Below are 57671 nucleotides of genomic sequence, written 5' to 3'. Positions count from 1 at the left end.
CTGCCGGCACTGTAGTTCATAAAGATGTTCCGGAAGGCTCTTTTGCAGGAGGAAATCCAATGCAAATCATCTACACAAAAGAAGAAATGGAAAAAAGAAAGCGGTAAGCGTCATCAATTTTTGTCGCTTACCGCTTTTTGATTAAGCAGGATTGAGCGAAAGTGAAATAAAGGCGCTTTGTGAAAGAAGTTTACATCAAAAACTTATTGATTATAAATCTTTATTTTGGTAGTATGGTAACATATTAGCGGATTAAAGTGAATGCGCCATGGAGGTGTCAGTGAGTGTTTATGTTTGAAAAGCCCTTGGGAATGCGGGATACATTGCCGGGCTTATATGTCATAAAAGAAAGCGTTCGTAAAAAAATGATGAATGTGATTGAAAGCTGGGGTTATCAATTTTTGGAGACTCCAACGTTGGAATTTTATGAAACAGTAGGAGTTCAGTCGGCGATACAAGAGCAGCAATTATTTAAACTTCTTGACAGGCAGGGGCATACGCTCGTTTTAAGACCAGATATGACAGCTCCCATTGCACGAATTGCGGCTTCCAAGCTGATGAAAGAAAGCTTGCCGTTAAGGCTCGCTTATTCTGCAAATGTGTTTCGTGCACAGCAGCATGAAGGCGGCAGACCGGCAGAATTTGAACAAATTGGCATTGAGCTGATTGGCGATGGAACGATTAGCGCTGATGCGGAAGCGATCGCTCTAATGATATATGCCTTAAAAAATACTGGCCTTAAAGATTTTAAAATTTCCATTGGGCATATCGGATTTATCAATGCTTTGTTCGGAGAAATTTTAGGGAAGGAAGAACGGGCGGAGAAGCTGCGCCGCTATTTATATGAAAAGAACTTTGTCGGATACCGCGAGCATGTGAAAAGATTATCTCTCTCTACCATTGACAAAGAACGCCTTTTAAGAGTCATTGATTTAAAAGGAGGAATTGAGAAGGCTGATGAAGCTTCAAGCCTTGTTGCTTGTGACAGCGGGAAGAAAGCGCTGGAAGATTTAAAACAGCTCCTTATCCAATTAAGAGCTTATGAAGTGGATCAATATATCAAATTGGAACTGAATATCGTCAGCCACATGAGTTATTACACAAGCGTGATTTTTGAATTATATGCGAACGGTGTTGGACTTCCGATCGGAAACGGCGGGCGCTATGACCATCTTTTAGAAAAATTTGAACGTCCTGCCCCGGCGACAGGCTTTGGCATACGGTTAGATAATTTGCTGGAAGCTCTGGGGGATTTAAAATTGAATAAAGATCGCTATTGCATCATATTCAGCAGAGAGAATCGACAAGAAGCTTTTCGGTATGCCAATAAGCTGCGAAAAGAAGGAAAACAGGTTGTCATGCAAGATATTTCCGGTATCGATCAAATCGACAGGTTTACTGGTCAATTTACAGATATTTATTATTTCCTCGGAAAACCAGGAAAGGTGAGAGAGTGATGAGCATGTTAACGATTGCGATGCCGAAAGGGCGAATTTTTTCAGAAGCTGTCGAACTATTAAGAAAATCAGGCTACAAGCTGCCAGACGAATTTGATGAATCAAGAAAACTAATTTTGACCGTGCCGGAAGAAAATATTCGCTTTATTTTAGCGAAGCCGATGGATGTCGGAACATATGTAGAGCATGGTGTTGCAGATGTTGGGATCGCCGGAAAGGATGTCATGATGGAAGAAGAGCGGGATGTTTTTGAAGTGCTTGATTTGAAAATTAGCAAATGTCATCTGGCTGTAGCCGGACTGCCTGATACGAAAATGAATGACATCGCTCCAAAGGTGGCGACAAAATATCCAAATGTGGCTTCTAAATATTTTCGAGAGCAAGGGGAGCAGGTCGAAATCATTCATTTGAATGGATCGATCGAGCTGGCGCCATTGATTGGACTGGCTGACAGAATTGTCGATATTGTTTCGACGGGAAGAACGTTAAAAGAAAACGGATTAGTAGAATTTGAACATATTGCTGATATCACTTCAAGACTCATTGTCAATCCCGTCAGCTATCGGATGAAGGACAAGCCGATCGACATGCTTGTGGAGCGGCTTGCCAAAACAGTGGAAGAAGGAAAGGAGGATTCGGATTGAAAATTATTCACATCACTAAGGATCAAAAGCATTCCTTGAAAAGATCGATTGACGCTGGAACAGAGGAGCAGCGCAAAATTGTGAGGGAAATTATTGAACGAGTCAAAAAGGAAGGCGATCAGGCGCTATACGAATATACGAAACGTTTTGATGGGGCAGATCTTCAATCTTTGCACGTATCAAAAGAAGAAATTAGTCGAGCGTACGAAGCGGTAGATAAAGAATTCATTGACATTGTTCAAGAAGCAGCAGAAAATATCTTTCATTTTCATGAAAAACAAAAGAAAGAATCATGGTTTTATTTCGATGAAAAAGGAACAATGCTCGGTCAGAAATTAACGCCGGTAGATGCTGTCGGCGTTTATGTTCCCGGGGGCACAGCTGCCTATCCTTCTTCTGTTTTAATGAATATCATGCCGGCTAAAGTGGCTGGTGTAGGCAGAATCGTGCTCGTTTCTCCTCCAGATCAAAATGGGAGCCTGCCGGCGGAAGTGCTGGTGGCAGCCAATGAAGCTGGCGTATCGGAAATATATAAAGCTGGCGGTGCCCAAGCAATTGCCGCTCTAGCTTACGGTACAGAAACAATCGAACCGGTCGACAAAATTGTCGGTCCTGGCAATATATTCGTCGCTCTTGCAAAGCGGGAGGTATTTGGAACAGTTGATATCGATATGATCGCCGGGCCAAGTGAAATTGTCGTCTTAGCTGATGATACGGCTGTTCCGCATGAAGTTGCGGCCGATTTATTGTCGCAAGCAGAGCATGACAGGCTGGCAACCAGCATCCTTGTTACACCTTCTATAAAATTAGCAAAGGAAGTTCAAAAGGAAGTTGCGGCACAATTGGCCGATTTGCCGCGAAAAGATATCGCCGCTGCTTCGATCGAACAGTTCGGTGCTATTTATGTAACGGATTCAATCGAGGAAGCGGTTGGGATAGTCAACCAATTGGCACCTGAGCATTTGGAGGTATTAACGGAAAACCCGACGGGTGTTCTGCCAAAAATTAAACATGCAGGAGCCATCTTTTTAGGGAGATATAGCAGTGAACCTGTAGGCGATTATTTCGCAGGTCCCAATCACGTTTTGCCGACAAACGGAACAGCGCGTTTTTCCAGCCCGCTTAACGTGGATGACTTTATGAAAAAGTCCAGCATCATTTCATACAGTGAAGAAGCATTCCGTGCATATGCTTCAAAAATTGCAAAGTTTGCAAGATATGAAGGATTAGAGGCGCATGCAAGAGCAATTGAAGCTCGACTAGAAAAAAGAGGAAGTGATCGAAATGAATAGAACCGCCACAATATCTCGAAAAACGAACGAAACGAATATTCAGCTGTCATTTTCAATAGATGGTGAAGGCCGTGCAGATCTAAAAACTGGAGTTCCTTTTTTAACTCATATGCTTGATCTGTTCACAAGGCATGGCCATTTTGATTTAAAGATTGAGGCAGAAGGCGACATTGATATTGATGATCACCATACGACAGAGGATATTGGCATTTGTTTGGGACAGGCGATTCAACAAGCACTAGGCGATAAAAAAGGAATTAAACGGTACGGTCATGCCTTTGTCCCAATGGATGACTCTTTAGCGCAGGTTGTTATTGATTTAAGCAACCGACCGCATTTTGAAATGCGTGGAGAATTGCCGAAGGGAAAAGTAGGAACATTTGATACGGAGCTTGTTCATGAATTTTTATGGAAGCTGGCGCTTGAAGCCCGGATGAACCTGCATGTAATCATTCACTATGGAATGAATACCCATCATATGATTGAAGCTGTATTTAAAGCGTTGGGGAGAGCTCTTGATGAAGCGACTATGATCGACCCCAGAGTCAAAGGGGTTCCATCAACGAAGGGGATGTTGTAAAAATGATTGGCGTGATCGACTATGGCATGGGGAATTTATACAGCGTCTCGAAAGCCTTGGAACGCATGAATGCGGAATATTTTGTATCAAGTGATTTAAACGAGCTTGAAAAGGCAACAGCTTATATACTGCCAGGAGTAGGCGCATTCAAAGACGCGATGGCTATTTTAACGGAAACAAAAACAGATAAATTTTTGAAGGACGAAGTGCAAAAGGGAAAGGCTTTATTAGGTATTTGTCTTGGCATGCAGCTTTTGTTCAACGAAAGCGAAGAACACGGCTGGACTGAAGGACTCGGCTTTTTAAACGGCCAAGTAAAAAGAATTCCAGGAGAAAATGTAAAAGTCCCGCATATGGGATGGAATAAGCTGGCTTTTCAACGAGATCATCCTCTCATAACTGGTCTTCAAGAAGATTACGTATACTTTGTCCATTCTTATTATGCGGTCGTAAACGATCCGGACGTTGTGGTCGCCAGCGCTTCATACGGTGTGACGGTTCCGGCTATTGTAGGAAATGGAAATGTATTCGGCTGTCAATTTCATCCGGAAAAAAGCGGCAAGCTGGGACTAGCCATTTTGAAAAACTATTTAACTTTTGTATCAAGGATGTGAGCTAATGATGAGTTTTACTATTTTTCCCGCCATTGATTTGCGCGGAGGGAAATGCGTCCGGCTGCTTCAAGGCGATTACAATAAAGAAACGGTTTACGGAGATTCACCGTTTGCTGTCGCCGAGTCGTTTGTAAAGGAAGGTGCTGACTGGATTCATATGGTAGATTTGGATGGGGCAAAAGAAGGAGTCCGCGTGAACCATCAACATGTTTTGAAAGTGGCAAAAGAGCTAAAAGTAAAGGTACAAGTTGGCGGCGGCATTCGCACAGAAAAAGATGTATACGAATATTTGGAAAACGGCATTTCCAGGGTTATTTTAGGCAGTTCTGCCGTTTCAAACAGGTCATTTGTTGAAAAAATGCTGGCTGAATACGGCGGCCGAATCGCAATCGGTATCGATGCGAAAAATGGCTATGTATCAACAGAAGGCTGGCTGAATACGTCCGAAGTTAAAGCGGTTGATCTTGGAAAAGAACTGGCGAAAAGCGGTGCAGAAACATTTATTTTTACTGATATTGCAACAGATGGAATGCTCTCGGGACCAAATGTCAAGGCGATTGTGGAAATGGCAAAAGCAACTGGAAAAACAGTCATCGCTTCCGGAGGGGTAAGCTCCATTGATGATTTGAAAAAGTTAAAGCAATATGAACAGGATGGAGTGAAAGGCGCTATTGTCGGAAAAGCGCTTTATACGAAAAAGTTCAGCCTCCGCGATGCTATCCATGAGGTGAATGGGCTATGATTACGAAACGCATCATTCCTTGTCTAGATGTTAAGGACGGACGTGTCGTCAAAGGCGTGCAATTTGTCCAGTTGAAAGATGCGGGCGATCCAGTGGAGCTAGCGAAATTTTATGATGAAGAAGGAGCAGATGAGCTTGTCTTCTTAGATATTTCCGCATCTCATGAAGGCAGAAAAACGATGATTGATGTTGTCGAACGAGTAGCAGCAACATTAGCCATTCCCTTTACGGTCGGAGGCGGAATCAACTCTTTGGAAGATATGAAAAAAATTTTGCGTGCTGGTGCGGATAAAGTTTCCATTAACACTTCTGCTGTATTAAACCCTTCGCTGATTATGGAGGGAGCTGATTACTTTGGCAGCCAGTGCATTGTGGTAGCGATTGACGCAAAATACGATCCGCAGCTCGGAAGCCACCGCGTCTATACGCACGGGGGACGAAAAGCGACCGAATGGGAAGTCGTGGCGTGGGCAAAGGAAGCTGTAAAAAGAGGTGCTGGCGAGATTTTGCTGACTAGCATGGATCAGGATGGAGAAAAATCCGGCTTTGATATTGACTTAACCAAAAAAGTAAGCGAGGCAGTTCCCGTCCCAGTCATTGCATCCGGCGGCGCCGGTAATGCTGAGCATTTTCTTGAAGTTTTTCGCGATGCCCGAGCGGATGCAGCGCTGGCAGCTTCCATTTTCCATTACAAAGAAACATCAGTCAAAGAAGTAAAAAGATTTTTGCAAAAAGAAGGGGTGAATATACGGTGAACATAGCAGAACTCAAATTCGATGAAAATGGACTTATTCCTGCGGTTGTTCAAGATGCTGTTAGCAAAGAAGTGTTAACAGTAGCTTATATGAACGAAGAGTCGCTAAAAAAAACGTTGGAAACGAAGGAAACATGGTTTTACAGCCGTTCTCGCCAAAAACTTTGGCATAAAGGAGAAACGTCCGGCAATACACAAACTGTTCAAGAGATACGCTATGACTGTGACAAGGACGCGCTTGTCGTGCTGGTAATCCCGAATGGTCCGGCCTGCCATACAGGGCAATACAGCTGTTTTTCAAAAGAAAGTGGCGGCCAGGTGGACGGTAGCCGTTTTGATATTATTAACAAGCTGGAGGCCGTCATTGCTGAGCGTGAAGCTGAGCGTCCGGAAGATTCTTATACTACCTATTTGTTTGAAAAAGGCTTGGACAAAATTTTAAAAAAGGTTGGAGAAGAAGCTTCAGAGGTCATTATTGCAGCAAAAAACCGCAGCCATGATGAGCTGAAATGGGAAGCCGCGGATTTATTATTTCATTTGCTTGTTCTGCTGCGCGAGCAAAAGCTTCCGCTCGATGAAGTATTGACAGTTTTAAAAGAAAGACATGAAAAATAATCGCGAGTAAAAATAGGTTTTTCCTATTTATAAGATATGGTATACTATCCCTCGGCAAATAAAGTGAAATGGAGGGTTTGAGTGGGAAACCGTAAAGTAAAAAAAGACGAAGATTCAAAAATTGTTTCGTTTTTTCAAGACAGTGCAACGTTTTATCGCTGGGGATTAAAGGCTTATCAAAAAGGCGATTTGCAGTCGGCTTCAAAATTCGTCAAGCGGGCAGTAGATCTGGATCCGTATAACGAAGAAATGATTTGCAGGCTGGCCAGCATTTATACCGAATTAGGAAAGTTTCAAAAATCAAACGAACTATTAACATATATTATTGAACATATTCACCCTCATTCGGTAGAATGCTATTATTTTCTTGCAAATAATTATGCTCATCTCGGCTTGTTTCACGAAGCTTATAAACATGCAATGATATATAAGGAAAAGGCGCCGCAAGGCATATTTTCCGTAGAAAACAGCGATCTTCTTGAAATGATCGAAATAGAAGAAGAGGCTGAGCATTCGGATGATCTAATCGTGAAGCAAGAAAAAGCGCGCTCTTTGCTTGAGAATGGACAGTTTCAAGAATCTATTTCCATTTTAAAAGAGATTATAGCTGATTACCCAGAGTTTTGGTCCGCTTATAATAATTTGGCGCTTGCCTATTTTTACCTTGGGGAAGTGGAAAAAGCGAAGGATATGATTTCCCTTGTGCTCCGGAAAAATCCAGGGAATTTGCATGCTTTATGCAATTTGCTTGTATTTTTTTATTATGAAGGTGATGAAGCGAGCATAAGCATGCTAGTTGAAAAACTAAAAAGAGTTTATCCGCTTGTTTCAGAGCACCAATATAAACTGGGGGCGACGTTTGCACTCATCGGCTTTTATCCTCATGCATTCAAGAGGCTCCATGCCTTGTATCGAAAAGGATTTGAGGGGGATGACACGTTTTATTATTGGCTCGCATACTCTTCTTATTTTATAGGACACTATGACTTTGCTAAAAAAATATGGAAGAAGGTTCTGTATTTAAATCCGCGGAAGGAAGGCTCTGAACCGTGGAATATGAAAGGGCTAAACGAAATGGAAAATCAAGTCCCGGAGCGGCTGCTCTCTATCTATTTCGCAATGAAAATGGATGAACGAGCATATTTAGTAAATGAACAGGAGTTTGAAACTCGTCTTGAAAGAGAAGCTGTTCAATATGCTTTAAGCGTTTTAAATGGCAAAAGGCCGACAGGTTTTCATGCTGTTCATTTCGCTTTCCATGTGGCCGATAGTTTAATGGACAAAACGTTAGAAGGAAAAGAATTGGTTTTATTTTGGTTTCGGCTTTTCAAAAATGCCTTTAAGTTCGACATAAAATTTCGCAATGTCAACGCATGGTCAGCAGCTGTCTATTATTTATGGATGAAACAGATAGGAAAAAACATCACACAAGATGGTGCGGCAAATCATTTTAACATCAGCAAAGCTACGCTGTCTAAATACGTGCGCATCGCAAAAAAATTGAAAATGTGAGCAAATAAATAGCACGAGACATTTATTTTATATAGGATATGTTGTAGGGAATAATAATTTTGTATTATTTATTGGATCATATGATGAGGAGTGAGTCTCGTGTCTGAAGAAAAAATTTATGATTGTATCATTGCCGGAGCAGGACCTGCAGGATTGACAGCTGCTGTTTACACATCCCGCGCCAACCTTTCTACTTTAATGATAGAAAGAGGCGTGCCTGGAGGACAAATGGCCAATACGGAAGATGTTGAAAACTATCCTGGATTTGATCATATTTTAGGTCCAGAGCTATCAAATAAAATGTTTGAACATGCTAAAAAATTTGGTGCTGAATACGAATATGGAGATGTGAAGGAAATTGTCGATGAAGGCGAATATAAAATCGTCAAAACAGGCAACAAAGAATATAAAGCAAGAGCAGTGATTATCGCTACAGGGGCCGAATATAAAAAGCTCGGCGTGCCTGGAGAGAAAGAACTGGGCGGACGAGGCGTCTCTTATTGTGCTGTATGCGACGGAGCATTCTTTAAAGGAAAAGATTTGATTGTTGTCGGCGGCGGAGACTCTGCTGTCGAGGAAGGAGTTTATTTAACCCGCTTTGCGAACAGTGTGACAATCGTTCATCGCCGCGACCAATTGCGCGCCCAAAAAATATTGCAGCAGCGCGCCTTTGATAATGAAAAGATTGATTTTATTTGGAATCATACAGTAAAAGAAATTCATGAAGTCGACGGGAAGGTTGGCAAAGTCACGCTCGTAAATACGATAACAAATGAAGAAACAGAAAAAGAGATAGACGGTGTATTTGTATACATTGGCATGGTGCCGCTGTCCAAACCTTTTGAAAATCTCGGAATTACGAATGAAGCAGGATATATTGAAACAAATGAAAACATGGAAACGAAAATTCCCGGCATCTTTGCGGCAGGAGATATTCGGGAAAAATCTTTGCGGCAAATTGTAACTGCAACTGGTGACGGAAGCATTGCTGCCCAAAGTGCTCAACATTATATTGAAGAATTAAAAGAGAAATTAAAAAATGCCTAAAATTGTTAACAAAATCGTAACTATGATTTAATTGTGCTGTAACATCAATGAAATAAAATTCAGTTACTATAAAAGTAGTAATTGACCCCCTTTTATAATATATACTTTTGAGCATGGGCAACCCTTCCCATGCTCCTTTTTTTGTTGCACCTTTTCTTTTGAAACCTTTAAAAGAGAAAAAACGTATGATAAAGTAGGAAAGCATGCGCATTGAGACACTATAGCATTTAATTGTATAATAAAAGGAATAAATATTTTTTATGTACCGCAACCTAGGGGTGAACTTGCTTTGCAAAGGGTTACAAATTGTGTTCTTGTTCATGAAGGTCAGCTGCTCTTGCTTCAAAAACCGCGCCGGAATTGGTGGGTAGCCCCTGGAGGGAAAATGGAGCAAGGGGAATCGATAAAAGAATCTGTTGTAAGAGAATTTAGAGAAGAAACTGGAATTTATTTAATAAATCCAAAAATTAAAGGGATTTTCACGATCATTGTCAAAGATGGAGATAAGGTTGTTCAAGAATGGATGATGTTTACATTTTTCGCAACACAATTTAACGGGGAAAATGTTTTGGAAACTGAGGAAGGAAAGCTGAAATGGCACTCGATTGATGAAATTAAACAGTTGCCGATGGCTGCGGGCGACTACCACATTATTGAATATATGATTAAAGGGTCAGGAATCATGTATGGAACATTCATCTATACACCTGATTATGAGCTTTTGTCTTATCGGCTCGATCCACAATAAAGAAAACTTCAGCTGCAAGAAAATCGAAGCCAAGGTTCAGAGAAGAGGATATACATGCCAGTTTCAAAATTTCCGCTAAATAAATTTATGATTTGACTCTTCTCATCCTTGATCAAAAAGCTATCAGATCAAAAAAATAAATCCCGATATTTCCTATTCAACATCTGTTACTGAATATTTTTCTTTTGAAAAAACGGGGGGCATTGAATGATGAGTGAAACTTCAAATATTAAGATGGTTATTATTACGGGGATGTCCGGGGCAGGTAAGACGGTTGCGATTCAAAGCTTTGAAGATCTAGGATATTTTTGCGTCGATAATCTTCCACCTACTCTTTTGTCCAAGTTTTTAGAGCTTATGAAAGAATCGAGAACGAAAATGAACAAAGTAGCTGTAGTTATGGATTTGAGGGGAAGGGAATTTTTTGAATCTTTCCATCAGGCAATTGAAGAAATCAATGATATTCCGTGGATCGCACCGCAAATTTTGTTTCTTGATGCACATGATCAAGTATTAGTTAACCGGTATAAAGAGACGAGAAGAACCCATCCATTAGCTCCAAAAGGTCTTCCGCTTGAGGGGATCCGCCTTGAACGGGAAATGCTGGAGGAATTAAAGGGACGTGCGCAAATTGTATATGATACATCCAACTTAAAGCCAAGAGAATTAAGAGAAAAAATTTTAAAACAGTTCGCAGAAAATGGCGATCAAACCTTTACCTTGAACGTTTTATCATTTGGATTTAAATATGGTTTGCCGATCGACGCGGACTTAGTGTTTGACGTGAGATTTTTGCCCAACCCGTATTATATTGATCATATGCGCCCTAAGACGGGGCTTGACGAAGAAGTTTCATCATATGTTTTAAAATGGACAGAGACATCTAAATTTTTAGAGAAGCTGACAGATTTACTCTCATTTATGATCCCTCATTTTCAAAGGGAAGGAAAAAGTCAAGTGGTCATTGCAATCGGTTGCACTGGCGGGCAGCATCGCTCGGTGACTCTGGCTGAATATTTAGGGGATTTTTTCCGCAAAAACTACAAAGTGCATGTATCCCATCGTGATATTGAAAGGAGAAACTATCGATAACTATGGATAAAAAGAAAATCGTCATTATTGGAGGAGGAACCGGATTATCTGTTCTGCTTCGAGGCTTAAAGCTGCTCCCTTTTGATATCACGGCCATTGTAACAGTTGCAGATGATGGCGGCAGCTCCGGTAGACTTCGTGATGAACTGAACATTCCCCCGCCGGGCGACATTCGCAACGTGTTAGCTGCTCTTTCCGATGTGGAACCGCTAATCGAGGAACTTTTCCAGCATCGTTTTAAAAAAGGGAACGATTTGATTGGCCATTCTCTCGGCAATTTAATACTTGCAGCGATGACCAATATCACCGGTGACTTTATGCACGCCATTCGGGAAATGAGTAAAGTATTAAATGTTCGCGGTACTGTTTTGCCTGCAGCGAACCAGAGCGTTGTATTAAATGCGGAGATGGAAGATGGATCTGTTGTGAAAGGGGAATCGAAAATCCCTTTTTCAGGAAAAAAAATTAAAAAGGTGTTTTTAACCCCGAAAAATGTAAAACCTCTTCAAGAAACGATCGATGTCATCAGACGGGCACATATGATCATTTTAGGGCCTGGAAGTCTTTATACAAGCATTTTACCGAATTTGCTCGTTCCGAAAATTGGCGAGGAGGTTTGCAAGTCCTCGGCCAAAAAAATATATATATGCAATGTCATGACTCAGCCAGGGGAGACGCTAAACTATACAGCGAGCGATCATGTGAAGGCTCTTTACGATCATTTAAACTGTCCGTTCATTGATGTGATCCTCGTGAACAACGGATCTATTCCCGAATACATACAAAAACGCTACGCGAAAGAATCAGCTTTTCCTGTCCAAGTCGATGCAGAGGCGCTAAAAGATATGGGACTTCGAGTAGTGCAGGACAACATGGTCTCCTTCGATCAACATGTTATTCGACATGATACGAATAAAGTGGCAAACATCTTAAAAAATTTGCTTCTGGAAGAAACGTAATCGGAAAGGGCGGTAATGGAAACATGTCGTTTGCTTCAGAGACGAAAAAAGAATTGACAACACTGGAAGTAAAACAATGTTGTTTAAAAGCAGAGTTGTCCGCGCTCATCCGAATGAACGGAACTGTGTCATTTTCCAACCGGGAATTGCTTTTGGATGTGCAGACGGAAAACGCAGCGATTGCAAGACGCATTTACATGCTGATCAAAAAAAAATATGACGTTCCGATCAAGCTGCTTGTACGAAAAAAGATGCGATTAAAAAAGAATAACGTCTATATTGTTAGAATGAATGAACAAGTAAAAGAGATTTTGGAGGATTTGCGAATTTTAGGCAAGGATTTTATGTATAACCATCAAATCTCTTTAGACCTTGTGAAAAAAAAGTGCTGCAAGCGGTCGTATATGCGCGGTGCGTTTTTAGCGGGCGGATCTGTCAACAACCCGGAAACTTCTTCATACCATTTGGAAATCTCGTCGTTATATAAGGAACATAACGATTCGCTATGCAGCTTGATGAATACGTTTTATTTAAATGCAAAAACACTGGAACGGAAAAAAGGATATATTACTTACTTAAAGGAAGCTGAAAAAATTGGGGAATTTTTGACATTGATCGGTGCCCATCAAGCTCTACTGCGTTTTGAAGATGTCCGAATCGTTCGTGATATGAGAAATTCAGTGAACCGCCTTGTCAATTGCGAAACAGCAAATTTAAATAAAACCATTGGAGCTGCTTTACGGCAGGTAGAAAATATAAAATTCATTGATGAAAAGATCGGATTAAGCGCCTTACCTGAAAAGCTGAGGGAAATTGCAGAATTACGGGTTATGTATCAAGATGTGACATTGAAGGAACTAGGTGAAATGGTGTCCAGCGGGAAAATCAGCAAATCGGGAATCAACCACCGATTAAGAAAAATCGATGAAATCGCTGAAAAATTGCGGGCTGGCAAAACGATTTCATTTAAATAAATTTTTAAGAAGAGAGGGATAAATATGGTTGAGAAAAAAGTGGAAGTTCGGTTAAAAACCGGTTTGCAGGCACGACCGGCTGCATTGTTTGTTCAGGAAGCCAACAGGTTTTCTTCTGACATTTTTATCGAAAAAGACGGAAAGAAAGTAAACGCCAAAAGCATCATGGGGTTGATGAGCTTAGCTATTAACAGCGGCTCTGAGATTACCTTGATCGCAGAAGGAAACGATGAGGAAGAAGCATTAGAAGCGCTTATCAACTACATTCAAAACGAAAATTAATGTGAACACACAAAAAAATTGCCGCAAAATTCATCAATGGATGGATATTGCCTCTCTTGTGGGAGAAAGCAGGAAACAACCGCTGTCAGCCACAAGAGGGCTTTATTTTTGCTAAAACTGATATGAAGACGAAATGGCTTCGGGTGCGTTAATAGAAAAGTGTGATAAATCTTTTGTTGGGAGAGAGCTTTGTGAAGGTTCTTAACTGGAACTTTTGGATTCAAAGCATGCGAAAGATCGGGGCGAATCCGAGCAATATATTTGGTGTAAATACTATTTTTTCATAAATCTGCGATCAACATTCAAGAAAAAACAAACGTGCTTTGATATGGTTCGAATGACTTACAGCTGAATGGATAAAGAGAGATTCTAGCCCTTTTATAACATGAAAAAATCGATTATAACACTTGTTTTTGCCAGCAGGTGCCCAGAAAAAACTTCAGCAAAATACGGTTTACACAGGCTCTCCGAAAGCATATTTAATCCTTCATCCGGCTCGATCCGCATTTTGGGCTTAGATTAAAGCAATATCGGCAGTTAACGGCCTTTCGAAAACGTAAAGCTGACGATTCCTGCCAAAAAGTTAAATGAGGAGCTGCTGTCAAGATCATTCTTGACATTTACTCCTCATTCAAATGCGTGAAGGTATGAAGCAGCGGTTTATTTTTATACTGTCTGCTTGATATGTTTAAATTTTTTTGTCTTCCTATTTGAGGCAGCTTTTATTTTGTTAAAACTTTGTCAATCAACCCATATTCTTTTGCACGTTCAGCTGACATGAAATTGTCGCGGTCCGTATCACGTTCAATTACTTCAAGAGGCTGGCCAGTGTTTTCAGATAAAATTCTGTTCAATTTATCTCTTAAAGAGAGAATTCGTCTAGCTGCAATATCAATGTCAGTTGCCTGACCTTGCGCGCCTCCTAACGGTTGATGGATCATTACTTCACTATTCGGAAGGGCAAAACGTTTTCCTTTTGCACCTGCCGCCAATAAGAATGCTCCCATGGAAGCAGCCATTCCTATACACATCGTGGATACATCAGGTTTAATAAATTGCATCGTATCATAAATCGCCATGCCAGCAGTAATTGATCCGCCCGGGCTGTTAATGTAAAGGGAAATATCTTTTTCAGGATCCTCCGCTGCCAAGAAAAGAAGCTGAGCAACAATGGAGTTTGCAACATGATCATCAATTGGCGTACCAAGGATAATAATGCGGTCTTTTAACAATCTTGAATAAATATCGTAAGCACGTTCACCACGGTTTGTCTGTTCAATAACAGTCGGTATTAAATTCATTATGTTTCCTCCCTCGCATCAAAGTTAAAGTCATTTCTATTCCATCATACATAAAAGGTCAATAAAGGTCAAACAAAAAACTTTTATATATAATTATTTATAAGATCAATACATGTACCATCATACCCTCATTTTTCATTTTTCAAACAACGATGAAAAATGAATTTTTCAAATCAATTTTGACACGATGGATAATTAAGCAAAATTTATTCTTGCATATACTGTTCGGTTCGATTATAATATAATTCGTGACATTTGAAAAATGCGCTCGTAGCTCAGTTGGATAGAGCGGTGGTTTCCGGTACCACGTCCGTCGGGGGTTCGAGTCCCTCCGAGCGCGTAAGCTAGAGCGACAAGGGTTTGAGCGATTTAGAAGTCGTTCAACGGACGGGAACTACCGAAAAACGGACAACGTATTTTCGCTAGGTTTCCGTCCCACTGAATCAAAGAGACCGCGTGCCTCCAAAATGAAAAATTTTGGAGGTTTTTATTTATGCGAAAAAGGCTAGAAAGGTAGTTTCAAGACTATCTGATTGTAGATGTAATCTCGATTATATGACGGTTGCAGAAGGATTAAAATACGCTAAGATCATTTACAAAACGGAAGCTATCCAGGACGAACGAGTACCGATTATTGAAGTCCTTGAAAAAATTTTATAGATGTTGTCGGTTTTAGAGATCTTACTACTGACCAAATTAGACGGTACATTAATACGTCATCTGTAACCGTGGATATTCTTTTCGGTGCTATTAAATCGATTTTTAGAAAGCTACATAAATACGGTATTATTTGAAGAAAGTCTCGTCAAAAAAATAAGGATAAACAACGAATCTTTGTGCTTACAGACACGCAAGTAAAGAGGCTATGAAACGTCAAAGATATAGGTATTTACGGGATTTCGTGACTATGGTGCTATTAAACTAATGTTAGAGTGAGAGCAAAGGGCAAACTAAGTTGAATAGTCAGAAATTTCAAGTATTTTTAGATGACGGTATTATTATGTTACTGGGACAAAAACAATAGCCGTAAAAGCCGGATTGTTCCAATGACTAAAGAAGTATGTAAACTACTTGATAGAAGAAATTCGAGGATACTTCGGTAACATTTCATATGTATTCGTTAATCAATATGGTGAAAAGTTAAAAAGAAGGAAACATCAGAAAAATATTCAAACTAAAAGACGAATGTTGCGTAAGTCTTACACTGTTTGAGACATACATTTATCGTAAACTATTTGAAAAAGGTGACGATATTTGTTCGCTACAAATGATTCTTGATCACGCGGATATATCTACTGTGTAAATATACCTAGAAAATACACCAAGCAATAATACGAAAAAATAGTCGAAAAGTCATGGGATATGTTGAAAAATAGCAGATAAATAAATATAATGAAGATGTCGAAATTTTGGAAAGTGAGGTAAATGTTAGTGAAAAAACGAAAATGGGGGTTTTTATTTTCAGTTTTCGCACTTAGCCTCGCGACTTTAGTCGGATGCGGAGGCGAAGAAGGTGCACAAAAAGTAGGAACATCGGAAGGGGCGCAAGAACAGAAAGAAGAAGCTAAACCGGAAATATTCAAAGTTGGCGATGTCGTTAAGTTAGGCGACTTACAATTAACTCTAAAAAGTGCTAAATACGTAGATGATGCCGAATATACGCCAGCAGAAAAAGGTAAAGTATTGGCGATAGAATTTGAAACGGTCAATAACGGAAAAGAGCAGTTATATTTTGGCGCGGAAGAGTTTGCAATCTCGACACAAGACGGAACACAACACGAAGAGTATTTCGGTCATGATGACGGCTTTATGAATGAAAATATTGGCGCAGGTAAGAAAATTACCGGTAAAATTTACTTCGATGTTCCTGAGGATTCAAAATACGAATTAGTCTACACACCATCATTCAGTTGGGACAACGAAAATATAACGTTTGAAATAACTCCTCAATAAGGCGGCGCATTTTGCGCCATCTTTTTTATTTTTGCGGAAGAAAATGTCGCAATTTCGTTTTCAATTTTTGTTAATGGAGGCTATCATTATCAAACAGTTGTATGTTGACAAGCAATCGTTTCCTCTTTTATTACGGCTAAATAGTTGAAAAAGAAAACTTTGGATAGTTAGTGAAATTTCAATGCACGGTTGGCAGAAACAAGGCCATCCGTTCTCCGTTTCTTTAACTGTAAATCTCAGAATCTTCCTCTTTTTACTGTGAAAATATTCCTAGTTGGCGGTATCAAAAAATATGAATTGGCAAGAACTATTTTCATTCATGGCTGAGGGCTGTAAATCCGAAAATTTGCTTGCACAAACTTCTATGCGCCATCTAATCATTAGTCGCATTCGATATGAACTATGCCAAAAAGGGTGAAAAAAGATGTAAAATATTAATATCTTGAAGATTTATAGATCACGAAGGGTGTTGAAGAATGGAACGTATTTCAGTAGTTTCCATTTTAGACGTTATTGGTGAATTGTTTTCTGATGAAGTTTCGATTGCTGTTTCCAATACTAAGGAATATATCTATTACCGGCCGAGCAAACGGATTGATTTGAAAATCAGACCGGGAGACTTGGTGAGAAAAGGAACGATTGCGTATAAAGCTTTGCACACCAAACAAAAGGTTTCTGAGTTTATTAACCGCGATGTGTTTGGCGTTCCTTATCACGGGATGGCTGTACCGTTTTTTTGGGAAGGAAAGCTTGAGGGATGCGTCACTGCGATTTTTCCTGCTTTGACGGATGGAAAATCTGTTGTGACCGTCAAAACTGATGATGGATGGGTTCCTATTCCTTTTTCGAAAGTTGCGTATTTAGAAGCAAAAGATAAAAAGACCTATGTGTACACTGAAGGATGCTCAGGAACGCATAAATACTCTCTCCAGGAATTTGAATACTTGCTTCCAAAGGACTATTTTATTCGCTGTCATCGGGCTTTTATTGTGAATGTCAACCATATTAAGGAGATCTACCCTGATGCGCATTCAACTTTTTTGCTGTTGATGAATAACGGTGATAAAATTCCTGTCAGTCAGTCCTACTCCAGTTATTTTCGAAAATTGCTTGGATTTTAAAAAATCGTTCTGTTTTAGTATGGAAATTGAGTTGTTTATCTGAATTTTCGGTCACTTATCCCCAAAACCTTGCCCCATTAACTTTTATCGGTAAAATAAATTTTAAATTCATTAAAGGGGAGATGATGGGGAAATGGACCATAAATTGGAAAGGATTGAAGATTTGCGTTTGCGCGATCGAATAGTCACAGCTGATGAAGCCGCATCATGGATCAAAGACGGGATGACTTTAGGGTTAAGCGGATTTACACGCGCGGGTGATGCGAAAGCGGTTCCATATGCGTTGGTAAAACGTGCAGAGCGAGAATCGTTTAAAGTAAATGTGTATACAGGAGCCTCTTTAGGTTCTGATATCGATAAAATGTTCACTGAAGCTGGCATTTTAGGCAAGAGGCTTCCTTTTCAGGCAGATCCTACGATGAGAAAAGGAATCAATCGGGGAGAATTTTTATTTGTCGATCAGCATTTGTCCCATACTGCTGAATTAGTGCGCTCAAATGTTATGGGTCCAATCGATTTTGCAATTTTGGAAGCGGTTTCTATTACAAGAGATGGAATGGTTATTCCGACAACCTCCATTGGAAACTCGTTGACATTTGCCCAGCACGCAAAATCGATCATTATAGAGATTAATATGGCACAGCCTGCAGATTTAGTAGGAATGCATGATTTGTATGAACCTGAGAAACAAGGGGAAAGAAAACCGATTCCGCTGACAAAATCGAATGATCGAATCGGTACGATCGGAATACCGATTGATATCGAGAAGGTAAAAGGAATTGTATTTACCAATCAGCTGGATTCACCGTCGACAATTGTGCCTCCGGATGAAGAAACAGTCATTATGGCGCAGCATTTGATAGAGTTTTTGCGTAAAGAAATTAAAGCCGGCCGGTTAACGGAACGTTTGGCCCCGCTGCAGTCAGGCATCGGTTCCGTCGCCAATGCAGTTCTTCATGGCTTGCTGGATTCAGAATTTGAGGATTTAGAGGTGTATTCTGAAGTATTGCAGGATGCAGTCTTTGATTTGATAGATGCTGGCAAAGTCCGTTTTGCCTCTTGTTGTTCGATTACCCTTTCAGAGCCGAAAATGAAGGAGGTTTTCTCGAATTTTAAGAAATACCGCGACCGTTTAGTGCTGAGACCGCAGGAAATTTCCAACCATCCTGAAATTATTCGTCGGCTCGGTTTGATTTCCATTAACACAGCATTGGAAGTGGACATCTACGGCAATGTCAATTCAACCCACGTACTTGGAACGAAAATGATGAACGGCATTGGCGGATCAGGTGATTTTGCAAGAAATGCCCGCCTGGCGATTTTTGTGACAAAATCAATAGCGAAAGACGGAAACATATCAAGCATTGTTCCTTTTGTCTCCCATGTTGACCATACGGAGCATGACGTCGATGTCATCGTCACCGAACAAGGGTATGCGGATCTCCGGGGCTTGGCGCCAAGAGAGCGTGTGGAACTGATTATCGAACGCTGCGCCCATCCGATGTATCGCGACCAGCTTCGTGAATATTATCAGGAAGCTCTTGCAAGAGGAGGGCATACACCACATGTTTTAGAAAAAGCTCTTTCATGGCATATAAATTTTGCTAAAAACGGAACGATGCGTGAAGAGATTGCACATAGCGTTTAATCGGATGACAATTTATTCGTGCATTTTCTAGACATGCGAAGAGATCGGCACAGCTAGATCAAAGAAGGAATTTATCCCTAGAAATCAATTTTGTGGATATCACACAACAAATGTTTTCACCCCCTTAGTGTTAAAAGCACTAAACGAATGGACTTATTAATTGATACTGTACTGAAAAATTTAATAAAAAATAAATTCGAGTTGAAGGCAGAAAACGATTGTTTTTGCGAAAATCATCATACAGAACGGATAGTGAGCGCTTTGATCAACTGTTTTCTGAGAATAAGGACGGATTTGCAAGGGTTATTGATTACAGCGTCAACTGGTATCTAATGTTAATTGATCATTTTTCTGACGCAAATTGCTGTATCAGCCGATAAACTCGATACTGAAGTCGATATTCCGGAAGTCGTCAATCTCGTGTTTTTTCAAGAAAGGACGTTCGACATCAAAGTTTTGGCAAATAACTGGGTTCAGAACACGCTTATATAAAGACTTACTAGATTGGAGAAGTTAATACGCATTCACCTTTTTGGCAATTTTGAGTTTTTCCGCGAAAATCCAAAAGGAATGGAAGGAAATAGTTTAACGGAACGGTTGTTTAACATCGAAGTCGAAATCATTAAAGAACTTTAGCATTTGCAGTACCAAGAAGAAAAGTATATGGGTTAAAAACGGAGTTATGGAATAAAAGTTGAAAGAACCGTTTAAACGTGCAGGAAGCATTATAGACTTGTTTAAAGACAACATGGATGATCGTGAGGAAAATGATCTGTATTCGATAATTTAACACAAAATTGTGAAGATATTGTCGGTGCTTAATGGAATACATCAATTATTTCTTTTACTTCATTACAAAAGAGGCATCTTAGATGTTGAACAAGATCTTAGATGCCTCTCTAATGTGGAATTTTGGAGATTTGCCGGTCAATCTTCTAGATAAAATTGAGATGGAATAAGGGGAAAGTTATTTTTGCAGTATTCAACATAAACATCTGAAAAAAATTTCCCCATCTGGATTATAAAAGCGAAAACCTGGATCCGATTATATCTTCAAAGAGTGAATAAGATGCATCACTTGCTTCGTCTGGTTGTACAATAGCTGTTTTGCCTGATCCATACATTCCTCAATCGTCAATGGTTTAGTAATAATCGAAAAGCATCCGTGAAATTTGCTGCGGAGCACATCCAAATTGCCTGCAAGCGAGCCGGATATTAATATCGTTGGAACTCCGTATATTTGAGCGAGATCAGCGATATAGCCGGGCGCTTTTCCGTATAATGTTTGTTCATCGCTTTGTCCTTCTCCTGTAATGACAAGATCCGCCTGCTCTATTGCTTCCTTCAAGTTCGAAGCTTCTGCTACAAGCTCAGCACCGGATATAAGCTTTGCGCCTAGTACAAGGAATGCAAATCCCAGGCCTCCTGCTGCCCCTGAACCTTTCACGTTATTGAAGACTTTTCCTTTCTGCTTCTCAATAAGAGCAGCAAATCGGGCCAATGCTTCGTCGTAAATCGGTATTTGTTTGCTGCTGGCACCTTTTTGCGGTCCGTAAACTGCGCTGGCACCTTTTTCACCACATAACGGATTGTCCACATCACAAGCAACCTTTATTGTAATATGTTCCAATCTCGGATCCAAACGGTCGAAACTTACTTGATTGACCTCCAATAAATCTTTTCCGAAAATCCCCGCTTCTTTTCCTTCTTTATCCCAAGCTTTCATGCCAAGCGCCTGTAAAAAGCCAAGGCCCCCATCATTTGTAGCACTGCCGCCAAGCCCGATAATAAACGATTTACAGCCTTTATCCAATGCATCTTTCATCACTTCGCCAAGTCCGAAAGTAGTGGTCACATCCGGGTTTCGTTGTGAAGGAGGCACTTGGACAAGCCCAGCGATATTGGCAACTTCAATAGCAGCCGTATTATTTTCGAGGATGGCATAATATGTTTTTATTTTTTTGCCCAAGGGGCCTGTACAGGTTACCTCAATGCGATCCCCGGCTGAAGAGACTAACAATGCATCGACTGTTCCTTCTCCGCCGTCAGCCATTGGCTTTGTTCTTACTGTATCACCATAATGAAGGTCAAGTATTGCTTGTTTCATAATATTTGCTGCTTGAGAAGAGGTCAGACTCCCTTTAAAAGAATCAGGTGCTACGACAATATTCATTTTAGCTGCCTCCTTTGTTTGCCTGATATCCTTCCGAATTTTTAAAAACGATGGAATAAACGAGATAGATGGAATTAATTACACTCAGCATATTGATTTCTTCCAAAATAGGTGATTTAAAGGATTCTAGTTTGCAGCTGCTCACTTTGATGATTTGTTTCGCATTCTGTGCTAAATAGCCTTTTTCATTGCCTGTAATCGCAACGATAGGAATGCCTCTCTTCTTTAATACCTTTACTAGCTGAACGATAAATCTTGTTTCTCCGGAAAAAGAAATGACAACGGCTAAATCTCTGGGCGTAAGTGATTCTGCTTCGGAAATTTGATTTTCATGGTTGCTGTACGCAGTAGCATATTTGCCCAGACGAATAAATTTGAATTGTGCATTTCTTGCAATGAGATGCGAAAATGTTACCCCAAAAAAAGCAACTTTTTTTGAGTGATGAATTTCGTGAACAACTTGAATGATTTCCTTTGAGCGGAGAAATTGCTCTGTTTGCTTCAGAGAAGCAAGTAATTCGTCATAATATTCGTTTATTTGTTTTAGATTAAATTTCGTTTTTAGGTTTTGATAGTCTACTTCGGTATCATTAAATTCAATAAATGATCTGGCATATTCTTTAAGCTCTTTAAACGTAATATTTTCAAAGCGCTGACAAAATCGGGTGATCGTTGCAGGTGATGTATGGCACGCTTCAGCTAATTCATAAATGGACATTTTCGGGATTTTTTCCACATTCCTCAAAATATATTCGGCAATAATGATTTCTGATTTTGTTTGGTCTGTTGAAGATTCAATGAAGTTTAATAATTTAGCCATAAAGTTGTACATCGAATCACTCCGGATTTCATATTTATTGTACGCTCTATTATAAATGACCATGAAAAAAGTTTCATAAAATGAAATTTTTCCTGTCTATGTTTTTTCGTTCGTTAAGATATCGGTAGAAGCAGTTACATGAAAAATTACTACCAGGAGCTGAAACACAATGAAAAAATTCAATGTACTTATTGTTGGCGGGGGTAGTACTTGGACGCCAGGGCTTTTAAAAGCAATTTGCTCGCGTCAAGATACTTTCCCGATCAACCGATTGGTCATGTATGATATCAATTACGAACGCCAAAAAATAATAGGCGAATTTGCGAAAGTGCTTTTTAAAGAAGAGTACCCTGACATTCATTTTAGCTATACAACAGATAAAGAGGAAGCATTCACGGAAGATATCGATTTTGTTTTTGTGCAAATGCGTACTGGCGGCTATGAAATGCGTGAAAAAGACGAAAAGATCCCGTTGAAACTAGGGGTTATCGGTCAGGAAACATGCGGGCCGGGCGGTTTTGCTTACGGTATGAGATCGATCCGCGATATGATTCAATTGGTCAAGGATGTCAGAAGCAAAACGAAAGACGCATGGATTTTAAACTACACAAATCCTGCTGCTATCGTTGCGATTGCGTTACAGCAAATGTTTCCTGATGATAAAAGAATCCTCAATATTTGCGACCAGCCTGAAAACTTGCTTCGTTCGTACGGCCGTTTATTAAATATGAATGAACGTGATTTTGATCCTGTATACTTCGGATTAAATCACTTTGGCTGGTTTACTCATTTATATGATCCGCAAGGCAATGACAAATTGCCTGAGCTAAGGGAAATGATTTTGAAAAACGGCTTCCGTCCGGCTGATTACGAGCAAAGGGATAAATCATGGCTCGAAACGTATGCCATGGTGCAGCAAATGGTGCGAGATTTTCCGGACTATTTGCCGAATACGTATTTACAGTATTATTTATATCCAGATAAAGTGCTGAAAAAATTGAATCCGGATTTTACGCGTGCAAATGAAGTACAAGCCGGAAGAGAGAAACGCGTATTTGAAGATTGTGAGCGCGTTGCTGAAACAGGAACTGCAAAAGATTCCAACGTAGTAGCAAATGATGCACATGGCGAGTTTATCTTAATTGTTGCAGAATCCATTGCATACAACAAAGGCGACAATTTTATTGTCATTTTGAAAAATGATGGAATCATCAGCAATTTGCCGGATGATGCGATGGTTGAAGTGGCTGCAAGTATAACCTCAAACGGGCCTAGACCATACGCAGTTGGAGAAATTCCAACATTCTATAAAGGATTGATTGAAGGGCAATATGCGTATGAAAAACTTACTGTGGAAGCATATATGGAAGGCTCATACGCCAAAGCGCTGCAAGCTTTAACTTTAAATCGTACAGTTGTATCTGCAGCAAAAGCAAGAGAGGTATTGGATGCCTTAATCGAAGCCAATAAAGAATACTGGCCGGAATTGCGATAATAACTTGTCCGTGCAGGGAGCCGTTATGACTCCCTGCTTGAAAAATAGCTAGAATGTATCCGTTTTCTATATCTTATCTAGAAGGGGAGCTATGAAATGAAGAAGGTATTTAACTTTGATTTCTTTCAGAGAATTGGCAAAACTTTTATGGTTATAATTTCTTTGCTTCCTGCAGCCGGTTTATTGCTGGGAATCGGTACAACGTTACAATCTCCGTATTTAATCGAATATTTGCCTTTTTTAGATTCAGGATTTTGGAAAACGATTTCTGATTTAATGAAGGGTGCAGGAAAAGCGATATTTGGAAACTTAGGTGTTTTGTTCGCTATCGGTATAGCGGGGAGCTGGACCGGTGGAAAAGCGGCAGCCTCCTTATCAGCACTTGTTGGTTATTTAGTTATGCATACCGTTATCGGGATTGTCCTTGGAATCACGCCGGAAAACGTATCGGAGCCAGGGCGTGTACTTGAGTTAGGGATCCCGACACTTCAAATCGGTGTTTTTGGCGGTATCATCATCGGGTTTGTAGCAGCAGTTCTTTATGAAAAATATCATGATTTCAAAATGCCGGAAATGCTGTCCTTTTTCGGCGGTTCACGATTTGTTCCTATTATAACAGCAGGTTATTCAATCATTATTGCACTGATTTTGGCCTTTGTTTGGCCACATGTACAAGACGGCATTTATGCACTTGGAGCTGCCTTATCTGGAGAAAATACGCCGCCGCTTTACATGTTCATTTATGGACTAGTAGAACGTGCCCTTATTCCGTTTGGATTGCATCATATTTTCTATATCCCAATTCGTTTTTCGGAAGTTGGCGGAACGTATACAACACTTGCTGGATCTGTCGTTTCCGGGGATACGGCAATGTATATGGCTCAGCTTGCGGATAAACAAGTAAATGATGCCGTTGAAATAACAGCAGGAAGATTTATGGCAGGGAAATTCCCGTTCGTCCTGTTTGGTCTGCCAGCGGTAGCGTTAGCAATGTATCACATGGCAAAACCGAAAAACAAAAAAGCTGTAGCAGGCTTATTATTGACTGCTGCGGGAACAGCATTTTTTACAGGAATTACAGAGCCACTTGAATTCACGTTCTTGTTCGTAGCGCCATTATTATACGTTTTCCACACATTAATGGCAGGGCTGTCATTTATGCTGATGTATGTTTTAGATGTGAATGTTGGATATGCCGGCGGATCCGGAATCATTGATTTTATCTTATTTGGTATATTACCTGGTGTTGGAGAGCCATGGTGGTATGTCATTATCGTTGGTCTGGCAATGGCTGTTGTTTACTACGTTGTATTCAGATGGGCTATTAAAAAGTGGGATCTTCTTACACCAGGACGCGGAGATGAAGATTCGAACAGACTTTATACTAGAAAAGATTACGAAGAAAAAACAAATAGAAAAAGTGATGAATCTGTTGTCAATCAAAAAGCGTATGAAGTATTAGCAGCACTTGGCGGAAAAGAAAATATCAATAATCTTGATGCATGTATTACACGGTTAAGAGTAGGTGTAAAAAACAAAGGCGCTGTTAATAAAGAAAAACTGAAAGCTCTTGGTGCTTCAGGCGTATTGGAGGTAGGAAATGGAGTTCAAGCAATATTTGGACCTACTTCAGACACGTTAAAAAATCAAATTTTAGATATCATGAATCAGGAAACAAACGAATATAAAGAAGAATCAACTATTAGTTTTGTAGCGCCATTATCAGGAAAGGTTGTTGCATTGGAAGAAGTGCCTGATGAAGTTTTCTCTCAAAAAATGATGGGCGACGGCATTGCTGTTCAACCAACAAGCGGAGATGTCTATTCTCCGGTTGACGGTGAAATCGTCGATGTATTCCCAACCAAGCATGCCATTACACTTCGTTCAGATGAAGGAGCAGAGCTGTTGATTCATTTGGGACTAGAAACAGTGAACTTAAAAGGAGAAGGCTTTGAAATAAAAGTTTCACCTAGAGACAAAATCAAAAAAGGAGATCTTATCGCACAATTCGCTATCGATCAAATTGGTCAAAAAGGGTACAACACCATTACTCCTATTATTTTACTGAACGGAGATCAGTTTAAAATCGACCATAGTAGTTATCCATCCAGCGTAGTTGGAGGAAAAGACGTATTAATCAAGGCTCAGAAAGGATAAGATCGATCATCCATGGGATAACAGTACGATACTATACAGAATTGCTTCCGAGTTCATAAAGAATAGTATCGATTATCCATGAATTCGCAAGGAACCCAAGTCCATATAGCTTAGATCAATCATCATTCAAAAGGCTATCGAGTGCATTCGATAGCCTTTTTTGCATAGTGATTGAAAAATGTGAAAAGGCACAGTACATCTGCTGCTGTGGCGTCATAGGCTTCGGAAATTGCAGCTGCAAAGAGCCGACAGCTAAATTGTAGTACGCCGCTTTGACGGGCAAGAATTTCAGAAAGAATTATTAAAGAGAGAAAAAAAGATTTTAAATTGGACGAGTAACAAAGCGGAAGGGTACATGATCCATCAGGTTACGGTACTTTCCGTATACTGCCGATTGAAATCAACGGGAAGAACATGTACAGGATCCATCAGGTTACGGTACTTTCTCTTTTTTAGTATAGGCAATTGCGGAACTATTAATGAATGCCGATTCGGCTTCTACTGTATTCATTTGAAGTTTCAACCGGATCATATATAGATAAAAAATTTGCGGCAGCCTTCTTGGAGTTTTCATTTACATTTCAATACCATTTTAGATACTCACGAAACTCTCCAGTTTATGAATAGCATTTACTCGCAACAATCCCCATAAAGTTCCATTCAACTGTATTTCACTTCTTTTTGTAAAGAAAACCACTTTTCAAAAGGAAATTGGATTAATATGTGGAAGTAAGCTGTTGGCAATTAAATTGTAGAAGAGGCCGTTTCGTGGAATTTGTAATAGGAGGGCTTACTTATGGATCATTTAAAAAGCATTTTACAGGAAAATAGAATTCCATTTGACATCCTTTATCACGAAAATCCAATTCGCACAGCGCAGGAAGGCGCGGATTTTTTTGGAATCGAAATAGGTCAGACTGCTCCTACATTGATACTTAAGTCTGACAAAGGCTATTTTGCAATAATCGTTTCAGGAGGACGCGGTCGTGTGAATCTGGAAAAAGTGTCCGAAATCTTGGGATGCAATCAATTAAAAATGGCACCCCCAAAAGAAGTCCAGAAGATAACGGGATACACTGTCGGCAGCGTTCCTTTAGTTGGTCTTTCTTTGCCTTGTATAATCGATAAAGAACTTTTTCGCTATCCGTTCATTTACGGAGGAACGGGAGAACCAACCTCAACACTGAAAATACCTCCTCATGCTTTGGAAAAGCTAAATCAAGTTGTTGCTTTCTTGAATTAAAGTGATGATGTTGTATGGACATGTTCCCATTACATTATGATCATGTTCGATAGTCTCTGCAAAATGGAGTTGCTAAATTGATTTTAAGACAAACAAACCTGTCTATTTCTTTTGTGATAGGGAAGATGGCCAATTAGTGATTGGAGAAGTGAAAAAATCATCGCGATATATGAAAAGTGCCAAAATGCAACTTCTGTACTATTTAGACACACTTCGTCAAATGGGAATGGATGCAAAAGGGGAATTGCTTTTTCCGGAAGAAAGGAAAAAAGAATCAGTAGAGTGGACGGAGGAAGCAAAACAGGAGCTAGAGCGGGCAATGGAAGATATTCGCCGTATTGCTCGCATGCCTGTACCACCTGCACCGGAGAAAATTCAGTTTTGCGGTAAATGTGCCTATCGTGAATATTGTTGGGCGGAGGAGTAAATATGAAAAAAACGTTATACATCTTTCAAAGCGGTGAACTACGTCGGAAAGATAATAGTTTATATTTTGAAACAGAGGAGAAAAAACGTTATATCCCAGTTGAGAATACAAATGATATTTATATTTTTGGAGAAGTTGATGTATCAAAAAAATTTTTAGAGTTTGCTGCACAAAAAGAAATTATAGTCCATTATTTTAATCATCATGGCTACTTTGTTGGATCATTTTATCCCCGCGAGCACTTAAATGCTGGGCACGTTGTTTTAAAACAAGCGGAGCACTATCTTGATGACGGGAAGCGGCTTGATTTGGCGCAGCGATTTATTGCAGGCTCCATCCAACAGATGAGCCGCGTATTAAAATATTATCGTTCTCGCTTAGAAGAAAAAGCTGTTTTTGATGAAGTGCTAGAAGATTTTCAAAAAGAGCTGCAAAAATTGCCAACTGCTCAGTCAGTTGAACAATTAATGGCATCAGAAGGACATACACGAGAAAAGTATTACAGTACTTTTGATACGATTATTCAACATCCCGATTTTATTTTTGAAAAACGAACAAAACGACCACCGCACAACCGATTAAATGCGTTAATCAGCTTCGGGAACTCTATAGTGTATACGATGTGTTTAAGCGAGATTTATAAAACGTATCTTGACCCCCGCATTGGGTATTTACATAGTACGAATTTTCGACGCTTTTCTTTAAATCTTGATATTGCCGAAATTTTTAAACCTATTATCGTGGATCGGTTAATTTTTTCCCTTGTAAATAAAAAAATGCTGACAAAAAAGCATTTTGAAAAACTGACCGATGGTATTTTGTTATCGGAGGAAGGACGGAAGGTTTTTATCAGTGAACTTGATAAAAAAATGCAAACAACCGTCCAACATCGCCATCTAGGCAAATCTGTGTCATACCGACGCTTGATTCGTTTGGAATTGTATAAATTGCAGAAGCATTTACTTGGTGAAAAGCCATATGAATCATATACAGCTAAATGGTAGGGGATTTTCATGTTTGTCATACTTGTGTATGATTTTAATGAGAAACGTGTAGCGAAGGCGCTAAAAATTGCTCGCAAATATCTTCATTGGGTACAAAATTCTGTTTTTGAAGGAGAAATTTCACAAGCAAATTATAAAAAACTAAAAGTAGAATTGCAAAATCTTATGAATCCGGATGAAGATTCCGTAATTTTTTATACATTTCGAACGCAGAAATATTGGTCGCGTGAGAATTTGGATTAAAAAAAGGCGGCGACGAATTTATTTTGTAGAAAGAAGGACAAGCTATGCGATTAACGGTAACGATGAAGCCAAAAAATAATGTTGTGATACTGCCATTACATTATCAGTATTTATTGCATGGTTTACTTTATAATTCTTTACAGGATAAAAGTTTCGCTTCATTTTTGCATGAAATTGGTTTCCAGAAAGGGAAGAGAACATATAAATTATTTACATTCAGTCGTCTTTTCGGGCAACATAAAATTCAATTAGATCCGAAAACGATTATATTCGATGACGATATTTCTTGGCATGTTTCTACTGTATTGCCTGAACTGACGCAGCAGTTAGGAGAATACTTTTTATTACAAAATGAAGTTCATCTAGGAAATCAATCGGTGGAGATACAAAGTATAAAAATGGAGGAAAGCGAAGTAAAGAGCTCTGAAATTGAAATTGAGATGCTTTCACCAGTAACAGTCTATAGCACATATGAAACGGTGGATGGTACCCAGAAGACACAGTTTTTTCATCCATATGATGAAGCATTTCCACATTTAGTGGAGCTTAATTTTCGCAATAAGTATGAAGCCTATTACGGAGATCCGCCACAAGAGAGATTGTTTATTGAACCTTTACATGTTACTAAGAGACATAAAGTCGTCACGACTTTTAAAAATTACTATATCACTGCATGGCAGGGAAGGTATCGTTTGCGGTCTTCTCCGAAGTATCTTACTTTCCTTTTGCAAACTGGAATAGGCGGACGAAATTCTCAAGGGTTTGGAATGTTCCGTGTTATTCGAGAATTGTAGTAACAGGGAAATAGTTGTCGTCGACCCCCAATCGTGCAAAAATCCCTGGGGATCGACGACTCTTTTAAATCTTTATTGAGCCCTCGCAAATCAAAGGATTGATAAAACTTACCTCCTTCGTTAAAATAAAAATAACCAATCAACCATTTAAAACCAAATACTTATGTAGCAACAATTTTTTGGGTTTTTATCTTAACTATGAGGAATTGAAACTTTGGCTCTGTATTCGCTTCAAATTCAACATTCAGAATCGTTTTTATCTTAACTATGAGGAATTGAAACGAGATCATTGGATTTCGCCCCGCCGCAATATACAGCGTTTTTATCTTAACTATGTGGGATTGAAACGAAATGATCTTGAAGTCTATTAATGTGCCAGAACGAGTTTTTATCTTAACTACGAGGAATTGAAACATTTTACATTGACAGTGTTTTCTGACTCCAGCGCAACATGTTGATTCTTATGGATTTTAATGACCAAGATGATGATGAAATTTTGCTTGACATCCTGTAGGAAAGTACTAATAGTCGAAAAATGGGAGTACAATATCACTTGGCTTTAGACGCATCAAGGTTATATTTTTTACTGTACGGATTAGAAACTTACGGTATACGGGGTCTTCCCTCATTACATTCACGTAGTGGGGGACAGGCCCCATAATCATTTCATCATAAATAAGTCTCAAGACTTAGTTGAATATACATTTGAGGTCCATTTTGGAAAATCACTTTTCTCTGTATTCTAAGGAAGAGAAAAGTAATTGAATTTGTTTTTCTTTTAAATTCATTTAATCAATCCAACTTGAAGTTTTTGGATAATAGCTGTTTATGAGGCTAAAAATCTTCTCTAAAATAAGAACGCGAAAAGGCTGTGGATTTGGAGAGGCATTGCTTTTTTTGTATTTGTTTAGGCGAACTTCTTGCACTAGAGATTTGTCAATAAAGCAAGTACGTTTCATTGACATGTTAAATGAAAATTGGAAATATGTAGAAGTAGGCTGTGTAAGATTCTAATCAAAATATGTTTGTATAAACCAAGGGGATGATCGGTGCTACTTTGTTGCCCCTTGCTGAGCGGAGTGCTAAAGGATAAACAAATCAAGTGATAAAGCTGCGAAAAATTCTTGGGAAGGAAGGGAAAACATTGAAAAGATTTTTTGTGATTCTGTTGGGTATCATCGGATTTATTGGTTTATATATTATCTTTTTGAATCCAATCAATTTTAGTTGGTGGCCTTTAGGAAATCAAAGAACCCAGTCCGTTACATCAGAGGGAATTGAAATGATTGAAATTGATGCCTCAGGTGTTAGCACAACGATTATTCCGGAAAGTCGAGAAGATTTAAAAGCTGATTTAGATGGAAAGGGAAAGCTGACTGTTAAACAGCATGGAGACAAAGTAAAAGTAAGTGCGAAACAGAAATGGAAATGGTTTGGGTGGTTGTTTCATAACAAGGCAAGATTGAATATTTACATCCCTGAAGATTATGATCGAAACATGGCTATAAATCTTGGCTCCGGGAATTTGAATTTCTCTGGCCTTTCAAAAAATGAACCGATGAAACTAGATGAATTAATATTAGATATAGGCTCGGGAAACGTCAACCTGAGGAATGTATCGGTTAAACATTTTGAGCATGATAGTTCATCGGGGAATGTCGATATAGACTCATTAACGACAGAAACAGGATCATTTGATATTAGTTCTGGAAACCTCAAAGTAAAGCATTATATCGGAGCTATTGAGGCTGAGCTATCATCTGGAAATTTAAATATACAAATGGATGAATTAACAGATTCAGTTGATATTGAAGTAAGTTCAGGAGTGGTGGATCTTAATCTTCCGACTGATGCTGACTTTACTTTAAACGGAAAGACAAACAGCGGCAATATAACATGTGATTTTCCGCTAACTAGCAAAAAAATAGATAATAAAAACATCAAAGGTACCCATGGGTCCGGTGAACATCCTATCGACGTAAGCGTATCAAGCGGCAACATTAAAATTTATTAAAATGATGTGAAAAAGCGTTCATTGATTAACTAGGGAAGCAAGAATGATGTCTATCTCTTTAATAAAATACTTAACAAGTGCCGCACTCTTAAATATTAAAAGTCAATAGAAAAAGGAAGCAGCCTAAACCTTCTATATTCGTGTTTTAGGCTGCTTTTTAAATAAAATTTATCTTTTTATCTTTGAATAGCTGAGCACCAATAATTTGATGATGTATAAAAGTTTGTGTAAAGCATTTTGCTAGACCAAAAGGAAATAGGGTATTCTCTGATTTGGACAAAAACACATTCCAGAGAAAGGAGAACCCTGCCTATGTCTAAAAGTATACCGAATTTTTTTGAATAACGACACAAAAACTGCAGAAAAATAAACGAAAAACAAAGAATTGATAAAAAATCCTGTTTACGCTAAAATTGAAATAACAAAATTTCCAGTATTATCAAAACTTTGTCATATCAACAACTTTTTGGGGTTTTTATCTTAACTATGAGGAATTAAAACTGTATCAGACCGCAAGAAAAGCTGAAGCAACTCTCCGTTTTTTATCTTATCCATAAGATTTGAAACAATAATCTCGATATCACACGATAAAAGAGTAAGAAAATCATGGACAAATAGATGGAAAGTTTTTTTGTACAGTAAATAATCCACCTGCAGGAGGGCTTCCTGGTAATCCGTATGGTTGTAGGTACGTTACGATACCAAGCATTTGATGATGAAGAATTAAGCGAAAAAGTTGAATGTAAACCGTTTAATAGCATTGTTGAAGTGAAAGAATTTTTCCAAATCAGTTTATTAGGGCGAAGAAGAAATATTTTTGGATAAAGAAGCGACTTTTAAAATAAAGCAGATTATAGTGATCACAATTTTTTATGTGAGATGGTCAAGAAAATGAAAGAGGATAGTAAAGAACCTGTTGTTATTAATAAAAATAAACTTGTTGATGATCAAAAAAAACAAAATGAAGATACAAGATCTGATCGTTTTTCATGGAAGATAGATGATGTTGAATTCTATTAATTTTTCAAAAATTGGCGCTCCTTTTAGGAGTGCTTTTTATTTTACCTGAGAGAGGATGTAATGTGTATAAGGGAAAAACGCATACAAGATTACGACGAAGACACAAGGGTATCTGACTGTTACGGCGCCGATCATTCGTCCTGGAGTATTCCCTTATATATGATCGGATAAAACGGTTCTGATGGAGGCCGAATTTGCAGGAGGAAATCTTTTCGGACAAAACAATTCAGACAAAGCCGGTTACTGATGGCGGCCATCCGAATGAACCAGTCACATTGCAAAATTTCAACCGGCATGCAAAAGGGATTACACTACGGATGAAGAGTACAAGATTTAAATCTGGTCATCTCTTTTACTGTCACATTCGGATTCATTCAACATTGCCTGTTCGTTTGGAAGTCCTTATATGTGACGGTTACTGAAAAATTATTTATTTAGCTCAGTTGAAAAACTGGGCTTTTTATTTCTGAATATGGAAACAAATCCACTCCCACATATACCGCTCCCCTTAAGAAAACGTCATTTATGTAAAGATATATAACATAAATGCGTAAATTTTTTAGTTAAAATATACAAAATCACATTAAAAATTGTGAATATTCGCTAATGTTATACAGTTAAAAAGAATATATAATAAATACACATTACGTATTGTGTTATAAAAATTAACATAAAGGGGATTGATCGTATTATAAAGGGGTGAATGAATGAAGACGTTGTTCATAAAAAATGCCAAAAATATTATTACGATGGATGAAAATCGAACGGAATACCCAGGCGGCAGCATGTATGTTGTCGGTCAAGAGATTAAAGCGATCGGCTATGATTTACCTTGTGAGTCAGCGGATATTGTCATTGATGCGCGCGGAAAAATTGTTTATCCGGGGTTAATCAATACGCATCATCATTTGTATCAGACTTTCACCCGCAATATCCCTTGGGTGCAAAATGTTGAGCTGTTTGATTGGCTAATCGCTTTGTACGATATTTGGCGCCATCTAAGGCCGGAAGATGTGTATTTAAGTGCTGTTGTCGGATTAGGTGAGTTACTTAAAAGCGGTTGTACGGCATCAGCTGACCATTTTTACGTTTTTCCGAATGGAGTCAGCTGTGAATTAATTGATGAGGAAATACGGGCAGCACGTGAGATCGGAATTCGTTTTTACCCAACTAGAGGCTCTATGAGTTTAGGACGATCAAAAGGGGGATTGCCGCCAGATGAAATCGTTCAGCCGGATGATGTTATTCTTCGAGATACCATGAGAATTATTGAAACCTATCATGATCCTAGTAAATTTTCGATGCTGCGGGTAGGTGTTGCACCTTGTTCACCATTTTCGGTTAGCAAAGACTTGCTGCGTGAATCAGCGGATTTAGCACGCAGTTATGGCGTTCGGATGCATACCCATTTGGCGGAAACGATCGATGAAGAGGATTTTTGCAGAGAAAAGTTTGGCATGCGTCCTTTCGAACTAATGGAAGAAACAGGTTGGGTCGGCGAAGACGTGTGGTATGCGCATGGAATCTGGTTTGATGACAAAGAAATTGCCAAGCTGGGTGCTTGTGGCTGCGGAGTTGCTCATTGTCCGAGCAGCAATATGAAAATGGCTTCCGGAACGATGCGAATTATGGACATGCTGCAGGCAGGGGTAAAAGTGGGATTTGGTGTTGATGGTTCAGCTTCTAATGATTCTTCCAATCTATTATTAGATTTAAAAATTATGAACCTGCTCCATAATCTTCAGCATGGAACGACAGCGCTAAGTGCTGAAGATTGTTTGTCGATTGCGACGAGAGGTTCAGCTAAAGTGCTTGGCTGGGAAGATGCCATTGGCTCATTGGAAGTCGGCAAGGCTGCAGATATGTTTATGATTGATACGAATCGATTAGAATTTGCTGGTGCGCTTTTCAACGATACGGCGCTTCCGATTCTAGCGGGCACACCGACAGTCGATATGACTATCGTTGGCGGAAGGATTGTCGTAGATAAAGGGCGACTTGTCAATATCGATGAAGAATCATTTGCCATGCGGGCGCAAAAAGCTGCTGAAAGAATGCTGGAAACGGCTCTTGAGCATACAAAAGTCAATTATAAAAAAACAAGAATAAGAAACTCAGATATTCTAACTTAGATAAGGGGGGATAAGCAGTGGAAGCAATTCGAAACGAGATTGTCGCATTTCATCATGTTAGTAAGATTTACAATACCGGCACAGTCGCTTTAAGCCAATTCCATTTTTCCATCACAGAAGGGGAATTTATAAGCTTCCTCGGCCCGTCTGGCTGCGGGAAATCAACGGCATTAAGAATGGTGGCAGGTTTAGGCGAAGCTACTGAGGGCAAGGTAGAAGTATTTGGGCAAAACCCGAAAGAAGTTATAAAAAATACAAATGATGTTGCGTTTGTATTCCAAGATGCCAACTTGCTTCCATGGAGAACGGTGCTGGAAAATGTGATGCTGCCTTTAGAATTAAGGGGTTCGGATAAAAAAAGCCGCAAAGAGGATGCGATCAAAGTATTGGAGATGGTTGGACTAAAGGATCATATAAAGTCATATCCTAGGCAGTTGTCAGGCGGAATGAGAATGAGGGTGTCTATAGCTCGAGCGTTGGCTGCAAAACCTAAATTGCTGTTAATGGATGAACCGTTTGCTGCATTAGACGAGATTACAAGACAGACCTTGCAGACGGAGCTGCTTGAAATATGGAAAAGGGAGAAAATGACAATTTTGTTCGTGACTCATAATGTATTTGAAGCTGTCTATCTTTCTACTAGAATTGCAGTGTTGTCAGCTCGGCCCGGACGATTATCATCTATCATCGATGTCGATCTTCCTTATCCGAGGGAGCGGACAGATGAACGGTTTACAGAATATGTCGATATTTCCTCGCAAAGTCTTGAGAATAGTTCAACCCGAAGGGAGTTGGTATAAATGTCTGTACAAACAGCAACCACTCAAACGAAGGAAATTGTCGCTCAATCAAATAATACTGGCAAACTGAAAATATGGAGCAAATCAAAATGGAAGATTATTGGTCCGATTGCTGCGCTTGTTGTTTTTCTTTCTTTATGGCAGTTTGTACCGATTATGGTTGGCGTGCAGCCGTTTATACTTCCAAAACCGACAGACGTCCTTCAAGCGGCGGTTGAAGATTGGGAGTTATTATGGCCAGCCATACAAATAACGGTGGCTGAATCTGTGATCGGATTTGTAATAAGCGCCATCATTGGAATTGGCTTTGCGGTTTTATTAGCAAGCTCAAAAATTTTAGAAATAAGCATTTACCCGTATGCGGTTATTTTACAAACGATACCGGTTGTAGCTGTTGCACCGATCGTTGTTATCTGGTTCGGCTCGGGCTTCAATTCGATTGTGATGATTTCATTTTTAATTGGATTTTTTCCGATCATTTCAAATACGTTAATGGGATTGAATTCAATCGATAAAAATATGAGCGAATTATTTACTTTATATAATGCGTCAAAATGGCAAAAAATGTGGAAGCTCCGAATTCCGGCTGCTATGCCTTACATGATGACCGGCTTAAAAATATCCAGCACGCTATCGATCGTTGGAGCTATTACGGGTGAATATATAGCTGGAATTGGCGGAGGAAAAGGCGGTTTAGGGTATGCCATTACGGTAGCAGCCGTTCAATTAAAAACACCATATTTATTTGCTTGCGGAATTGCCGCTGCTATTTTTGGGATTGTCTTTTACTTACTCGTAAGTTTGTTTTCTCATTTCATGCTGAGATCATGGCACGAATCCGCGATGAAGGGAGAAAAATAAAAAATTTGATCAAAAATTAAGTTGACATAATCACTATTGCTTACAAGAGCTGAATTCAATTTGCTAATTTTTTTTGGATAAAAATGGTTTGCTGCGTTAGGGAACGAGCTTTATTGAGTTTCAAAAAAAGTGCAAAAAGGGGGAAAAAGAATTGAAAGCATGGCGCAAAGCGAGTTTTCTATTAATCGGGATTATATTCATGTTCTTCCTCACCGCCTGCGGAGGACAAGAGTCGAGCAGCTCAACAAACGAGGGAGACAGCGCTTCGAATGAAGAGAAAAAAGACTTAAAAGATGTAAAAATTGTATTAAATTGGTTTCCGAAGGCGCAGCATGGCGGTTTGTATGCAGCACAAGAAAACGGATTGTTTGAAAAAAACGGTTTAAAAGTCACGATCGAACCGGGTGGGCCGCAAGTCTCGTCTATTCAAATGGTTGCATCTGGAAGTGCTGACTTTGGGCTTGCACATGCTGACCAAATGGTTATTGCTAGAAATCAAGGAATTGAATTAGTCGCTGTAGCTGCTGCCATGCAAGGAAGCCCGCAGGCATTAATGTTCCATAAAGGAAAGGGAATTGACGATTTTGATGAATTAAATGGAAGAAAAGTATATATACAGCCTGGTATTACGTATTGGGACTTTTTGAAATCTAAATATAATTTAAGTAATGTACAAGAATTGGCTTATACAGGACAGCATTCGAATTTTATTAGCGATCCCAATTCTGTAAGCCAAGCCTTTGTGACTTCAGAGCCGTTTTTCTTAAAAAAAGATGGAGTAGATGTAGAAACGAAGCTCATATCTGATGCAGGTTATAATCCTTATAACGTTGTGTTATATGTTACAAAAGACTATTTAGAAAAAAATAAAGAAACTGTCAAAGCATTTGTGGATGCTTTTGTCGAAGGATGGTATTTATACAAAGATTCTTACGAAGAGATTAATAAAGTGATTCAGAAAGACAACGCTGATATGGAATTAGAATCATTAAAATTTGAAGCCGAAACACAAGTGGATTTTGTATATGGAGGAGATAGAGCAGAGCATGGAGTCGGATATATGACGGAAGAACGCTGGGCAACATTAATTAAACAATTGCACGATCTCGGTTTATTAGAAAAAACATTTGATGCAAAGGAAATTTTTACGACAGAATATTTGCCAAAACATGAATCGAAATAAAAACAAAAACGAAAACTGGGCAGCTTATATTTGCTCAGTTTTTTGTTTTAACCATAAGTTTTACTGCAAAAAAAAGAAATCGGCTTATATGCCGACTTCAAAAACTGATCTCATACATTAAAATTTAAAAGTCCTTTTACTCCTCGTTTTTCACTTGATTATATGCTTGATCAAGATTTTGCAGTCTTTTCAATATTTCTGCATTTTTGGTTAGCTGGTCGTAAATTAAAGTTGAGACGACAGATCGGTAGTAGCTGTTCATGGCATCAATCTTTGAAGATTTTTCTTTATTCATTTCAATGTACTGTTTAAAGTTTTCTTTAAAATAGGAAACAGAAAAAAGCTGTGTCATGTTCGTTCCTCCAAAATTTTAGATTCTTTTTTTAAATTCTTCATGTAAAATAGAACTAAAGGGGGGGGAGTTCTGATGCATATAAAAATGGACTTAGTCCAAAACCAATCCTTGAGATTGGCGATGACGAAAGAGCTGAAGCAAGCCATTGGGCTTTTGCAATATTCTACAATCGATTTAGTATCTTACTTGAGGGAAATTACGCTTGAAAACCCCTTTGTGGAATTGGAAGAATCCCATCCACCGATATTTTATCATAATCAAAGAAAGCAGCAGAGGGCTAGCAAGGAGGATGGCCGCTGGATCGAAAATATGCCGAAAAAAGGGATGGGGCTAAAAGATCATTTGCGAAATCAGCTCGTAGAATTTCGTTTTACCGAAAACGAACGGCGTGCTATTCATATTTTAATCGATGCAGTGGACTCAAATGGTTATATGTCAGAAGACTTATCCCGCCTATCGGAAAAGTTCCAAATTTCGATCGATCTTTTTGAAAAACAGCTGTCTGTGCTGCAATCATTAGATCCAATTGGCGTCGGGGCACGTTCGCTTCAAGAATGCTTGCTTTTGCAGGCTAAAGAAATCGGGGAAAAACCTGAAGGCTCCGAGTTCGTGTTAAAAGAGCATTTTCATCTGTTTGCCACAAAAGCTTGGAAGGATCTTTCCAAAAAGACAGGTCTGTCGCTGAATGCTCTTCAGCAAATTTTCGATTTTGTTCAAACATTGAATCCAAGACCTGGTCTGCAATTTGATGAGGAAACCCCGAATTATATCATCCCTGATTTAATGATTGAAGAGCGAAATGGAGATTGGATTGTATATTATAATGAAGATCTTTTGCCGCAAATTAAAATCAATCGGGACTACGAACCGATTGTACAAACAGAAAAAGAAGTAAAATCTTACGTACAGACTAAACTCCATCAAGGACGCTGGCTGTTAAAATCGCTTGAGCAGCGGAAGGAAACGCTTGTCAAAGTTATGCAGGAAATTATACGATTTCAGAAAGACTTTTTCTATTTGAAAAACAACATTTTGAAACCGTTAACATTAAAAGATATCGCTGATTCTCTTAACATTCACGAGTCGACTGTAAGCAGAGCGGTCAATGATAAATTTGTTCAAACTCCTTTCGGTTTATATGAGTTGAAATATTTTTTCACTAACAAAGTGGGAGAAGAAGATACATCAAGTGCGAATGTTAAACAGGTCATTCAGCAATTAATTGATCAAGAAAATAAGCAAAGACCGCTTTCAGATCAAAAAATTGCCAACCTGTTGAAAGAGAATTATAATATGAATGTTTCGAGAAGAACAGTGGCCAAATACCGCGATCAGCTCAATATCCCTTCGTCCAATTTGCGAAAAAGATATAATTAGAAAGGAATTGGATTCGTGAATCAAGTGGTTCTTTATACGAAGCAAACATGTCCATTATGTGATGAAGCAAAGGAATTGTTGTATAAGCTGCAAGCTGAAATACCCTTTGATCTGAAAGAAGAAGATATTTATCAAGATGACCGGCTGCTGGAAAAATATCAACTAATGATTCCAGTGATTGAAGTGAATGGAAAGATTGTTATTTTTGGGAAAATTGAAGAAAATTCTTTAAGAAAACGTTTGCTGGAACTTGTTTCTGTTGATTAACATTTGCGCTCCTGCTAAAATAATATATGTAGCAAGGGGTGAATTTTTTTGCTATAATTGGGACATAATTTGTCTTACAGGGACAAAAAAAGTCCCAGAAAGAAAGAGCTGAAGGGTCTTGAAAATGCAATCATTAATTGAAGCTCAAAAAAAATTATTGCCTGATCTTCTCCAAACTATGCAAAAGCGCTATCAAATTTTGCAGTCCATTCGACTGATGCAGCCTGTAGGAAGACGAAGCTTGTCAAACAATTTAGGCATCAGTGAAAGAATTCTGCGTGGAGAAGTGCAATTTTTAAAGGAACAAAATTTAATTCATATTCACCCCTCGGGAATGACCTTAACGAAAGAAGGGGATGATCTTCTTTCATCATTGGAAGAAATGATGAAAGATGTTTTAGGTTTAACTTTTTTGGAAACTACATTAAAAGAGAAGCTTCATTTAGATGAAGTGATTGTTGTTTCAGGTGACAGCGACCATTCGCCCCTCGTGAAAAAAGAAATGGGAAGAGCTTGTGCACAATGCATTATGAATCATTTGCAGGATGACGAGGTTGTTGCTGTGGCAGGCGGCACAACGCTGGCAGCTGTTGCTGAAATGATGATTCCGTTAGGTCATCGCCGAAATGTTTTATTTGTCCCTGCAAGAGGCGGACTAGGGGAAAATGTTGAAAACCAGGCGAATACGATTTGCGCCAAAATAGCTGAACGTGCACATGGGAAATACAGGCTGCTCCATGTTCCTGACCAGCTAAGCAAGGAAGCATATGAATCCATTATCGAAGAACCGGAAATAAAAGACCTTTTAAAAATTATACGTTCAGCGAAAATGCTTGTTCATGGCATCGGGGATGCTCAAACAATGGCGGAGCGAAGAAAGACTCCGAAGGAAGATTTCGAAAAAATTAAAAAAGGAAAAGCAGTAGGCGAAGCTTTCGGTTATTACTTCAACCAAAAAGGTGAAGTCGTCCATAAAGTTCAAACGGTTGGAATGCAGCTGGAGGACTTAAAAAACATACGAAATGTGATCGCGGTTGCTGGAGGAGCCTCTAAAGCAAAAGCGATCAAAGCGTATATGAATCAATCATTAGCCACGATTTTAGTAACTGACGAAGTGGCAGCTAAAGAGTTATTAAGGGAACTGTAAAGCTCCCTCAATATAAACATCATTCCTAAAATTGAAGGAGGACTTAAAGATGGCAGTGAAAATTGGTATTAATGGTTTTGGTCGTATTGGACGCAATGTATTCCGCGCAGCATTAAAAAATCCTGAAGTAGAAGTAGTAGCAGTAAATGATTTAACAGATGCAAACATGCTTGCACATCTTTTACAATACGATTCTGTTCATGGAAAACTCGATGTGGAAGTCGGGGTAAATGGAAATAACTTGGTCGTGGATGGAAAAGAAATTCAAGTATTATCCGAGCGCGATCCAGCTCAATTAGGCTGGGGAGACCTTGGCGTTGACATTGTAGTAGAATCTACTGGTCGCTTCACGAACCGTCAAGATGCAGCAAAACACCTTGAAGCAGGTGCGAAAAAAGTAATCATTTCTGCGCCGGCTAAAGAAGAAGATATCACAATTGTTATGGGCGTAAACGAAGACAAATATGATCCAAGCAATCATCATGTCATTTCCAACGCTTCATGTACAACAAACTGCTTAGCTCCGTTTGCAAAAGTTTTGCATGAAAAATTTGGCATTGTTCGAGGCATGATGACAACTGTGCACGCTTATACAAATGACCAACAAATTTTAGACTTGCCTCACAAAGATTACCGCCGCGCTCGCGCTGCAGCAGAATCTATCATACCGACAACAACTGGTGCGGCTAAAGCAGTTGCGCTCGTATTGCCTGAATTAAAAGGAAAACTTAACGGTATGGCAATGCGTGTTCCGACACCAAATGTGTCCATCGTTGACTTAGTGGCTGAGCTTGAAAAAGACGTAACAGTTGAAGAAGTAAATGCTGCGCTTAAAGAAGCAGCTGAAGGAGAATTGAAAGGTATTTTAGCGTACAGCGAGGAGCCGCTTGTATCCAGAGACTATAATGGTGATACTCATTCTTCTACGATTGATGCGCTTTCTACTATGGTGCTTGAAAACCGCATGGTAAAAGTTGTTTCTTGGTACGATAACGAAACAGGATACTCAAACCGCGTGGTAGATTTGGCGGCTTACATTGCAAAACAAGGTTTATAATCTTTAAATACGGACTTGTAGCTTGCCTGTTTAAAAAGCTATAATGAAAAGCGGGAAGGGGAAGGGGACGTTTACATTCCCCTTTCCCTTTCAACATGTAGGAAGAATTTTTTCCTGATCGTTATTGTGAAGGAGGAGCTTGAGCCATGAACAAAAAAACGATAAAAGATGTCGATGTGAAAGGGAAAACGGTATTTTGCCGAGTTGACTTTAATGTACCGATGCAGGATGGCAAAATAACCGATGATACACGCATACGAGCTGCACTCCCAACGATCCAATACTTGGCGGATCAAGGAGCGAAAGTATTGCTTGCCAGCCACCTTGGCAGACCAAAAGGACAGGTTGTGGAAGAACTTCGATTGACGCCTGTAGCGAAGCGTTTAGAAGAGCTGTTAGGCAAAAAGGTGGTCAAAGTAGATGAAGCTTACGGTGCGGCTGTAAAAGCGGAAGTAGACAAGTTAAACAATGGCGACATTCTCGTTCTGGAAAATGTACGCTTTTATCCTGGCGAAGAAAAGAATGATCCTGAGCTAGCTAAAGCTTTTGCTGAATTGGCTGATTTATATGTTAACGATGCCTTTGGCGCCGCTCACCGCGCACATGCATCTACCGCAGGCATTGCGGAATATTTACCATCTGTTGCAGGATTTTTAATGGAAAAAGAAATCAATGTTTTATCTAAAGCGCTTGATAATCCTGACCGCCCATTTACAGCGATTATCGGGGGTGCAAAAGTAAAAGATAAAATCGGAGTTATCGAAAATTTATTGGAACGTGTAGATAATTTGATTATCGGCGGAGGACTTGCTTATACGTTTGTAAAAGCGCTGGGTCACGAAATCGGCAAGTCTTTGCTTGAAGAAGATAAAATAGAACTGGCAAAATCGTTTATGGAACGTGCCAAAGAAAAGGGCGTTCGCTTTTATATGCCTGTAGATGTTGTGGTAGCAGATGATTTTTCAAATGATGCCAATACAAAAGTAGTGGATATTGACAGCATTCCGGCTGATTGGGAAGCACTTGACATTGGACCTAAAACGGCTGAAATTTATGCGGATGTCATTCAACAATCAAAGCTTGTTGTTTGGAACGGACCGATGGGCGTTTTTGAAATGGATGCTTTTGCAAAGGGAACAAAAGCTGTAGCGGAAAGCTTGGCGAAAGCAGAACATACTTATACGGTCATCGGCGGCGGTGATTCAGCAGCAGCAGTAGAAAAATTCGGCCTTGCGGATAAAATGAACCACATCTCAACCGGAGGCGGAGCATCTTTAGAGTTCATGGAAGGAAAGAAACTTCCGGGAGTTCAAATATTGGAAGACAAATAACCACAACCATTTCCGTAAAAAGGAAGGTGTAAAGATGAGAAAGCCGATTATTGCAGGGAATTGGAAAATGCATAAGACGCTGGAAGAAGCAAAAAGCTTTGTAAAGGAAGTTAAATCACTCGTTCCCCCACAGGATAAAGTTGATTCCGTTATATGTGCACCTGCCTTATTTTTAGGTCAGCTTGTGGAATTAGCTGAAGGCTCTGAACTAAAAATTGGCGCTCAAAATATGCATTTTGAAGAAAGCGGAGCTTATACAGGGGAAATCAGCCCTGTTGCATTGGCGGATATCGGTGTTGATTATGTGATCATTGGACACTCCGAACGCCGGGAAATGTTTGCCGAAACAGACGAAACCGTGAATAAAAAAGTATTGGCTGCTTTCAAACACGAATTAACTCCGATCGTATGTGTAGGCGAATCATTAGCTGAGCGTGAAGCTGGAAAAACGAATGAAATTGTTGGCGAGCAGGTCAAAAAAGCGTTGGCTGGAGTCGATGCGTCGGCTGTGAAAAGCATCGTGATTGCTTATGAGCCGATTTGGGCGATTGGCACAGGAAAATCGTCTTCTCCGGAGGATGCCAATGAAGTATGTGCCCATATTCGGGGTGTAATTGCCGATATTTATTCCGATGATGTTGCAAACGAAGTTCGCATTCAATATGGCGGCAGTGTTAAACCGGAAAATATTAAAGATTTTCTAAACCAGCCGGAAATTGACGGAGCATTAGTCGGAGGCGCAAGCCTGGAACCACGCTCTTTCTTGCAGCTATTGGAGGCAGGCCAAAATGAGTAAAAAGCCAGTAGCATTAATTATATTAGACGGTTTTGCTCTGCGTGACGAAGTGAAAGGAAATGCTGTGGCTCAAGCGAACAAGCCGAATTTTGATCGATTTTGGAATACATACCCGCATGCAACGTTAAAAGCATGTGGAGAAGCTGTCGGCTTGCCGGAAGGTCAAATGGGAAATTCTGAAGTTGGACATTTAAACATCGGTGCAGGCAGAATTGTATACCAAAGTTTAACACGCGTTAACATAGCGATTCGTGAAGGCGAATTTTTTGAAAATGAAACATTTCTTTCAGCTATGAACCACGTGAAAGAAAAAGGAACGAACCTTCACATTTTCGGCTTATTATCGGATGGCGGCGTTCACAGCCACATTAACCACTTATTCGCCTTGTTAAAATTGGCGAAAGATCAGCAAGTGAAAAATGTGTTCATTCATGGATTTTTGGACGGACGCGATGTTGGTCCGCAAACGGCGAAGCAATATATTGATGAGCTGAATGAAAAGATCAATGAATACGGAGTAGGACAGATCGCAACGATTTCAGGCCGCTATTACTCGATGGACAGAGATAAAAGATGGGATCGAGTAGAAAAAGCATACAGAGCGATGGTGTATGGCGAAGGACCAGCTTACAAAAACGCATACGAATGTATTGAAGATTCTTATGCACACGGGATTTATGATGAGTTTGTCATCCCTTCTGTTATGACAAAAGAAGACGGCAGTCCTGTTGCAACCATTCAAGATGATGACGCGGTCATTTTCTATAATTTCCGTCCGGATCGCGCTATTCAAATTTCGAATACATTCACAAATGAAGATTTCCGTTCCTTTGATAGGGGACCGAAACATCCAAAACGTTTATTCTTCGTTTGTTTGACGCATTTTAGCGAAACGGTGAAAGGATATGTTGCCTTCAAGCCGGTTAACTTGGACAACACAATTGGCGAAGTCATTTCCCAAGCCGGATTGAGGCAGCTGCGCATAGCAGAAACAGAAAAATATCCGCATGTTACGTTCTTTATGAGCGGAGGCCGGGAAGAGAAGTTTCCTGGCGAAGAACGGATTTTAATTAATTCACCGAAGGTAGCCACGTATGATTTAAAACCGGAAATGAGCGCATATGAAGTAACTGAGGCGCTTTTAAAAGAAATTGAGGCTGACAAGCATGATGCGATCATATTGAATTTTGCTAATCCGGACATGGTCGGTCACTCCGGCAAACTTGAGCCAACGATAAAGGCAGTCGAAGCGGTTGATGAATGTCTCGGAAAAGTGGTGGATTTGATTCTCGAAAAAGGCGGAACAGCTATTATAACTGCTGACCACGGAAATGCGGACGAAGTCGTCACACTTGACGGAAAACCGCAAACCGCACATACGACAAATCCAGTGCCGGTTATTATAACGAAAAAAGGAATCGAATTGAGAGAAGACGGAATTTTAGGTGATTTGGCACCAACGATGCTCGAGCTGCTCGGGCTGGAAAAACCGAAAGAAATGACAGGGAAAAGTCTTATTAAATCATAAATAAAGGAGATGAAGCAATATGCCAGCTATTACTGATGTTTATGCACGTGAAGTGCTTGATTCAAGAGGAAATCCGACAGTTGAAGTAGAGGTGTATACAGAATCAGGTGCATTTGGACGGGCGCTTGTACCTAGCGGTGCATCCACAGGTGAGTATGAGGCTGTTGAATTGCGTGACGGTGATAAAGAACGCTACCTTGGAAAAGGGGTTTTAACAGCAGTTAAAAACGTGAACGAAATTATTGCCCCAGAACTGTTAGGCTTTGATGTGACGGAACAAAATGCCATCGATCAATTATTAATTGAACTTGACGGAACAGAAAATAAAGGAAAGCTGGGAGCAAACGCAATTTTAGGTGTTTCTATGGCCGTTGCTCGTGCTGCAGCTGATTATTTAGGTGTTCCGCTGTATCAATATCTCGGCGGCTTCAATGCGAAAACTCTTCCTGTGCCGATGATGAACATTTTAAACGGCGGCGCTCATGCAGACAACAATGTTGATATTCAAGAATTCATGATTATGCCGGTCGGCGCGGAAAGCTTCCGGGAAGCACTGCGGATGGGAGCGGAAATTTTCCATTCATTAAAATCTGTATTAAAAGGAAAAGGATATAATACAGCTGTTGGTGATGAAGGCGGATTCGCTCCAAATTTACAATCAAATGAAGAAGCTTTGCAAACTATTATCGAAGCAATTGAAAAAGCCGGCTACAAACCTGGCGAACAAGTTAAGCTTGCGATGGATGTTGCTTCTTCTGAACTGTTTAATAAAGAAGACGGCAAGTACCACCTAGAAGGAGAAGGCGTTGTAAAAACGTCGGAAGAAATGGTGCAATGGTATGAAGAGCTTGTCTCCAAATATCCGATCATTTCGATTGAAGACGGACTTGATGAGAACGACTGGGAAGGCCATAAACTGTTAACAGAACGTTTAGGCGGAAAAGTTCAGCTTGTCGGAGACGATTTATTTGTAACAAATACAAAAAAATTAGCGGAAGGCATTGAAAAAGGAGTCGGCAACTCTATTCTGATTAAAGTTAACCAAATCGGAACGTTAACAGAAACGTTTGATGCGATCGAAATGGCAAAACGCGCCGGCTATACAGCGGTCATCTCCCATCGCTCAGGCGAGACGGAAGACAGCACCATTGCAGACATTGCTGTGGCAACAAACGCAGGCCAAATTAAAACAGGCGCACCTTCCCGCACGGACCGCGTTGCGAAATACAATCAATTGCTTCGCATCGAAGATCAACTTGGCGATACTGCAATTTACCAAGGAATTAAATCTTTCTATAACTTAAAAAAATAACACTATCTATGAAAAGGTCTAACCGAGTTATTTGGTTAGACCTTTTTTAATTAAGCTCAAAGCATACAAAATCATAGCCTAGACGATGTGTAAATATTTTCTTATTGCCAATAAACAAACATATAATAAAAACATAGACAGCATAAAAACACAGTCCCGGTTGGTAGTCCGGGCGCACTCCGAAAGAGTGTCAGTATCCTTCCCCTCCTTGGGATGTCCATCGCTGTCGTTACGTTTTACAAGGAGGGACCTTTCATGAAGTTGACGGTTTTTTACGATGGACAATTCTGGATCGGTGTGGTTGAGCAAAAGGAAGGTGAAGCTTTAAAAGCGGTTCGCTACGTATTTCGTCCAGAGCCAAAAGATGATGAAGTTTTGACATTTGCGAATGGTCCGATGCTATCGTTTATCGTTACTGCACAAGTGCCGCACAACAACCGCCGTGCCGCTTGAAATGAAAAAGCGCAAAAATCCGAAGCCACTGCAGCGTGAAGCTGCAAAGGAAATGAAAACAAGGCCGCTTTCCACATATGCACAAACAGCTCTTCAGCTAGAATTGGAGCATCGTAAAAAAGAGAGAAAAGTTTTGCGCAAGGAGCTTTCGCGAAGCTCTCATCAAGCGAAAAAGAGAGTTAAAGCGTTTAAAAAGCGAAGGCAAAACATCGTGGAAGGTAATACAGAGTTGGATGTCTTGCTTTAAGACATCCGCTTTCGTATTTTCTGAATGGATACGCTATTGTGTAATGAGCCAATTTATGATACATTAAAACTATTGTAATGTGCGTTTTTTTAGGAGGTGGAGTGGACATGCATACTCTGCTTGTCATACTATTAGCAATTGTATCTATTGCGCTGATCGCTGTGGTGATACTGCAGTCTGGAAAAAGTGCTGGATTATCTGGAGCCATTTCCGGCGGTGCTGAACAGCTTTTTGGGAAGCAAAAAGCGCGTGGAATAGATTTAATCTTACATCGTATTACAATCGTTCTTTCTGTGTTATTTTTTGTTTTAGCAATTGCTGTTTCATGGTTTGGATTATAATAGCTAGAAAGGTCTGTCAAACAGGCCTTTTTTCTATGGGAAATTAAAGCAGTTGAATGAATAATGTTTTTTGGTATATAATGGAATTTAAACTTTTTTCATACTTCGGTTCGTTGTAAAAAATAAAGAATTTAAAAAGAAAAGGAGATTTTAAAATGAAAGTTTTACCGCCGAAACCTTTTACGTTTGAAGGTGGGAATCGTGCTGTACTGCTGCTTCACGGCTTTACTGGAAATTCAGCAGATGTGCGGATGCTTGGGCGTTTTTTGCAAGATAAAGGGTATACTTGTCATGCCCCTCAATATAAAGGCCATGGGGTTCCTCCGGAAGAATTGGTTCATACCGGTCCCGATGACTGGTGGCAAGATGTGATGGGCGGCTACGAACATCTGAAAGACTTAGGTTTTAAAGAAATTGCAGTTGCCGGTTTGTCTCTTGGAGGAGTTTTTTCTTTAAAACTGGGATACACTGTACCTGTAAAAGGAATTATTCCAATGTGCGCCCCGATGTATATTAAAAGCGAAGAAACGATGTATAAAGGGATTTTAAAATATGCCCGCAAATATAAACAATTTGAAGGAAAGCCGGAAGAACAGATTGAGGCGGAAATGGAAGAGTTTCAAAAAACACCAATGAAAACGTTGAAAGCTCTGCAGCGTTTGATTTCTGATGTGAGAGAAAATGTCGATATGATTTATGCCCCGACATTTGTGGTTCAGGCGCGCCACGATGAAATGATCAATCCGGATAGTGCAAATATTATTTATAACGAAGTAAGCTCCAATATAAAAAAAATCAAATGGTATGAAGAATCGTCGCATGTTATTACGCTTGACAAGCAGCGAGATGAACTGCATCAGGACGTCTATGAATTTTTGGAGAGCCTTGATTGGCAGGAGTAAAAGGAGGTTATCGTATTGGCAGAACCCGATATGCAATTAGCTGAAAGGCTTCTTTCTTTTATGAAGGAAGAGGCTTATAAACCTTTGACTGTGGAGGAATTAGAAGAAGCTTTTCAGCTAGAGGACGCAGACGAATTTAAAAAGTTGATTATTACTTTAAATAAGATGGAAGAAAAAGGCCTCATTGTGCGAACGAGAGCAAATCGATACGGTGTTCCAGAAAAAATGAATTTGATCCGCGGAACATTGGTCGGACATGCCCGCGGATTTGCTTTCGTTGAACCGGATGAACCAGGTTTTGATGACGTGTTCATTCCGCCCGGCGAGCTGAATCATGCGATGCATGGAGACAAAGTTCTTGTGCGGCTAAGCCCGAAAACAAGCGGGGCGAGACAGGAAGGCACGGTCATACGCATTTTGGAAAGAGGAATAACGGAAATTGTCGGAACATATACGGAAAGCAAAAACTTCGGATTTGTCATACCTGACGACAAAAAGATTGTCAACGACATTTTTATTCCGAAAAATGCATCAAATGGGGCGGTTGAAGGTCATAAAGTAATTGTCCGACTCACGTCATATCCTGAAGGACGAATGAGTGCAGAAGGAGAAGTCGTACAAATTTTAGGCCATAAAAATGATCCTGGCGTCGATATTTTATCAATCATTCATAAGCATCAGCTGCCATTGAGCTTTCCGGATGATGTATTAAAGCAAGCAAACGAAACACCTGATGAGATTAAGAGCGAGGAAATCAAGAACAGACGAGACCTTCGCAACGAATTAATCATTACTATTGATGGTGAAGATGCAAAAGATTTGGATGATGCCGTAACAGTAACAAAGTTAAATAACGGCTGCTATAAGCTTGGCGTGCATATCGCAGATGTCAGTTATTATGTAAAAGAAGGAACTCCGATTGACAGAGAGGCATTTGCACGCGGGACAAGCGTATATTTAGTTGATCGCGTCATTCCGATGATACCGCATCGCTTATCAAACGGAATTTGTTCGCTGAATCCGAAGGTGGATCGTCTGACATTATCGTGCGAAATGATTGTGGATGAATATGGGAACGTAGTTCAGCATGATATTTTTCAAAGTATTATTCGCTCCGCTGAGCGGATGACTTATTCAAATGTCAATAAAATTTTGATTGAAAAGGATGAACAGCTTCGGGAAAAATATCAAGAAATTGTCCCCATGCTGGAGGATATGGCTGAGCTTGCGTCGATTTTACGGAAAAAAAGAATGCTGCGTGGAGCGATCGATTTTGATTTTAAGGAAGCGAAAGTTTTGGTGGATGAGAAAGGCAAACCGTATGATGTCATTATTCGGGAACGATCTGTAGCGGAACGGTTAATTGAAGAATTTATGCTGCTTGCAAATGAAACAGTAGCAGAACATTTTCACTGGTTAAATGTACCGTTTATATATCGAATTCACGAAAAACCGAATGAGGAAAAACTAAGACGTTTCTTGGAATTTATTACAAATTTTGGTTATGTCGTGAAGGGAACAGGAAACAATATTCATCCGCGCGCTTTGCAGCAAATTTTAGATGAAGTACGGGGAAAACCTGAAGAAATGGTGATTTCAACTGTCATGCTTCGGTCTATGAAGCAAGCGAAATATCATCCGGAAAGCGTCGGGCATTTCGGATTGTCGACCGAATTTTACACCCATTTTACTTCCCCGATTCGCCGTTATCCCGATTTGATAGTTCATCGACTCATTCGCAAATATTTGCTTGAAGGGAAAATAGACGAAAAGACTCAGATGAAATGGGCATCAATTTTGCCGGAAATTGCAGAACATTCTTCCAATATGGAACGGCGGGCTGTTGATGCGGAGCGTGAAACGGATGATTTGAAAAAAGCAGAATTTATGCTGGATAAGATTGGGGAAGAATTTGATGGAATCATCAGTTCTGTCACAAACTTCGGCATGTTTGTCGAGCTCCCGAATACTGTTGAAGGTCTCGTTCATGTAAGCTATATGACGGATGATTACTACCATTATGATGAACGTCATTATGCGATGATCGGCGAAAGAACGGGAAATGTTTACCGCATCGGCGATGAAATTACCGTCCGCGTTGTGAATGTTGATAAAGAGGAACGATCCATCGATTTTGAAATTGTCGGCATGAGAAAAAAACGAAAAAAATCAACACGGCCTGAAACGGTGAAGGTGATTAAGAGCAAACATCAGGAAGAAGAGGAAGAATGGTCAACGAGACCGTCGAAATCAAAAAAGAAAAAGTTTTATAAAAACGTATCGAAAAAGAAGCGGAAGAAGAAAAAGCGTTAAAGCGAGGCCAGATGTCTAAAAAAACAAACTTATTGAAACAGCAAAATTTCACTTAGAAAGAATCTTGATTGAGGCGAAAATGTTCATTTGCTATAATTATCTTTACCCCTAATTTTCACGAAAGGGTGACAGAGAATGTCAAAGGGAGAAGGGAAACTGATTGCCCAAAATAAAAAGGCGCACCACGACTATTTTATTGAAGAAACGTATGAAGCTGGGATCGTCCTGCAGGGAACAGAAATTAAATCGATTCGCGCCGGCCGCGCCAATTTAAAAGATGCGTTCGCAAGAGTGGAAAAAGGGGAAGTTTTTCTTCATAACATGCATATCAGCCCGTATGAGCAGGGAAATCGATACAACCATGAGCCGTTAAGAACGAGAAAGCTTCTTTTGCATCGAAGAGAAATCAATAAGCTGATCGGGGCCACAAAAGAACAGGGCTATTCATTAGTTCCGCTGAAGCTTTACATTAAAAATGGATTTGCGAAAGTGCTTATCGGGCTAGGAAAAGGGAAAAAGAAATACGATAAGCGGGAGGATTTAAAACGAAAAGAAGCGAAAAGAGAAATTGAACGGGCATTTCAACAAAAACAAAAAGGGATCTATTAATGATAACAATAAATGACAATTGAAAAATATATTGTTTTTGTTATAATAATATATGTCGTTGCCAGTTGAATATATTTCTCAAGCACTAGCTCGAATAAAACGGGGACGTTTTGGATTCGACAGGGATAGATCGAGCTTAAGCTGCGAGCCGGAGGGATCGTCTCCGTCATCAACGTCGCCTAAAGATAACTGGCAAACAAAACAACTACGCTTTAGCTGCTTAATGCTAAAGGCTCCTTTCTTCCATCGCCCATGTGGAGGAAAAGGGGTTCAACTTAAGTGGGCTACGCCCGATTCCGCCGTCTGAGGAAGAGGGAAGAGACGAATCAGACTAGCTGTCCGGATGCCTGCCGACAGGCTAAGGAACAGTGAAATGTTAAATATGTCGGATACGCTCGTAGATGCTTAAGTGGCGATATCTCTGGACGTGGGTTCGATTAGGAAATAGTCGCCTTGTGTGGCAACACACAAGTGAAAATCCGGCTTAATCGGTGAAACCTAAGTCGTTTCTGCGATATGGCAACACCGAGCGGTATGTGGAGCAATCCAACAGCCGTGTATCGACTCATAGGCTGCCTTCAAGGTAGTACTAGGATGCGAAATTCTGCCGTACGGCAAATCTAAATTTCGCATAACACGCCGGAGGACCTGTTTAGGTTCAAGATATAGTCAGTGCCATTGCGAAAGCATGGATCAGCACGTCCCACCGTCTCCATTCTTAATATCCGATCGTTTCAGAACGAAAATCGTGAAACCATTGATACGACTGCGTTTGCGGTCGTTTTTTATTTTTCGAGAATCCGGAAGAATCCCGTAGAATTTGAAAAAATTTTGCATTGTATAGTTTCCCCATCGTTAGATCGACTTGGCGGGATTCTTGTAATATCTGTCACCCACTTCTCGTTTGGCTTTGACACGTGGAAATCTCGGTTTAGATGGTTGTTAATATTTTGATGAGATAAATTCATAGATGGAAAACCAAAATCTATGAAAAATTGTTATAACAGAAAATTTTCAAACATAAAAAGAAAATAAGTTTTATTAAAAAATTATGCAAATTTTATTTAATTTGTTTTATTATTTTCTTTTTTAATTTTTCAATTCTAATTAAATCTTTAAATTGTGAGATTAAATCTTTACGCACTGTTCGCTTTTATATCCTTTTTCCGTTCTCCACAATATCTAATCTCATATAAACCTGTTTTAATACAGTTTTAGCCTCATCTTCTGTCAAAGAATCTATGTTTTTTAAAACTTCATCGTATTGTTTTACCGCATTTTCATCGGCTAATTTTTTTTCTTAGACGGAATAAATAACACCAACATTAAATTTAGGTTATAATAGACCTGAATTTTATTTAAGTTGGTGATTATTTATGCGTACCAAAAATAGATTAAATCCAATCGAATCAAAATACTTTAGACCCGAGATAACTAATTCTCAAGTTTGACACCATTTCACTACATGTGGATAACTAAAGGTGATTATACCAATAGTTATCCACTTTTTTTATCGAAAATATAATCATTATGTAGTGTTATGTGGATAACTTTTGTATATCCAATAATATGTAATATATGTTATACTATTAGTGCTATGTATATTCGAATTAATAAGCAAAAAAATAAAAATGGTTCAGTTCGTCAATATCTACAAATATGTCGTACATTTCGTGTAGACAATAAAGTTCGGCAACAAACGCTTTGTAATCTAGGGAGGTTAGAACATTTATTAGAGAATGGCTCTGTCGATAACATAATCGAGGGATTAGCCAAATTTTCAGAGCGTTACTTTGACCGAATTCATGGGCAAGGGTCTTCCTCTTCTGTCTCCGTGCTTTGGACAAAAGAGTTTGGGCCGGTTTATCTGTTCCGAAAGGTATGGGAAAAGTTAGGGCTTGGTCGGCTATTACGTAAAATCATGGATGATTCCGAGACTGCTTCTCGGTATGACGAAGCCATTTTTGCCATGGTGTTAAACCGTCTCATGGATCCCAATAGTTTTATGCTTGAAGTCATCGATTTGAGTTTTAAATACGATAAATCCGATTGGCTGTTTAAACATGTGAATATTACGATTCGACCTGGCGAAATTGTAGGGATGTACGGGAAAAGTGGAAGTGGGAAAACGACCATGTTGAAAGTGATCGCCGGTTACATGCCGCCAAGCGAAGGTGCAGTCACCGTTGACGGCAAAAATGTGATTGAAATCGTAAACAAATGTGCTGTTCATCCGGTGCAGCTCATTTGGCAACATCCCGAAAAAGCGATCAATCCGAAATGGAAAATGAATGACGTATTAAACGAAGTGGAAGGGCTTGATCATGACATTTTGGACATGATGGGCATTCAAACCGAATGGTTTAACCGCCAATCTCACGAATTGTCCGGCGGAGAATTGCAACGTTTTTGTATTGCCCGGGAGTTTAGTCCTGAAACGAGGTACATTTTGGCGGATGAAATGACGAGTATGTTCGATGCGATCACCCAAGCGCAAATATGGCACCATTTCATACATCTAATAAAAACCCGACGCATCGGTATATTAGCTGTAAGCCATCATATCCATCTACTTGAAAAAGTAAGTGACCGCATCATTCATTTTGAAGCGTAATTAAATTAGCAAAAATGAACCTCAGTATGAACGATTGAAAATTGCTTGAACATTTGTTTCTTTGTCATTCTAGGACAAAGTCCGCTCAACGATGCAAATGAAAGCCCTTTCATAACAGTATCAAGTCGCAAAATCAAATTCTCTCAAAGATCGCTGCTTTGAGAGAATTTTTCATATGGAAACTCAAACGGGTTTATTAATTCGATATTTTTGGATTTTTCTTACTAAAGTGGATTGGTCAACTTTCAAGGCTATTGCCGCTTGGCGAATACTTGGAAATAACGGCAATGTTTCTTCGATAATCTTCTTCTCATAAGCTTCGACTTTTTCTTTCAAGGAAATGGCGGTAGGGTCAATATGGATGGCATCTGGTTTTGATTCGATCAATCGTTCATTTCCGATTTGCAATTCATTCATAATATCATCGACGGTGATTTCCGTATGGGAACTCATGAGAGCTGTACGTTCGACGAAGTTTTTCAACTCTCTTACATTGCCCGGCCAATCGTACAGTGTAAACATATGGAGAGCGTCCTGTGAAAATTGGCGATTGATGCCGTATTTTTTATTAATGTCTTTTAAGAAATGATATGTTAACGGAATGATATCTTCTTTTCTTTCCTTCAATGGCGGAATTTTGATCGGGATGATGTTCAAGCGATAAAATAAATCTTCGCGGAATTCCCCTTTTTCAACCATTTCTTTCAAGTTTCTATTCGTAGCAGCGATGACGCGGATATTGACGGGAATTGGTTTCGTGCCCCCGATACGTGTAATTTGTTGTTCTTGCAACACGCGCAGCAATTTCACTTGAAGATCCAACGGCATTTCCCCGATCTCATCCAAGAAAAACGTGCCATTGTTTGCCGCTTCGATTAATCCTCTTTTTCCTTTTTTATGCGCGCCGGTAAATGCACCTGGTTCATAACCGAACAACTCTGATTCCAGCAATGAATGAGGAATAGCTGCACAATTGACTTTGATCAATGGGTATTTACTGCGATGGCTATGATGGTGGATCAGCTCGACGATCTTTTCTTTTCCTGATCCCGACGGCCCTTCAATCAATATGCCCGAATCGATGCGTGCAACTTTTAGTGCCCGATCGAGCACCTTATGTATCGCTTCGGAGTTTGCGACGATCGAAAGGGTAGGATTATTCTGCAATTTTAACGCCTCTAACTCCTTCTGAATCGCTTTGTTTTTTTCCTCCAGTTTTTTCTTTTCTGATTGTAAATTGTTTAAATATGTCAAATCCCTCACGTTGTTGACGACTTTCGTAATATTTCCGTTTTTATCTCGAATAGGTACGGCTGAAACTAAAACGGTTGCACCGGTGTTGATTTTTTGGGTAATCGTCACTGGCCGTTTTTCTCTTAAAGCGATTAATGTAGCCGAGCGGTCAATGACGCCTTCTTTTTCCAGATCGCCCAAATGCCGTCCGATGCATTGTGAAGCTGGCAAACCGGTGATTTTAGCATAAGACGGGTTTTGGTGGATGATGACGCCATCAGCATCCGCAATGACGATTCCATCATAGGCTGAATTGATGATTTCATTCAGTTCGTATCTTAACTCTTCCAACGATTCGTTTTCTTTCCACAGTCTGACAAGGTCGTTGATCGGTTTGATCAAAATGATTTGTTTCCCGTCATATAAAGGAAACGTTTCCACTTCGGCAGGATATTGCAAAATGCTGAAATACGTCCCTCCATGACGGCATACGAGGTCAACGATGTCATTTAAGTAATAGGAGAATTTGTTCGCCAACTCATTGACAAACTCAATTTCCCCCATGGAATCGATGATGATGACCCCGATGATGTTCGCATTTGCAAATGGTATTGGATTCATGCAAGATCACCTCATTTTGTGATGAAAAATTGCATCATTGTTTCAAATGCGCATCACGTTTGACTTGATTTTAATACAAAGCGTTGAAAAAAATCAACAAAATGACAACGCTTACCCAAGAAAAACATTCTCCAGAAAGTTGGCATGATTTTTGCATGTGTATAAGGGTGGCAATACAAATAATGGGAGGATCGCGCATGATTCAAATTACAGCAGAGGATAAATTGCAAATGTTATACGACATGTTGCTCATTCGTCGTTTTGAAGAGAAAGTGGAAAGCCTCTATCAGCAAGGGAGGATTCATGGAACCATGCATTTGTGCATTGGTCAGGAGGCGACGGCGGTCGGTGCATGTTTTCCTTTATCAAAGGAAGACAAAATAACTAGCACGCACCGCGGTCATGGCCACAGCATCGCAAAAGGAACGGGTGTCAAAGGCATGATGGCCGAGTTGTTAGGTAAAGAAACGGGATATTGCAAAGGAAAAGGCGGTTCGATGCACATCGCCGATTTGGATGTAGGTAATTTAGGTGCAAACGGAATCGTAGCAGCGGGACTGCCGATTGCAACGGGAGCGGCATTGGCTTCGAAAATGAAAAATCTCGGTTATGTCGTTGTCAGTTTTTTCGGTGATGGTGCAACAAATGAAGGCGCTTTTCATGAAGCATTGAATTTAGCTTCGATTTGGAAATTACCGATCATTTTCTTCTGTGAAAACAATTTGTATGGCATGTCAGGTTCCATTAAAGAAATGGTGAATATCAAACATCTTTCCGAACGTGCGAAAGCTTACGGTATTCCAGGAGTTACGATCGACGGCAACGATGTCATCAAAGTTGCAGAAACGACTGCAGAAGCTGTAGAGCGCGCAAGAAGAGGAGAAGGACCGACGCTCATCGAAGCGGAAACGTACAGATGGAGAGGGCATTCCCGCAGTGATGCGCGCAAATACCGTACGAGGGAAGAAGAAAAGTACTGGAGAAACGAAAAAGATCCGATTAGGCTTTTTAAAAACCGTTTGTTGGAAGAAAAGATCCTTACAGAAGAAACGTACGACGAAATGGAGAAAAAAGTACAAGACGAGATTGAAGAAGCGGTAACGTTTGCGGAAAAAAGCAAGGAACCGAGCTTAGATTCTTTGACAGAAGATATTTATGCATAAAGAGAAAGGATGGTATAGATTGCGGGAAATAACTTATGCTGAAGCGATTCGAGAAGCGATGTCACAAAGAATGCGTGCAGATGAAGATGTCTTTATCATGGGGGAAGATATCGGAATATATGGTGGAGCATTTGGAGTAACAAACGGCATGTTGGAAGAATACGGACCGGAACGAGTTCGTATTACGCCAATTTCGGAAGCGGCGATCAGTGGGTGTGCAGTAGGTGCTGCGATGATGGGGATGCGCCCGATTTTGGAAATTCAATTTTCGGATTTTGTCGTCATTGCCATGGATAATATCGTC

54 protein-coding genes, 1 tRNA gene, 1 other RNA gene and 4 pseudogenes (2 of these 60 running past the window's edge) are annotated in these 57671 nt (G+C 39.8%); 55 read left to right on the top strand and 5 right to left on the bottom strand.

Annotated elements, in window-relative coordinates; genetic code table 11:
• From NSQ61_RS11870 to NSQ61_RS11795, 16 genes are all read left to right on the top strand, one after another.
• Positions 1–107 carry the final stretch of an acyltransferase gene (locus NSQ61_RS11870; RefSeq protein ID WP_063389173.1) on the top strand. Its footprint begins 400 nt before the window's first position, so the window shows 107 of its 507 coding nt (coding positions 401–507); its start codon lies beyond the left edge, outside the window; the stop codon is at positions 105–107.
• A 177-nt stretch (positions 108–284) separates the two neighbouring features.
• Positions 285–1457 carry an ATP phosphoribosyltransferase regulatory subunit gene (locus NSQ61_RS11865; RefSeq protein WP_199757327.1) on the top strand — a complete coding sequence of 391 codons (1173 nt, stop codon included), beginning with the start codon at positions 285–287 and terminating at the stop codon, positions 1455–1457.
• 5 nt (positions 1458–1462) lie between these two features.
• A complete protein-coding gene (gene hisG / locus NSQ61_RS11860) occupies positions 1463–2101 on the top strand; it encodes an ATP phosphoribosyltransferase (protein ID WP_063389289.1) in 639 nt (212 codons plus the stop codon).
• Positions 2098–3393, top strand: a complete 1296-nt coding sequence (gene hisD / locus NSQ61_RS11855; protein ID WP_340807107.1) for a histidinol dehydrogenase — start codon at positions 2098–2100, stop codon at positions 3391–3393. The genes hisG and hisD overlap by 4 nt, the downstream gene beginning before the upstream one ends.
• A complete protein-coding gene (gene hisB / locus NSQ61_RS11850; protein ID WP_063389171.1) occupies positions 3386–3973 on the top strand; it encodes an imidazoleglycerol-phosphate dehydratase HisB in 588 nt (195 codons plus the stop codon). Before hisD ends, hisB begins: the two co-directional genes overlap by 8 nt.
• A gap of 2 nt (positions 3974–3975) precedes the next feature.
• The gene (gene hisH / locus NSQ61_RS11845) at positions 3976–4587 is read left to right on the top strand and encodes an imidazole glycerol phosphate synthase subunit HisH (protein WP_340807104.1); all 612 of its coding nucleotides are present in this window, start codon (positions 3976–3978) and stop codon (positions 4585–4587) included.
• 4 nt (positions 4588–4591) lie between these two features.
• Entirely contained in the window at positions 4592–5329 is a 738-nt protein-coding gene (gene hisA, locus NSQ61_RS11840) for a 1-(5-phosphoribosyl)-5-[(5-phosphoribosylamino)methylideneamino]imidazole-4-carboxamide isomerase (RefSeq protein ID WP_066249069.1), read from the top strand.
• A complete protein-coding gene (hisF, locus tag NSQ61_RS11835) occupies positions 5326–6084 on the top strand; it encodes an imidazole glycerol phosphate synthase subunit HisF (RefSeq protein ID WP_063389168.1) in 759 nt (252 codons plus the stop codon). Before hisA ends, hisF begins: the two co-directional genes overlap by 4 nt.
• The gene (hisIE, locus tag NSQ61_RS11830; protein ID WP_094245213.1) at positions 6081–6698 is read left to right on the top strand and encodes a bifunctional phosphoribosyl-AMP cyclohydrolase/phosphoribosyl-ATP diphosphatase HisIE; all 618 of its coding nucleotides are present in this window, start codon (positions 6081–6083) and stop codon (positions 6696–6698) included. The genes hisF and hisIE overlap by 4 nt, the downstream gene beginning before the upstream one ends.
• Before the next feature lie 81 nt (positions 6699–6779).
• Positions 6780–8210 carry a tetratricopeptide repeat protein gene (locus NSQ61_RS11825; RefSeq protein ID WP_340807101.1) on the top strand — a complete coding sequence of 477 codons (1431 nt, stop codon included), beginning with the start codon at positions 6780–6782 and terminating at the stop codon, positions 8208–8210.
• Between the two features lie 99 nt (positions 8211–8309).
• The gene (gene trxB, locus NSQ61_RS11820) at positions 8310–9257 is read left to right on the top strand and encodes a thioredoxin-disulfide reductase (protein WP_063389165.1); all 948 of its coding nucleotides are present in this window, start codon (positions 8310–8312) and stop codon (positions 9255–9257) included.
• Positions 9258–9546: 289 nt separating this feature from the next.
• Positions 9547–10005 carry an 8-oxo-dGTP diphosphatase gene (locus NSQ61_RS11815; protein ID WP_063389164.1) on the top strand — a complete coding sequence of 153 codons (459 nt, stop codon included), beginning with the start codon at positions 9547–9549 and terminating at the stop codon, positions 10003–10005.
• 210 nt (positions 10006–10215) lie between these two features.
• A complete protein-coding gene (rapZ, locus tag NSQ61_RS11810) occupies positions 10216–11097 on the top strand; it encodes an RNase adapter RapZ (RefSeq protein ID WP_063389288.1) in 882 nt (293 codons plus the stop codon).
• Between the two features lie 2 nt (positions 11098–11099).
• Positions 11100–12056 (top strand): gluconeogenesis factor YvcK family protein, encoded by a 957-nt coding sequence (locus NSQ61_RS11805; protein ID WP_340807100.1) that lies wholly within the window; start codon positions 11100–11102, stop codon positions 12054–12056.
• 23 nt (positions 12057–12079) lie between these two features.
• The gene (gene whiA, locus NSQ61_RS11800) at positions 12080–13030 is read left to right on the top strand and encodes a DNA-binding protein WhiA (protein WP_063389162.1); all 951 of its coding nucleotides are present in this window, start codon (positions 12080–12082) and stop codon (positions 13028–13030) included.
• Positions 13031–13054: 24 nt separating this feature from the next.
• The gene (locus NSQ61_RS11795) at positions 13055–13312 is read left to right on the top strand and encodes an HPr family phosphocarrier protein (protein ID WP_063389161.1); all 258 of its coding nucleotides are present in this window, start codon (positions 13055–13057) and stop codon (positions 13310–13312) included.
• A gap of 722 nt (positions 13313–14034) precedes the next feature.
• Here the strand turns inward: NSQ61_RS11795 and clpP are convergent.
• Entirely contained in the window at positions 14035–14613 is a 579-nt protein-coding gene (clpP, locus tag NSQ61_RS11790; RefSeq protein WP_063389160.1) for an ATP-dependent Clp endopeptidase proteolytic subunit ClpP, read from the bottom strand.
• Positions 14614–14877: 264 nt separating this feature from the next.
• Between clpP and NSQ61_RS11785 the strand changes: the two genes are divergently transcribed.
• From NSQ61_RS11785 to NSQ61_RS11765, 5 genes and pseudogenes are all read left to right on the top strand, one after another.
• A tRNA-Arg gene (locus tag NSQ61_RS11785) sits at positions 14878–14953 on the top strand.
• Between the two features lie 1091 nt (positions 14954–16044).
• A complete protein-coding gene (locus NSQ61_RS11780; RefSeq protein ID WP_340807098.1) occupies positions 16045–16566 on the top strand; it encodes a DUF4352 domain-containing protein in 522 nt (173 codons plus the stop codon).
• Positions 16567–17042: 476 nt separating this feature from the next.
• Complete coding sequence (locus NSQ61_RS11775; protein ID WP_066249117.1) at positions 17043–17687, top strand: LytTR family DNA-binding domain-containing protein; 645 nt, start codon at positions 17043–17045, stop codon at positions 17685–17687.
• Between the two features lie 133 nt (positions 17688–17820).
• Positions 17821–19335, top strand: coding sequence for an acetyl-CoA hydrolase/transferase family protein (locus NSQ61_RS11770; protein WP_311066904.1), 1515 nt, complete (start codon positions 17821–17823; stop codon positions 19333–19335).
• A 150-nt stretch (positions 19336–19485) separates the two neighbouring features.
• Positions 19486–19968: pseudogene (locus NSQ61_RS11765) on the top strand (DEAD/DEAH box helicase family protein); the annotation flags it as partial.
• 412 nt (positions 19969–20380) lie between these two features.
• On the opposite strand, the gene NSQ61_RS11760 reads toward NSQ61_RS11765, so the two are convergent.
• Both NSQ61_RS11760 and NSQ61_RS11755 read right to left on the bottom strand, forming a co-directional pair.
• Positions 20381–21508, bottom strand: coding sequence for a glycerate kinase (locus tag NSQ61_RS11760; RefSeq protein WP_340807095.1), 1128 nt, complete (start codon positions 21506–21508; stop codon positions 20381–20383).
• 1 nt (position 21509) lies between these two features.
• Complete coding sequence (locus NSQ61_RS11755; protein ID WP_235600468.1) at positions 21510–22340, bottom strand: MurR/RpiR family transcriptional regulator; 831 nt, start codon at positions 22338–22340, stop codon at positions 21510–21512.
• Positions 22341–22497: 157 nt separating this feature from the next.
• Here NSQ61_RS11755 and NSQ61_RS11750 point away from each other — a divergent pair, with 157 nt between their 5' ends.
• From NSQ61_RS11750 to NSQ61_RS11680, 15 genes and pseudogenes are all read left to right on the top strand, one after another.
• Positions 22498–23823: a 6-phospho-alpha-glucosidase gene (locus NSQ61_RS11750; RefSeq protein WP_340807093.1), complete on the top strand. Its 1326-nt coding sequence runs from the start codon at positions 22498–22500 to the stop codon at positions 23821–23823.
• 96 nt (positions 23824–23919) lie between these two features.
• On the top strand, positions 23920–25980 hold the full coding sequence (gene ptsG, locus NSQ61_RS11745) for a glucose-specific PTS transporter subunit IIBC (protein ID WP_311066905.1): 2061 nt from the start codon (positions 23920–23922) through the stop codon (positions 25978–25980).
• Between the two features lie 796 nt (positions 25981–26776).
• A complete protein-coding gene (locus NSQ61_RS11740; protein WP_340807090.1) occupies positions 26777–27223 on the top strand; it encodes an aminoacyl-tRNA deacylase in 447 nt (148 codons plus the stop codon).
• 118 nt (positions 27224–27341) lie between these two features.
• Positions 27342–27650, top strand: a pseudogene (cas4, locus tag NSQ61_RS11735) (CRISPR-associated protein Cas4); the annotation flags it as partial.
• Between the two features lie 2 nt (positions 27651–27652).
• A complete protein-coding gene (gene cas1b, locus NSQ61_RS11730) occupies positions 27653–28654 on the top strand; it encodes a type I-B CRISPR-associated endonuclease Cas1b (RefSeq protein WP_340807088.1) in 1002 nt (333 codons plus the stop codon).
• 9 nt (positions 28655–28663) lie between these two features.
• Positions 28664–28926 (top strand): annotated as a pseudogene (cas2, locus tag NSQ61_RS11725) (CRISPR-associated endonuclease Cas2).
• 15 nt (positions 28927–28941) lie between these two features.
• The gene (gene cas6, locus NSQ61_RS11720; RefSeq protein WP_063386985.1) at positions 28942–29691 is read left to right on the top strand and encodes a CRISPR-associated endoribonuclease Cas6; all 750 of its coding nucleotides are present in this window, start codon (positions 28942–28944) and stop codon (positions 29689–29691) included.
• 1144 nt (positions 29692–30835) lie between these two features.
• On the top strand, positions 30836–31705 hold the full coding sequence (gene liaG, locus NSQ61_RS11715) for a LiaG family protein (RefSeq protein WP_340807086.1): 870 nt from the start codon (positions 30836–30838) through the stop codon (positions 31703–31705).
• Between the two features lie 678 nt (positions 31706–32383).
• Positions 32384–32530, top strand: a complete 147-nt coding sequence (locus tag NSQ61_RS11710; protein WP_340807084.1) for a hypothetical protein — start codon at positions 32384–32386, stop codon at positions 32528–32530.
• A 66-nt stretch (positions 32531–32596) separates the two neighbouring features.
• Positions 32597–32725: a hypothetical protein gene (locus tag NSQ61_RS11705; protein WP_340807082.1), complete on the top strand. Its 129-nt coding sequence runs from the start codon at positions 32597–32599 to the stop codon at positions 32723–32725.
• A gap of 194 nt (positions 32726–32919) precedes the next feature.
• Positions 32920–33147, top strand: coding sequence for a hypothetical protein (locus tag NSQ61_RS11700; protein ID WP_327847984.1), 228 nt, complete (start codon positions 32920–32922; stop codon positions 33145–33147).
• 285 nt (positions 33148–33432) lie between these two features.
• Positions 33433–34857, top strand: a complete 1425-nt coding sequence (locus tag NSQ61_RS11695) for an 8-oxoguanine deaminase (RefSeq protein ID WP_340807079.1) — start codon at positions 33433–33435, stop codon at positions 34855–34857.
• A gap of 17 nt (positions 34858–34874) precedes the next feature.
• Positions 34875–35657 (top strand): ABC transporter ATP-binding protein, encoded by a 783-nt coding sequence (locus NSQ61_RS11690; protein ID WP_066249138.1) that lies wholly within the window; start codon positions 34875–34877, stop codon positions 35655–35657.
• On the top strand, positions 35658–36518 hold the full coding sequence (locus NSQ61_RS11685; protein ID WP_340789766.1) for an ABC transporter permease: 861 nt from the start codon (positions 35658–35660) through the stop codon (positions 36516–36518).
• Between the two features lie 151 nt (positions 36519–36669).
• Positions 36670–37701, top strand: a complete 1032-nt coding sequence (locus NSQ61_RS11680) for an ABC transporter substrate-binding protein (RefSeq protein ID WP_063386964.1) — start codon at positions 36670–36672, stop codon at positions 37699–37701.
• A gap of 136 nt (positions 37702–37837) precedes the next feature.
• On the opposite strand, the gene yvfG is transcribed toward NSQ61_RS11680, so the two are convergent.
• Complete coding sequence (gene yvfG / locus NSQ61_RS11675) at positions 37838–38053, bottom strand: protein YvfG (RefSeq protein WP_063386963.1); 216 nt, start codon at positions 38051–38053, stop codon at positions 37838–37840.
• A gap of 75 nt (positions 38054–38128) precedes the next feature.
• Between yvfG and rpoN the strand changes: the two genes are divergently transcribed.
• From rpoN to NSQ61_RS20305, 17 genes and pseudogenes are all read left to right on the top strand, one after another.
• On the top strand, positions 38129–39433 hold the full coding sequence (gene rpoN, locus NSQ61_RS11670; RefSeq protein WP_340807077.1) for an RNA polymerase factor sigma-54: 1305 nt from the start codon (positions 38129–38131) through the stop codon (positions 39431–39433).
• 15 nt (positions 39434–39448) lie between these two features.
• The gene (locus NSQ61_RS11665) at positions 39449–39700 is read left to right on the top strand and encodes a glutaredoxin family protein (RefSeq protein ID WP_340807075.1); all 252 of its coding nucleotides are present in this window, start codon (positions 39449–39451) and stop codon (positions 39698–39700) included.
• 124 nt (positions 39701–39824) lie between these two features.
• Positions 39825–40847 (top strand): sugar-binding transcriptional regulator, encoded by a 1023-nt coding sequence (locus NSQ61_RS11660; protein ID WP_063386961.1) that lies wholly within the window; start codon positions 39825–39827, stop codon positions 40845–40847.
• Between the two features lie 49 nt (positions 40848–40896).
• The gene (gene gap / locus NSQ61_RS11655) at positions 40897–41904 is read left to right on the top strand and encodes a type I glyceraldehyde-3-phosphate dehydrogenase (RefSeq protein WP_063386960.1); all 1008 of its coding nucleotides are present in this window, start codon (positions 40897–40899) and stop codon (positions 41902–41904) included.
• Positions 41905–42050: 146 nt separating this feature from the next.
• Positions 42051–43235 (top strand): phosphoglycerate kinase, encoded by a 1185-nt coding sequence (locus NSQ61_RS11650; RefSeq protein WP_130156827.1) that lies wholly within the window; start codon positions 42051–42053, stop codon positions 43233–43235.
• 34 nt (positions 43236–43269) lie between these two features.
• Positions 43270–44031, top strand: a complete 762-nt coding sequence (gene tpiA / locus NSQ61_RS11645) for a triose-phosphate isomerase (RefSeq protein ID WP_340807072.1) — start codon at positions 43270–43272, stop codon at positions 44029–44031.
• Positions 44024–45559 carry a 2,3-bisphosphoglycerate-independent phosphoglycerate mutase gene (gene gpmI, locus NSQ61_RS11640; RefSeq protein ID WP_340807070.1) on the top strand — a complete coding sequence of 512 codons (1536 nt, stop codon included), beginning with the start codon at positions 44024–44026 and terminating at the stop codon, positions 45557–45559. The genes tpiA and gpmI overlap by 8 nt, the downstream gene beginning before the upstream one ends.
• Before the next feature lie 19 nt (positions 45560–45578).
• On the top strand, positions 45579–46871 hold the full coding sequence (gene eno, locus NSQ61_RS11635) for a phosphopyruvate hydratase (protein WP_130156821.1): 1293 nt from the start codon (positions 45579–45581) through the stop codon (positions 46869–46871).
• 255 nt (positions 46872–47126) lie between these two features.
• Positions 47127–47324 (top strand): DUF2992 family protein, encoded by a 198-nt coding sequence (locus NSQ61_RS11630; protein WP_340807068.1) that lies wholly within the window; start codon positions 47127–47129, stop codon positions 47322–47324.
• A 1-nt stretch (position 47325) separates the two neighbouring features.
• Positions 47326–47571, top strand: coding sequence for a DUF2992 family protein (locus NSQ61_RS11625; RefSeq protein ID WP_340807066.1), 246 nt, complete (start codon positions 47326–47328; stop codon positions 47569–47571).
• Between the two features lie 107 nt (positions 47572–47678).
• Positions 47679–47912: a preprotein translocase subunit SecG gene (gene secG, locus NSQ61_RS11620; protein ID WP_063386955.1), complete on the top strand. Its 234-nt coding sequence runs from the start codon at positions 47679–47681 to the stop codon at positions 47910–47912.
• Between the two features lie 155 nt (positions 47913–48067).
• Positions 48068–48814 (top strand): alpha/beta hydrolase, encoded by a 747-nt coding sequence (locus NSQ61_RS11615; RefSeq protein ID WP_063386954.1) that lies wholly within the window; start codon positions 48068–48070, stop codon positions 48812–48814.
• A 30-nt stretch (positions 48815–48844) separates the two neighbouring features.
• Positions 48845–51127 (top strand): ribonuclease R, encoded by a 2283-nt coding sequence (gene rnr, locus NSQ61_RS11610; RefSeq protein WP_340808109.1) that lies wholly within the window; start codon positions 48845–48847, stop codon positions 51125–51127.
• A 135-nt stretch (positions 51128–51262) separates the two neighbouring features.
• Positions 51263–51736: an SsrA-binding protein SmpB gene (smpB, locus tag NSQ61_RS11605; protein ID WP_063386953.1), complete on the top strand. Its 474-nt coding sequence runs from the start codon at positions 51263–51265 to the stop codon at positions 51734–51736.
• A 109-nt stretch (positions 51737–51845) separates the two neighbouring features.
• Positions 51846–52176, top strand: a transfer-messenger RNA (tmRNA) gene (gene ssrA, locus NSQ61_RS11600).
• Between the two features lie 1157 nt (positions 52177–53333).
• Positions 53334–53738 (top strand): annotated as a pseudogene (locus NSQ61_RS20310) (IS1634 family transposase); the annotation flags it as partial.
• Positions 53724–54350: an ABC transporter ATP-binding protein gene (locus NSQ61_RS20305; RefSeq protein WP_445659461.1), complete on the top strand. Its 627-nt coding sequence runs from the start codon at positions 53724–53726 to the stop codon at positions 54348–54350. The pseudogene NSQ61_RS20310 and the gene NSQ61_RS20305, both read left to right, overlap by 15 nt.
• Before the next feature lie 183 nt (positions 54351–54533).
• Here NSQ61_RS20305 and NSQ61_RS11590 read toward each other — a convergent pair whose 3' ends face one another.
• Entirely contained in the window at positions 54534–56204 is a 1671-nt protein-coding gene (locus NSQ61_RS11590; protein WP_339229592.1) for a sigma-54 interaction domain-containing protein, read from the bottom strand.
• 197 nt (positions 56205–56401) lie between these two features.
• Here NSQ61_RS11590 and pdhA point away from each other — a divergent pair, with 197 nt between their 5' ends.
• Together pdhA and NSQ61_RS11580 are read left to right on the top strand one after the other, a co-directional pair.
• Positions 56402–57367, top strand: a complete 966-nt coding sequence (pdhA, locus tag NSQ61_RS11585; protein ID WP_339229590.1) for a pyruvate dehydrogenase (acetyl-transferring) E1 component subunit alpha — start codon at positions 56402–56404, stop codon at positions 57365–57367.
• A 19-nt stretch (positions 57368–57386) separates the two neighbouring features.
• Positions 57387–57671, top strand: partial view of an alpha-ketoacid dehydrogenase subunit beta gene (locus tag NSQ61_RS11580; RefSeq protein ID WP_340807063.1) — the start only. Its footprint extends 696 nt past the window's final position; only the first 285 of its 981 coding nucleotides appear in the window; its start codon is at positions 57387–57389; its stop codon lies beyond the right edge, outside the window.

The sequence above is a fragment of the Aeribacillus sp. FSL K6-1121 genome (genome assembly GCF_038003725.1).
Lineage (GTDB): Bacteria > Bacillota > Bacilli > Bacillales > Aeribacillaceae > Aeribacillus > Aeribacillus composti.
This window is presented reverse-complemented; position numbering and strand designations above follow the sequence as displayed.

Bases quoted from the DNA above. Each gene is read 5' to 3' on its own strand.
- hisG (WP_063389289.1), top strand. From the start codon at position 1,463: ATGTTAACGATTGCGATGCCGAAAGGGCGAATTTTTTCAGAAGCTGTC.
- hisB (WP_063389171.1), top strand. From the start codon at position 3,386: ATGAATAGAACCGCCACAATATCTCGAAAAACGAACGAAACGAATATT.
- hisH (WP_340807104.1), top strand. From the start codon at position 3,976: ATGATTGGCGTGATCGACTATGGCATGGGGAATTTATACAGCGTCTCG.
- hisA (WP_066249069.1), top strand. From the start codon at position 4,592: ATGATGAGTTTTACTATTTTTCCCGCCATTGATTTGCGCGGAGGGAAA.
- hisF (WP_063389168.1), top strand. From the start codon at position 5,326: ATGATTACGAAACGCATCATTCCTTGTCTAGATGTTAAGGACGGACGT.
- rapZ (WP_063389288.1), top strand. From the start codon at position 10,216: ATGAGTGAAACTTCAAATATTAAGATGGTTATTATTACGGGGATGTCC.
- NSQ61_RS11805 (WP_340807100.1), top strand. From the start codon at position 11,100: ATGGATAAAAAGAAAATCGTCATTATTGGAGGAGGAACCGGATTATCT.
- whiA (WP_063389162.1), top strand. From the start codon at position 12,080: ATGTCGTTTGCTTCAGAGACGAAAAAAGAATTGACAACACTGGAAGTA.
- NSQ61_RS11795 (WP_063389161.1), top strand. From the start codon at position 13,055: ATGGTTGAGAAAAAAGTGGAAGTTCGGTTAAAAACCGGTTTGCAGGCA.
- clpP (WP_063389160.1), bottom strand. From the start codon at position 14,613: ATGAATTTAATACCGACTGTTATTGAACAGACAAACCGTGGTGAACGT.
- NSQ61_RS11775 (WP_066249117.1), top strand. From the start codon at position 17,043: ATGGAACGTATTTCAGTAGTTTCCATTTTAGACGTTATTGGTGAATTG.
- NSQ61_RS11770 (WP_311066904.1), top strand. From the start codon at position 17,821: ATGGACCATAAATTGGAAAGGATTGAAGATTTGCGTTTGCGCGATCGA.
- NSQ61_RS11760 (WP_340807095.1), bottom strand. From the start codon at position 21,508: ATGAATATTGTCGTAGCACCTGATTCTTTTAAAGGGAGTCTGACCTCT.
- NSQ61_RS11755 (WP_235600468.1), bottom strand. From the start codon at position 22,340: ATGTACAACTTTATGGCTAAATTATTAAACTTCATTGAATCTTCAACA.
- NSQ61_RS11750 (WP_340807093.1), top strand. From the start codon at position 22,498: ATGAAAAAATTCAATGTACTTATTGTTGGCGGGGGTAGTACTTGGACG.
- ptsG (WP_311066905.1), top strand. From the start codon at position 23,920: ATGAAGAAGGTATTTAACTTTGATTTCTTTCAGAGAATTGGCAAAACT.
- NSQ61_RS11740 (WP_340807090.1), top strand. From the start codon at position 26,777: ATGGATCATTTAAAAAGCATTTTACAGGAAAATAGAATTCCATTTGAC.
- cas1b (WP_340807088.1), top strand. From the start codon at position 27,653: ATGAAAAAAACGTTATACATCTTTCAAAGCGGTGAACTACGTCGGAAA.
- cas6 (WP_063386985.1), top strand. From the start codon at position 28,942: ATGCGATTAACGGTAACGATGAAGCCAAAAAATAATGTTGTGATACTG.
- NSQ61_RS11710 (WP_340807084.1), top strand. From the start codon at position 32,384: ATGGTTGTAGGTACGTTACGATACCAAGCATTTGATGATGAAGAATTA.
- NSQ61_RS11705 (WP_340807082.1), top strand. From the start codon at position 32,597: ATGAAAGAGGATAGTAAAGAACCTGTTGTTATTAATAAAAATAAACTT.
- NSQ61_RS11695 (WP_340807079.1), top strand. From the start codon at position 33,433: ATGAAGACGTTGTTCATAAAAAATGCCAAAAATATTATTACGATGGAT.
- NSQ61_RS11685 (WP_340789766.1), top strand. From the start codon at position 35,658: ATGTCTGTACAAACAGCAACCACTCAAACGAAGGAAATTGTCGCTCAA.
- yvfG (WP_063386963.1), bottom strand. From the start codon at position 38,053: ATGACACAGCTTTTTTCTGTTTCCTATTTTAAAGAAAACTTTAAACAG.
- rpoN (WP_340807077.1), top strand. From the start codon at position 38,129: ATGCATATAAAAATGGACTTAGTCCAAAACCAATCCTTGAGATTGGCG.
- NSQ61_RS11660 (WP_063386961.1), top strand. From the start codon at position 39,825: ATGCAATCATTAATTGAAGCTCAAAAAAAATTATTGCCTGATCTTCTC.
- gap (WP_063386960.1), top strand. From the start codon at position 40,897: ATGGCAGTGAAAATTGGTATTAATGGTTTTGGTCGTATTGGACGCAAT.
- NSQ61_RS11650 (WP_130156827.1), top strand. From the start codon at position 42,051: ATGAACAAAAAAACGATAAAAGATGTCGATGTGAAAGGGAAAACGGTA.
- tpiA (WP_340807072.1), top strand. From the start codon at position 43,270: ATGAGAAAGCCGATTATTGCAGGGAATTGGAAAATGCATAAGACGCTG.
- gpmI (WP_340807070.1), top strand. From the start codon at position 44,024: ATGAGTAAAAAGCCAGTAGCATTAATTATATTAGACGGTTTTGCTCTG.
- eno (WP_130156821.1), top strand. From the start codon at position 45,579: ATGCCAGCTATTACTGATGTTTATGCACGTGAAGTGCTTGATTCAAGA.
- NSQ61_RS11630 (WP_340807068.1), top strand. From the start codon at position 47,127: ATGAAGTTGACGGTTTTTTACGATGGACAATTCTGGATCGGTGTGGTT.
- NSQ61_RS11625 (WP_340807066.1), top strand. From the start codon at position 47,326: ATGAAAAAGCGCAAAAATCCGAAGCCACTGCAGCGTGAAGCTGCAAAG.
- secG (WP_063386955.1), top strand. From the start codon at position 47,679: ATGCATACTCTGCTTGTCATACTATTAGCAATTGTATCTATTGCGCTG.
- NSQ61_RS11615 (WP_063386954.1), top strand. From the start codon at position 48,068: ATGAAAGTTTTACCGCCGAAACCTTTTACGTTTGAAGGTGGGAATCGT.
- rnr (WP_340808109.1), top strand. From the start codon at position 48,845: ATGCAATTAGCTGAAAGGCTTCTTTCTTTTATGAAGGAAGAGGCTTAT.
- smpB (WP_063386953.1), top strand. From the start codon at position 51,263: ATGTCAAAGGGAGAAGGGAAACTGATTGCCCAAAATAAAAAGGCGCAC.
- NSQ61_RS20305 (WP_445659461.1), top strand. From the start codon at position 53,724: ATGGATCCCAATAGTTTTATGCTTGAAGTCATCGATTTGAGTTTTAAA.
- NSQ61_RS11590 (WP_339229592.1), bottom strand. From the start codon at position 56,204: ATGAATCCAATACCATTTGCAAATGCGAACATCATCGGGGTCATCATC.
- pdhA (WP_339229590.1), top strand. From the start codon at position 56,402: ATGATTCAAATTACAGCAGAGGATAAATTGCAAATGTTATACGACATG.